Annotated in this window: 56 protein-coding genes (2 of these 56 cut by a window edge); 31 read left to right on the top strand and 25 right to left on the bottom strand. The window is 64.4% G+C overall.

Features of this window, described 5'->3' with window-relative positions; translation table 11 throughout:
- The 3 genes from A9976_RS15815 to rpsO form a co-directional block, all read right to left on the bottom strand.
- Positions 1-202, bottom strand: the 5' end (the start) of a protein-coding gene (locus tag A9976_RS15815) for an NAD(P)H-quinone oxidoreductase (RefSeq protein ID WP_012206982.1). The gene continues 800 nt to the left of window position 1, outside the view; the window shows 202 of its 1,002 coding nt (coding positions 1-202); its start codon is at positions 200-202; its stop codon lies beyond the left edge, outside the window.
- Between the two features lie 118 nt (positions 203-320).
- Entirely contained in the window at positions 321-2,582 is a 2,262-nt protein-coding gene (pnp, locus tag A9976_RS15820; protein WP_013801059.1) for a polyribonucleotide nucleotidyltransferase, read from the bottom strand.
- A gap of 207 nt (positions 2,583-2,789) precedes the next feature.
- Positions 2,790-3,056 carry a 30S ribosomal protein S15 gene (rpsO, locus tag A9976_RS15825; RefSeq protein ID WP_012206984.1) on the bottom strand — a complete coding sequence of 89 codons (267 nt, stop codon included), beginning with the start codon at positions 3,054-3,056 and terminating at the stop codon, positions 2,790-2,792.
- A 239-nt stretch (positions 3,057-3,295) separates the two neighbouring features.
- Between rpsO and A9976_RS15830 the strand changes: the two genes are divergently transcribed.
- From A9976_RS15830 to A9976_RS15860, 7 genes are all read left to right on the top strand, one after another.
- Positions 3,296-3,610, top strand: coding sequence for a hypothetical protein (locus A9976_RS15830; RefSeq protein WP_183019795.1), 315 nt, complete (start codon positions 3,296-3,298; stop codon positions 3,608-3,610).
- A 249-nt stretch (positions 3,611-3,859) separates the two neighbouring features.
- A complete protein-coding gene (locus A9976_RS15835; protein ID WP_183019796.1) occupies positions 3,860-4,423 on the top strand; it encodes a GspH/FimT family pseudopilin in 564 nt (187 codons plus the stop codon).
- Positions 4,414-5,034, top strand: coding sequence for a type IV pilus modification protein PilV (gene pilV / locus A9976_RS15840; protein ID WP_183019797.1), 621 nt, complete (start codon positions 4,414-4,416; stop codon positions 5,032-5,034). Before A9976_RS15835 ends, pilV (A9976_RS15840) begins: the two co-directional genes overlap by 10 nt.
- Entirely contained in the window at positions 5,031-5,906 is an 876-nt protein-coding gene (locus A9976_RS15845) for a PilW family protein (RefSeq protein ID WP_183019798.1), read from the top strand. Before pilV (A9976_RS15840) ends, A9976_RS15845 begins: the two co-directional genes overlap by 4 nt.
- A complete protein-coding gene (locus A9976_RS15850) occupies positions 5,903-6,667 on the top strand; it encodes a pilus assembly protein (protein WP_183019799.1) in 765 nt (254 codons plus the stop codon). The genes A9976_RS15845 and A9976_RS15850 overlap by 4 nt, the downstream gene beginning before the upstream one ends.
- A 63-nt stretch (positions 6,668-6,730) precedes the next feature.
- Positions 6,731-9,076, top strand: a complete 2,346-nt coding sequence (locus A9976_RS15855; RefSeq protein ID WP_259649222.1) for a pilus assembly protein — start codon at positions 6,731-6,733, stop codon at positions 9,074-9,076.
- Entirely contained in the window at positions 9,073-9,510 is a 438-nt protein-coding gene (locus A9976_RS15860; RefSeq protein ID WP_183019801.1) for a type IV pilin protein, read from the top strand. The genes A9976_RS15855 and A9976_RS15860 overlap by 4 nt, the downstream gene beginning before the upstream one ends.
- Positions 9,511-9,530: 20 nt before the next feature.
- Here A9976_RS15860 and ribD read toward each other — a convergent pair whose 3' ends face one another.
- On the bottom strand, positions 9,531-10,679 hold the full coding sequence (ribD, locus tag A9976_RS15865; RefSeq protein WP_409049545.1) for a bifunctional diaminohydroxyphosphoribosylaminopyrimidine deaminase/5-amino-6-(5-phosphoribosylamino)uracil reductase RibD: 1,149 nt from the start codon (positions 10,677-10,679) through the stop codon (positions 9,531-9,533).
- Between the two features lie 100 nt (positions 10,680-10,779).
- Here ribD and pilV (A9976_RS15870) point away from each other — a divergent pair, with 100 nt between their 5' ends.
- The 7 genes from pilV (A9976_RS15870) (at position 10,780) to A9976_RS15900 (ending at position 20,475) form a co-directional block, all read left to right on the top strand.
- On the top strand, positions 10,780-11,418 hold the full coding sequence (gene pilV, locus A9976_RS15870; RefSeq protein ID WP_183019802.1) for a type IV pilus modification protein PilV: 639 nt from the start codon (positions 10,780-10,782) through the stop codon (positions 11,416-11,418).
- On the top strand, positions 11,415-12,446 hold the full coding sequence (locus tag A9976_RS15875; RefSeq protein ID WP_259649223.1) for a PilW family protein: 1,032 nt from the start codon (positions 11,415-11,417) through the stop codon (positions 12,444-12,446). The genes pilV (A9976_RS15870) and A9976_RS15875 overlap by 4 nt, the downstream gene beginning before the upstream one ends.
- A complete protein-coding gene (locus A9976_RS15880) occupies positions 12,446-13,072 on the top strand; it encodes a PilX N-terminal domain-containing pilus assembly protein (protein ID WP_183019803.1) in 627 nt (208 codons plus the stop codon). The genes A9976_RS15875 and A9976_RS15880 overlap by 1 nt, the downstream gene beginning before the upstream one ends.
- A gap of 13 nt (positions 13,073-13,085) precedes the next feature.
- Positions 13,086-17,459, top strand: a complete 4,374-nt coding sequence (locus A9976_RS15885; RefSeq protein WP_183019804.1) for a pilus assembly protein — start codon at positions 13,086-13,088, stop codon at positions 17,457-17,459.
- 2 nt (positions 17,460-17,461) lie between these two features.
- Entirely contained in the window at positions 17,462-17,980 is a 519-nt protein-coding gene (locus tag A9976_RS15890) for a type IV pilin protein (RefSeq protein WP_269670914.1), read from the top strand.
- Positions 17,977-18,558, top strand: a complete 582-nt coding sequence (locus tag A9976_RS15895) for a GspH/FimT family pseudopilin (RefSeq protein ID WP_183019805.1) — start codon at positions 17,977-17,979, stop codon at positions 18,556-18,558. The genes A9976_RS15890 and A9976_RS15895 overlap by 4 nt, the downstream gene beginning before the upstream one ends.
- A gap of 285 nt (positions 18,559-18,843) precedes the next feature.
- Entirely contained in the window at positions 18,844-20,475 is a 1,632-nt protein-coding gene (locus tag A9976_RS15900; protein WP_232245735.1) for a phospholipase D family protein, read from the top strand.
- A 13-nt stretch (positions 20,476-20,488) separates the two neighbouring features.
- On the opposite strand, the gene A9976_RS15905 is transcribed toward A9976_RS15900, so the two are convergent.
- Entirely contained in the window at positions 20,489-21,478 is a 990-nt protein-coding gene (locus tag A9976_RS15905; protein WP_183019807.1) for a tRNA-dihydrouridine synthase, read from the bottom strand.
- 225 nt (positions 21,479-21,703) lie between these two features.
- Here A9976_RS15905 and A9976_RS15910 point away from each other — a divergent pair, with 225 nt between their 5' ends.
- Complete coding sequence (locus A9976_RS15910; protein WP_183019808.1) at positions 21,704-22,246, top strand: hypothetical protein; 543 nt, start codon at positions 21,704-21,706, stop codon at positions 22,244-22,246.
- Positions 22,247-22,274: 28 nt separating this feature from the next.
- Here the strand turns inward: A9976_RS15910 and A9976_RS15915 are convergent, their stop codons facing one another.
- The 6 genes from A9976_RS15915 to A9976_RS15940 form a co-directional block, all read right to left on the bottom strand.
- Entirely contained in the window at positions 22,275-23,486 is a 1,212-nt protein-coding gene (locus tag A9976_RS15915) for a class I SAM-dependent methyltransferase (protein WP_183019809.1), read from the bottom strand.
- Between the two features lie 45 nt (positions 23,487-23,531).
- The gene (locus A9976_RS15920; RefSeq protein WP_013801040.1) at positions 23,532-24,053 is read right to left on the bottom strand and encodes a GNAT family N-acetyltransferase; all 522 of its coding nucleotides are present in this window, start codon (positions 24,051-24,053) and stop codon (positions 23,532-23,534) included.
- A 257-nt stretch (positions 24,054-24,310) separates the two neighbouring features.
- Complete coding sequence (locus A9976_RS15925) at positions 24,311-25,747, bottom strand: coniferyl aldehyde dehydrogenase (RefSeq protein WP_183019810.1); 1,437 nt, start codon at positions 25,745-25,747, stop codon at positions 24,311-24,313.
- A 189-nt stretch (positions 25,748-25,936) separates the two neighbouring features.
- Positions 25,937-26,290, bottom strand: coding sequence for a hypothetical protein (locus A9976_RS15930; RefSeq protein WP_012207005.1), 354 nt, complete (start codon positions 26,288-26,290; stop codon positions 25,937-25,939).
- A 30-nt stretch (positions 26,291-26,320) separates the two neighbouring features.
- On the bottom strand, positions 26,321-28,933 hold the full coding sequence (gene clpB, locus A9976_RS15935; RefSeq protein ID WP_034396613.1) for an ATP-dependent chaperone ClpB: 2,613 nt from the start codon (positions 28,931-28,933) through the stop codon (positions 26,321-26,323).
- A gap of 133 nt (positions 28,934-29,066) precedes the next feature.
- Entirely contained in the window at positions 29,067-29,975 is a 909-nt protein-coding gene (locus tag A9976_RS15940) for an AraC family transcriptional regulator (protein ID WP_183019811.1), read from the bottom strand.
- 68 nt (positions 29,976-30,043) lie between these two features.
- On the opposite strand from A9976_RS15940, the gene A9976_RS15945 reads away from it, so the two are divergent.
- Positions 30,044-30,973, top strand: a complete 930-nt coding sequence (locus tag A9976_RS15945) for a DMT family transporter (RefSeq protein ID WP_183019812.1) — start codon at positions 30,044-30,046, stop codon at positions 30,971-30,973.
- Between the two features lie 9 nt (positions 30,974-30,982).
- Here the strand turns inward: A9976_RS15945 and A9976_RS15950 are convergent, their stop codons facing one another.
- Positions 30,983-31,444, bottom strand: coding sequence for a molybdenum cofactor biosynthesis protein MoaE (locus A9976_RS15950; RefSeq protein ID WP_183019813.1), 462 nt, complete (start codon positions 31,442-31,444; stop codon positions 30,983-30,985).
- Positions 31,445-31,550: 106 nt separating this feature from the next.
- On the opposite strand from A9976_RS15950, the gene A9976_RS15955 reads away from it, so the two are divergent.
- The 3 genes from A9976_RS15955 (at position 31,551) to A9976_RS15965 (ending at position 33,375) form a co-directional block, all read left to right on the top strand.
- On the top strand, positions 31,551-31,805 hold the full coding sequence (locus A9976_RS15955; protein WP_012207010.1) for a hypothetical protein: 255 nt from the start codon (positions 31,551-31,553) through the stop codon (positions 31,803-31,805).
- Between the two features lie 8 nt (positions 31,806-31,813).
- Positions 31,814-32,158: a hypothetical protein gene (locus A9976_RS15960; protein WP_183019814.1), complete on the top strand. Its 345-nt coding sequence runs from the start codon at positions 31,814-31,816 to the stop codon at positions 32,156-32,158.
- A gap of 275 nt (positions 32,159-32,433) precedes the next feature.
- Complete coding sequence (locus tag A9976_RS15965) at positions 32,434-33,375, top strand: dihydrodipicolinate synthase family protein (RefSeq protein ID WP_183019815.1); 942 nt, start codon at positions 32,434-32,436, stop codon at positions 33,373-33,375.
- Here the strand turns inward: A9976_RS15965 and A9976_RS15970 are convergent.
- The 7 genes from A9976_RS15970 to A9976_RS16000 form a co-directional block, all read right to left on the bottom strand.
- Positions 33,321-33,674, bottom strand: a complete 354-nt coding sequence (locus tag A9976_RS15970; protein ID WP_183019816.1) for a recombinase family protein — start codon at positions 33,672-33,674, stop codon at positions 33,321-33,323. The two genes, A9976_RS15965 and A9976_RS15970, sit on opposite strands and share 55 nt — an antisense overlap.
- 5 nt (positions 33,675-33,679) lie before the next feature.
- Positions 33,680-33,943, bottom strand: a complete 264-nt coding sequence (moaD, locus tag A9976_RS15975) for a molybdopterin converting factor subunit 1 (RefSeq protein WP_183019817.1) — start codon at positions 33,941-33,943, stop codon at positions 33,680-33,682.
- The gene (gene glp, locus A9976_RS15980) at positions 33,940-35,175 is read right to left on the bottom strand and encodes a gephyrin-like molybdotransferase Glp (protein WP_183019818.1); all 1,236 of its coding nucleotides are present in this window, start codon (positions 35,173-35,175) and stop codon (positions 33,940-33,942) included. Before glp ends, moaD begins: the two co-directional genes overlap by 4 nt.
- Before the next feature lie 15 nt (positions 35,176-35,190).
- The gene (gene mobB / locus A9976_RS15985) at positions 35,191-35,745 is read right to left on the bottom strand and encodes a molybdopterin-guanine dinucleotide biosynthesis protein B (protein WP_183020039.1); all 555 of its coding nucleotides are present in this window, start codon (positions 35,743-35,745) and stop codon (positions 35,191-35,193) included.
- 46 nt (positions 35,746-35,791) lie between these two features.
- Positions 35,792-37,219 carry a threonine synthase gene (gene thrC, locus A9976_RS15990; protein ID WP_183019819.1) on the bottom strand — a complete coding sequence of 476 codons (1,428 nt, stop codon included), beginning with the start codon at positions 37,217-37,219 and terminating at the stop codon, positions 35,792-35,794.
- Positions 37,220-37,379: 160 nt separating this feature from the next.
- Positions 37,380-38,729, bottom strand: a complete 1,350-nt coding sequence (locus tag A9976_RS15995) for a homoserine dehydrogenase (protein ID WP_183019820.1) — start codon at positions 38,727-38,729, stop codon at positions 37,380-37,382.
- A gap of 108 nt (positions 38,730-38,837) precedes the next feature.
- Positions 38,838-40,073: a pyridoxal phosphate-dependent aminotransferase gene (locus tag A9976_RS16000; RefSeq protein WP_013801028.1), complete on the bottom strand. Its 1,236-nt coding sequence runs from the start codon at positions 40,071-40,073 to the stop codon at positions 38,838-38,840.
- Between the two features lie 171 nt (positions 40,074-40,244).
- Here A9976_RS16000 and A9976_RS16005 point away from each other — a divergent pair, with 171 nt between their 5' ends.
- The 4 genes from A9976_RS16005 (at position 40,245) to A9976_RS16020 (ending at position 43,621) form a co-directional block, all read left to right on the top strand.
- A complete protein-coding gene (locus A9976_RS16005; RefSeq protein WP_017407848.1) occupies positions 40,245-40,613 on the top strand; it encodes an Mth938-like domain-containing protein in 369 nt (122 codons plus the stop codon).
- A 138-nt stretch (positions 40,614-40,751) separates the two neighbouring features.
- Positions 40,752-41,237 carry a peroxiredoxin gene (locus A9976_RS16010; RefSeq protein WP_013801026.1) on the top strand — a complete coding sequence of 162 codons (486 nt, stop codon included), beginning with the start codon at positions 40,752-40,754 and terminating at the stop codon, positions 41,235-41,237.
- A gap of 176 nt (positions 41,238-41,413) precedes the next feature.
- On the top strand, positions 41,414-43,219 hold the full coding sequence (locus tag A9976_RS16015; RefSeq protein ID WP_183019821.1) for a PhoH family protein: 1,806 nt from the start codon (positions 41,414-41,416) through the stop codon (positions 43,217-43,219).
- A gap of 3 nt (positions 43,220-43,222) precedes the next feature.
- On the top strand, positions 43,223-43,621 hold the full coding sequence (locus A9976_RS16020; protein WP_183019822.1) for a hypothetical protein: 399 nt from the start codon (positions 43,223-43,225) through the stop codon (positions 43,619-43,621).
- A gap of 73 nt (positions 43,622-43,694) precedes the next feature.
- Here A9976_RS16020 and dnaB read toward each other — a convergent pair whose 3' ends face one another.
- The 5 genes from dnaB to rpsF form a co-directional block, all read right to left on the bottom strand.
- The gene (gene dnaB, locus A9976_RS16025; protein WP_183019823.1) at positions 43,695-45,128 is read right to left on the bottom strand and encodes a replicative DNA helicase; all 1,434 of its coding nucleotides are present in this window, start codon (positions 45,126-45,128) and stop codon (positions 43,695-43,697) included.
- 132 nt (positions 45,129-45,260) lie between these two features.
- Positions 45,261-45,713 carry a 50S ribosomal protein L9 gene (gene rplI / locus A9976_RS16030; protein WP_012207025.1) on the bottom strand — a complete coding sequence of 151 codons (453 nt, stop codon included), beginning with the start codon at positions 45,711-45,713 and terminating at the stop codon, positions 45,261-45,263.
- Between the two features lie 11 nt (positions 45,714-45,724).
- Positions 45,725-46,006, bottom strand: a complete 282-nt coding sequence (gene rpsR, locus A9976_RS16035; protein WP_012207026.1) for a 30S ribosomal protein S18 — start codon at positions 46,004-46,006, stop codon at positions 45,725-45,727.
- A gap of 18 nt (positions 46,007-46,024) precedes the next feature.
- Positions 46,025-46,315, bottom strand: a complete 291-nt coding sequence (priB, locus tag A9976_RS16040) for a primosomal replication protein N (RefSeq protein WP_012207027.1) — start codon at positions 46,313-46,315, stop codon at positions 46,025-46,027.
- A gap of 26 nt (positions 46,316-46,341) precedes the next feature.
- Positions 46,342-46,704, bottom strand: coding sequence for a 30S ribosomal protein S6 (gene rpsF, locus A9976_RS16045; protein ID WP_183019824.1), 363 nt, complete (start codon positions 46,702-46,704; stop codon positions 46,342-46,344).
- Between the two features lie 308 nt (positions 46,705-47,012).
- Here rpsF and grpE point away from each other — a divergent pair, with 308 nt between their 5' ends.
- The 3 genes from grpE to dnaJ all read left to right on the top strand — a co-directional run bounded on the left by grpE (position 47,013) and on the right by dnaJ (position 50,865).
- Positions 47,013-47,558 carry a nucleotide exchange factor GrpE gene (gene grpE, locus A9976_RS16050; protein WP_183019825.1) on the top strand — a complete coding sequence of 182 codons (546 nt, stop codon included), beginning with the start codon at positions 47,013-47,015 and terminating at the stop codon, positions 47,556-47,558.
- 114 nt (positions 47,559-47,672) lie between these two features.
- Complete coding sequence (gene dnaK, locus A9976_RS16055) at positions 47,673-49,622, top strand: molecular chaperone DnaK (RefSeq protein ID WP_034396649.1); 1,950 nt, start codon at positions 47,673-47,675, stop codon at positions 49,620-49,622.
- A gap of 100 nt (positions 49,623-49,722) precedes the next feature.
- Positions 49,723-50,865, top strand: a complete 1,143-nt coding sequence (dnaJ, locus tag A9976_RS16060) for a molecular chaperone DnaJ (RefSeq protein ID WP_013801020.1) — start codon at positions 49,723-49,725, stop codon at positions 50,863-50,865.
- Between the two features lie 69 nt (positions 50,866-50,934).
- Here dnaJ and A9976_RS16065 read toward each other — a convergent pair whose 3' ends face one another.
- Complete coding sequence (locus A9976_RS16065) at positions 50,935-52,197, bottom strand: tetratricopeptide repeat protein (RefSeq protein WP_183019826.1); 1,263 nt, start codon at positions 52,195-52,197, stop codon at positions 50,935-50,937.
- Positions 52,198-52,438: 241 nt separating this feature from the next.
- Here A9976_RS16065 and A9976_RS16070 point away from each other — a divergent pair, with 241 nt between their 5' ends.
- The 5 genes from A9976_RS16070 to leuB all read left to right on the top strand — a co-directional run.
- Complete coding sequence (locus A9976_RS16070) at positions 52,439-53,383, top strand: LysR substrate-binding domain-containing protein (RefSeq protein ID WP_012207033.1); 945 nt, start codon at positions 52,439-52,441, stop codon at positions 53,381-53,383.
- Positions 53,384-53,448: 65 nt separating this feature from the next.
- Entirely contained in the window at positions 53,449-54,870 is a 1,422-nt protein-coding gene (gene leuC, locus A9976_RS16075) for a 3-isopropylmalate dehydratase large subunit (protein WP_183019827.1), read from the top strand.
- Positions 54,871-54,901: 31 nt separating this feature from the next.
- Positions 54,902-55,027, top strand: a complete 126-nt coding sequence (locus A9976_RS16080; RefSeq protein WP_012207035.1) for an entericidin A/B family lipoprotein — start codon at positions 54,902-54,904, stop codon at positions 55,025-55,027.
- Positions 55,028-55,047: 20 nt separating this feature from the next.
- On the top strand, positions 55,048-55,701 hold the full coding sequence (gene leuD, locus A9976_RS16085; protein WP_183019828.1) for a 3-isopropylmalate dehydratase small subunit: 654 nt from the start codon (positions 55,048-55,050) through the stop codon (positions 55,699-55,701).
- A gap of 96 nt (positions 55,702-55,797) precedes the next feature.
- Positions 55,798-55,924, top strand: the start of a protein-coding gene (gene leuB / locus A9976_RS16090) for a 3-isopropylmalate dehydrogenase (protein WP_012207037.1). Its footprint extends 944 nt past the window's final position; only the first 127 of its 1,071 coding nucleotides appear in the window; its start codon is at positions 55,798-55,800; its stop codon lies beyond the right edge, outside the window.

The raw sequence follows: 55,924 nt of genomic DNA on the forward strand, positions 1-55,924 counted from the left end.
GCCCGGGCAGATCGGAGGCGCCGGGCGGCGGAGCATAGTGACCCTTGCGCTGCAACACATCAGGGCGATTGACACCACTGGCCGACACCTGGATCAGCAACTCCTGCGCACCCGCAACGGGCAGCGGACGCTCGCCCAGGCGCAATACCTCGGGAGCACCAAAGTCCGTGAGTTCCACGGCACGCATGATTTGCTTTTCCATCTTTCGACCTCGCAATCCCTGTCAAAAATGCCACAAGCGCTGAACAGGTCAGCGCTTTTTGCCAGTCACCACATGCACCTGCAAGGCCACCCCTTTTGGGGAATGGCCTTGCCGGGCATTACTGCTGCTGTTGCTGTTGCTGCTCGCCCTCGGCAGCCGGACGGCCGCCGTCACGGGGCTCGCGGGGCTCACGCGGCTCGCGGAACTCGCGCTGCTGGCGGGGCTCACGCGGCTGGCGGAACTCACGCTCGGCAGGCGCGGGGCGCTCGCTGCGCTCCATGCCGGCAGGACGCTCGGTCAACGCCTTCAGCGACAGCTTGACACGACCCTTTTCGTCGGTCTCCATGACCTTGACCTTGATGATCTGGCCTTCCTGCAGGTAGTCGGCGACGCGTTCCACGCGCTCGTGGGCAATCTGGCTGATGTGCAGCAGACCGTCCTTGCCGGGCAGCAGGTTCACGAGAGCACCGAAGTCCAGGATCTTGGTGACCGGGCCTTCGTAGATCTTGCCGATTTCGACTTCGGCCGTGATCTCTTCGATGCGGCGCTTGGCTTCGTCGGCCTTGGCGGCATCGCTGGAGGCGATGGTGATGGTGCCGTCTTCGCCGATGTCGATCTGCGTGCCGGTCTCTTCGGTCAGCGCACGGATGGTGGAGCCGCCCTTGCCGATCACGTCACGGATCTTCTCGGGGTTGATCTTCATCGTGTACAGCTTGGGAGCGAAGGACGAGATCTCGGCCTTGGCTTCGCCCATGGCTTCCTGCATCTTGCCCAGGATGTGCATGCGCGCTTCCTTGGCCTGGGCCAGGGCGACCTGCATGATTTCCTTGGTGATGCCCTGGATCTTGATGTCCATCTGCAGCGCAGTGATGCCGCTGGTGGTGCCGGCCACCTTGAAGTCCATGTCGCCCAGGTGATCTTCATCGCCCAGGATGTCGGTCAGCACGGCGAAGCGGTTGTCTTCCTTGATCAGGCCCATGGCGATGCCGGCCACGTGGGCCTTCATCGGAACGCCTGCATCCATCATCGACAGGCAGCCGCCGCAGACCGAAGCCATGGACGAGGAGCCGTTGGACTCGGTGATCTCCGACACCACGCGGATGGTGTAGGGGAATTCTTCCTTGCTAGGCAGGCAGGCTGCCAGGGCGCGCTTGGCCAGACGGCCGTGGCCGATTTCGCGGCGCTTGGTCGAACCCATGCGGCCCACTTCGCCGGTGGCAAAGGGAGGCATGTTGTAGTGGAACAGGAAGCGGTCCTCGAACTCGCCAGCCAGCGCGTCGATGCGCTGCGCATCGCGCTCGGTGCCCAGCGTGGACACGACCAGGGCCTGCGTCTCGCCGCGCGTGAACAGGGCCGAGCCGTGCGTGCGGGGCAGCACGGAGTTGCGGATTTCGATGGGGCGCACGGTGCGCGTGTCGCGGCCGTCGATGCGCGGCTCGCCGGCCAGGATCTGGCTGCGAACGATGCGTGCCTCGATGTCGAACAGCATGCCTTCGACCTTGACGCCGTCGAACTCCACGCCCTGGGCCGTCAGGCCGGCCTTCACGGCGGCGTAGGCTTCGCGGCAGGCCTGCGTGCGGCTTTGCTTGTTGCGGATCTGGTAGGCCGTGCGCAGGGCTTCATCGCCCAGTGCCGCCACCTTGGCGATCAGCTCTTCGTCCTTGGCGGGAGCAACCCAGTCCCAGACGGGCTTGCCTGCTTCGCGCACCAGCTCATGGATGGCTTCGATGGCGATGCGGCCTTGCTCGTGGCCAAAGACCACGGCGCCCAGCATCACGTCTTCAGGCAGTTGCTGCGCCTCGGACTCCACCATCAGCACGGCGGCTTCGGTACCGGCCACGACCAGATCCATCTGCGAATCCTTGCGCTGGGTCTGACCGGGGTTGAGCACGTACTCGCCATTGATGTAGCCCACGCGGGCAGCACCGATGGGGCCATTGAAGGGAATGCCCGACACGGACAGGGCAGCCGAGGTGGCGATCAGGGCGGCGATGTCGGCATCGACTTCGGGGTTCAGCGACACGGTGTGGATGACCACGTGCACGTCGTTGTAGAAACCTTCGGGGAACAGCGGGCGGATCGGGCGGTCGATCAGGCGGCTGGTCAGGGTTTCGAGTTCGCTGGGCTTGGCTTCGCGCTTGAAGAAGCTGCCGGGGATCTTGCCTGCGGCGTAGGTCTTCTCGATGTAATCGACGGTCAGCGGGAAGAAGTCCTGGCCGGACTTGGCCTGCTTGGACGCCACCACGGTGGCCAGCACCACGGTGTCATCGATGTTGACCAGCACGGCGCCGGAAGCCTGGCGAGCGATCTCGCCGGTTTCCATGGTGACCGTGTGCTGGCCCCACTGGAAGGTCTTGGTGACTTTGTTGAAGATGGACATTATTGCTCCTTTGGAATGGGCGGCCCGATGCACTCATCGGTCCATGATGGAGAGCAATTCAGAACACGATGCCATTCCAGTGCTGGATTCAACGCTATCAAATCAGCAGCACTGGAATGACACAGCTTCGCTCTGTCTTGCATTCTCCGAAGTAAAAAACGCCTGAGCTAGACAGGCTAACTCAGGCGTTTTGATCTCCCACCGTGCTTACTTGCGCAGGCCCAGCTTGGCGATCAGTGCGGTGTAGCGATCAGCGTCCTTGGACTTGAGGTAGTCCAGCAGCTTGCGACGACGGCTCACCATGCGCAGCAGGCCGCGACGACCGTGGTGGTCCTTGGCGTGTTGCTTGAAGTGAGGGGTCAGCTCGTTGATGCGTGCGGTCAGCAGGGCCACTTGCACTTCTGGGCTGCCAGTATCGTTGGCAGAGCGTGCGTTGGACTTGACGACTTCAGCCTTCACGGAAGATGCGATCATTTTTTTCCTTGGAAATTGGCCCCTCACAGACAAGAGCAGGGAGGCAGCCTTGGTTACTTGCGCCGGGACTGGAAAGGCCCCGACGTGCGTCTTGCACCATGCAAAACCCTGGGATTATAACAAGCGCGCCCAGTCCAGCACCCACACATGCTTTGTGGCCCCGCGCCGCATCTGCCGACAGCCCGCCCAGAATGTCGCAAGGCCTGCAGACATTCCATAGATCACGGGAGGGCAACACCATGGCAATGCGTTCTTCATCCACCGCAGCAACCTGGCACGCACATCGGCAGCAATGCACCCTGCTGTGCCTGGTCGCGGCCCTTTGCCTGGCCCTGCCGGCCCAAGCGACCCCTCACCGCTCCGACACATCGGCGGCGCAAGGCGCCAAGCGCAAAAAGAGCGGACAGCGGGTCCGTGTTCCAACCCAGCGCAGCAGTTCCGAGGAATCGCCCGAGCAACGCGACAAGCGGCTGTACCGCGAATGCCAGGGCAGGCACAACGCCGGGGCATGCGCCGGATATACCGGGCAGCCACCCGGCAGACGCCAGCGCTGAGCATACTCCCGACAAAAACCGTCCTACCCCCGGAGACCGATAGCGGCAAAGCCGGCAATGCCTTGTCGCCATTGGATTTTTTGGACGCGTCCTCATGCCGGATGACCGTACACCAATGGCACGACTCCTAGTTGTTGAAGGTAGAAACAGATTTGTCTGAAAGACATGCACGAAGAACCCCAATAGATTGAGCGGCGCGCAAGAACCACCAGCGCTTCGCAAGCAGATCGACGGGGAGGGATTCAAGACATGTCATCGACCTGGCCTCAGGCTCGCCCGGGCGCAAAAGGCTTCACGGCCATCGAGCTGATGGTCGTCGTCGCCATCCTCGCCGTACTCACAACGCTGGCAGCCCCCAGCTTCAACCTCATCATCGAGCGATGGCGCGTTCGCCAGACCGTCGAGGGCCTGCAGTCGACGCTGCAATACGCGCGCTCCGAAGCCGTCCGGCGCGGGGGCGGCGTCTTCATCCAGAAACTCCCCCAAGGCACCAACGGCTGCACTCTGGCTGCACGTCACGCGGACTGGGGCTGTGGCTGGGTAGTGTTCGTTGACCGCAATGGCAACAGGCGCTGGGATCCCCGGGAAGAACTACAGCGCTTCGACACTCCTGCACGCACCCTTGTCACCCGCTCCAGATCCGCCGCCATCATCAGTGTGGACCGATGGGGGCAGATGGGTGGACTCACCGCCATGGGCTTCGCCATCGCCCCATCCTCCGCCGGCCTCGTCTCTGCCGCGGCGAAAGGCGTCTGCGTTTCGTCCGGCGGACGTATCCGGGTGGTCGGCCGGGAGGGCATTCCATGCGCCTGACAAGCACCCACGCTCGGCGCGCCAACGGCTTCACCCTGATCGAAACCCTGGTCGCCACCGTCGTCACGGCCTTGGGTGTTCTGGGAATCCTGAGCCTGCAGGTGCGCGCCCTGGTCGATACCCAAAGCGGCGTGCGCCGTGCTCAGGCGATCCGGCTGATCGAAGACTTCAGCGAGCGCACCCACGCCAATCCCAACTCTCTAGGGCAGATGGGCAACTACGAATCCGATTGGGATCACACCCCTGAATCCACCGCCGACTGCAGCGCCTCCCCCTGTGACGCGGAAACGCTGGCCAGCTACAACCTTGCGCTGTGGAAGGCTTCCGTGCCCCAACTGCTGCCAGGCGGAGCCGCCAAGGTCTTCCCTGCAACAGACGACGCCAGCAACGGACGCCAACTGGGCATCGTGATCAGCTGGCGTGAAAACGAGAAATCCAGCAAAGCCGGATACAAAAACCCCATCGGACTACATAGCGATGGCACACACGGCGACGAAGCCATGGCCTGCCCCACCGGCAGAACCTGCCACCTGCAATACATAGCGCTCAGCGCTCGCTGCGCGCCGTATCTTGCCAACAACGCAGTCCAGTTCTTCTGCGCAAGCCCATGAAGCACACCCGCATCGCCGCCGCGACCCTGGTGCAGCCAGGTCAACGCGGCCTGAGCCTCGTCGAACTGCTGGTTGGCCTTCTCCTTGGAATGCTGATCATCGCAGTGGCCCTGGGCGCACTCATGGCATCACGCGCCGTATCCGGCACCGTCAGCGATGCCAGCCATCTGCAGCAGCAGGCATCCCACATCTTCCGCGTCATGGGCCGGCAGATCCGGCAGGCAGGATCTCTTCGACTGCTTCTCTCGTCCTCAAACAAGGGAACAGACACCGTTGACATGGCGGATCCCGTTGCATTCGAGGCAAGCGCACAAGATTTCGACCCTGCGCACGACACCATCCTGGGCCTCGATGCGCCAGGCCGCGCTCAATACAAGCTCGCAGTGGGCTACAGCAACTACACGCAGCCGCTTCACGCCTCGGCCATCGAAACTTCACTGCAGCGCAATTGCCTGGGCCAGACCAACAGCCACAGCCTGATACTGAGCCGCTTTGCGCTGGACGCCAGCAAAAACACCCTGCGCTGCGCCGGAGCACCCTCGGCTGGAGCCCAGCCACTGGCCCAGAACGTCGCCAACTTCCAGGTGCGCTATCTGATCCAGTCACCGAAGGGTGATGCACGCCTGCAGTACGTCAACGCAGCCGCCGTGGGCCAGGACTGGCCACGCGTCGTTGCCGCCGAGGTCTGTCTGGTGCTTTTCGGGATCGAAGTCATCAACATGCCCGCCAACAGCAGCTATACCGATTGCGCGGACAGTGACGGCACAGCCAGATCCATCGATATCACCACGCTGCCAGCGCCAAGGACCCGACGTTTGCACATGGTCTTCCGCAGCGTGTACCAGCTGCGCAGCCAGGGACTGGCCGGATGAACGCCAAGGCACCCAACATGCGGCCTGCGCACCGCTGCACGGCACAGCGCCAGCATGGCATTGCGCTGTTCATCGTGATTGCCGTGGTCATGCTGTCCATGCTGCTGGCACTCTGGGCATCGCGCAGCGCCCTGTTCAACGAAATGTTCGTGGGAAACGATGCCGACTACCAGCACGCACTCGAAGCTGCACAGGCCTTGTTGCAGGATGCAGAACTGGACGTTCGAGGCGAGCAGGCCAGCGGCGCGGCCTGCGCCGCCATCAGCAGCAAGCCCTCCGTCTGCCGCAGCGGCGCAACCGTCACCCAGTTTCCCCAGGAAACCCAGGAAATTGGCTTGCTGCTGGCGAGCCTGAACCAAGCCACACCCACAAGCTGCAGAGACGCCCTGTGCACCAAGCGCACAGGGCCTCAGGACTTCTGGAACAACGTGGACGAGACCCAAGGGATCACGCTGAGCCAGATGACCGCCCCCGATGTAGCCGCGCGCTACGGCCAGTTCACGGGCGCCATTTCTGAAGGCAAGAGCAATCCCATCCTGGCAAACCGTGAGACAGGAAAAGGGGGCTGGTACTGGATAGAGATCCTGCCCTATGACGCCAACGCAGGGAATTCAGGTCTCATCGCCAACGACTCTCCACGTCTGGCCCTCTACATGCAACCCCAGGTGATCTATCGCATCACGGCCATCGCTCACGGCCGCAAGAGCGGCACCCAGGTGGTGCTGCAACAGACCTATGTCCGCCAGAAGCGCCGCGACTGATTCAGAACGTCTGACATGCCTTATCTCTTCCACCCTGGGCTCCGCCCCCTCCTGCTGCCAGCCTTGATAGCCGCAGTCCTGGCCGCGCAAAGCAGCCAGGCCCAACGTTTCTCCGGGGCAGGCACGCCAGTTTCCCTGGCGCAGAGAGAGGACAACGAATTTGCCACGCCCATTGAAGACTGCCCGACAGGCCAGCCAGCCGATGCCAAGGGCCGCAGCAGCTCCGCCACTTCCAGCGGCAGCGTGATTGCACAGGCGGGCGTGGACATATTCACGTCCCGCTACAGTGCCAAAGCCGCCTGGAGCGGCTGGATCAATGCAGAAACGGTCCAGGCCGACGGGAGCATCACCGCAGCAGCCGGCTGGCAAGGCAAAAGCACGGCTGACCACCTGGATGCACTCAGTGATCAACAGGTACTCAATGAACGCCTGATCCTGACCTGGAGTGACAGGCGGCAAAGGGGCGTGTCTTTCAAATGGCATGAGCTGGACAGCCCCCACAAGGCATCTTTCGGCGTCGATGCCGAAGGCAGGGCAGACCAACTGGGCAAGCACAGGTTCAACTTCATACGTGGCGACCGCCGAATGGAAGCTGCGGGACAACCGCCGCGCCCCGACCCGGCCCACCCTTTTCGCCAACGCAGCTCACGCCAGGGCGATATCGTCAACTCCCAGATCTGGCATACCGGCCGTCCCGTGGACAACTCGCCTTTGCCGGGCTATGCGGCCTATGCGCTCGCCCAGCAAAAGCGCCAGCCCATGATTTACGTGGGCGGCAACGACGGCATGCTGCACGGCTTTTCCGCCACAGACGGCAGCGAGAAGATCGCCTACATCCCCCGTGGCGTGATTTCGGGGCTGGCACGCCTTTCCGACCTCGACTACGACACCCGGCATCGCTACTTCGTGGACGGCTCCGCCATGAGCGGCGACATCAACTCGGGCACCCATGCATCCCCGCAGTGGCGTACCGTGCTGGCAGGCATGGCGGGCGCCGGAGCCAAAGGCTACTTTGTGCTGGACATCACGCACCCAGAGGCTTTCAACGAGCACGGCGCCAGCACGCTGGTCCTGCTGGACCGCACCCAGACCCGCAACAGCCATCCCGGTGACTGCCCCCTCTCCGCCGACCCCCGGCAGCGCACCGCTTGCCAGGAAGACAAGGACCTGGGCCATATCCTTGCAGCGCCCGTGCGGGACGATGCCAACCCGCAACGCAGCATCCAGATCACGCAGTTGAACAACAACCGCTGGGCTCTGGTGACTGGCAACGGCTATCACAGCACCAACCAGCGGCCCGTGCTGCTGATCCAGTACCTCGATGGCAACCAGGAACTGCTGCGCATCGTGGCCACAGGCGACATCCCGACCAGCACCACACCGGAGACCACCAACAACGGGCTCTCCGCCCCGCGCCTCGTGGACATCAATGGCGATGGCCGGCCCGATGTGGTCTATGCGGGCGACCTCCAGGGCAATCTGTGGAAATTCATCATTGCCAGCGATGCCTCCTCCGCCTGGAGCGTGGCTTTCGACGGCCGGCCGCTGTACACCGCCACAGGCGGCAGCTCGCCAACGGCCTCTCGCGCGCTGCGCCAGCCCATTACCGCCCCTGCGTCCGTACGCGCCAATGACCGGTACAGCGTCACCACAGAAGCCGCAGGAAGCGACAAACGCGTGACTGCGGGCGGCATGCTGGTGGCATTCGGCACAGGACGCAACACCACCCAGCAGGACACTGGCAACACGGCGGTGCAGAGCATCTATTCCATCCTCGACAACACCCGCTACAAGCTGCTCGCGGACGGCCGTATACAGCCTTGCCTGGGTGACTCGGACTCTGAATGCAAGCTGCCTGCGGAACAGCGTCCAGCCCCTGTATCCGGCATCGGTGAGCTGGCCAAACGCTCGGTGACCCATCAGACGCAAGGGACCGTAGGCCGTGGCGCCTGGCGAGTGGACTCCACCACCGACCTCGACTGGACGCGGCACAAAGGCTGGTACATGGACCTTCCCCTGCCTGGCGAGCGCCTGCTCAAGCCGATGAGCTTCTACGATGGCAGCAACCTCCTCGCGATCTACAGCCAGATACCCGCCAGATCCTCCAGGCGCCCTGGTGAAACCACAAGCCCCGCGGACGCCTGCAATGTGAGCGGGGAAAGCCAATTTCTGACGCTCATGAACATCATGGATGGCAAGCGACCCGGTGTTCCATTGATGGACAGCAACGGCGACGGCGTCTACGACACGGCGGACCAGGAAACCTCGCGCACAGCCGTCTCAGGGGGAGCCCAGACATTGCTCAACAAAGGCCATCACGCCATTGGCTACGACACCGATGGCCACCGCAACGTACTCGCCCGCATGCCCGAGCAATCCCTGCGCCCCAGCTGGCGCCAAATGAAATGAGCCGCACAGTGCGCCGCCCTGCACCCCCGGGCTTCACACTTATAGAACTCATGATCGTCGTGGCCGTCATAGTCATTCTCGGCACCGTCGCCGTGCCCAGCTACAACGAATACATCCGTGGAGTCCACCGCGCCGATGCCCGCGCCGGCCTGCTGCAGGCCCAGCAATGGCTGGAGCGCGCAGCCACGGCCAACGGGGCCTACCCCACCATGCTCCCCGTCGATCTGACCTGGGCCCGCGACTCCAGCAAGCGCTACACCATCGACTTTTTGGCAACCAGCGGCCACGACGACGACACATACACCCTGATCGCCACGCGCCGCGGCTCCCAGCTCGGCGACCGATGCGGCGATTTCACACTGACCCATACGGGCGAGCGCGATGCACGGAACCTGGGTGCGAATACCAAGGCGATAGATTGCTGGGGGCGGTAGCTGCGACCGCTTGCGACGCCTCAGGTTGAGCCATCCATGCCAAGCCGATCCGCTCCTACCTTCCGCAGAATCACCCGCAAGTCGTCGCCCACGCTTGCGACCGACTGGAATGACATGGCCTGCGCGTCGGCGAGCCTGCTCAAAGAGGGCATGTCGGCCCAACCGGCCCCGCCCCACAGAAGCTTGGGGGCCAGATAGGCCAACCACTCATCCACCAGCCCTGCCTCGGCAAGCGCTGCGTTGAGTCGATGACCCGCCTCGACGTGCAGTTCATTCACTTCCAGCCTTGCCAGATCGTGGATCATGGCCTGGACATCCACACGCCCCTGTCCATCAGGCATACACAGCAACTGCGCTCCACGCTCCACCAGCGCAAGCGCTCGGTCTGACGCCAGATCAGTGACGGCTGTGTAGATGACGACCTTGCGTTGCGCCGCAAACAGGGCTGCATCCGGAGGTGTCTGAAGCTGGCTATCCGCCACGATGAGCGTGGGCTGCCGGAATGTTTCGACCGCCCTGACATCCAGGCGAGGATTATCGGCAAGCACCGTGCCTATGCCCGTGAGAATCGCACAGGAGCGAGCGCGCCAGGCATGGCCATCATGTCGGGCTTCGGCAGAGGTGATCCACTGGCTCTGCCCATTGCTCAATGCAGTGATGCCATCCAGAGAGGCCGCCACTTTGGCGCGCACCCAAGGCCTACCCCGAAGCATGCGGCTGAAAAATCCCAGATTCAGCTCCCACGCCTGATCTGCGCCATCACCAATCTCAACCTCGACACCTGCGGCGCGCAGCCGCTCGAAGCCCTGGCCACCCACGCTGGGATTGGGATCCATCAACGACGCCACGACCTTGCCGATGCCGGCCTCCACCAGCGCATCGCAGCAAGGCCCCGTGCGGCCTTGGTGGGCGCAGGGCTCAAGGGTTACATAGGCAGTGGCGCCTCGAACGGAATGCCCCCGGGACTGGGCATTGCGCAAGGCCATGATTTCAGCATGCGGACCACCTGCACGCTGGGTGGCGCCTTGACCGATCACATGGCCGTGCACATCCATGATGCAGCACCCTACGCGAGGGTTTGGGGATGTGCGATACATGGCCTCCCGTGCTTGGCCAAGCGCTGCGACCATGGGTCCTGAAGCAGCGCCAGCAGCCAATTTGTCAAACATCTTCACCCTTTTCCTTCCATCCGCCTGAGCGGTCGATTTCCGCGCATGAACGGCAAAGACCCATGTATCTAAACGTTGGGCTCATGGATAGCATCGAATTATGAACCCACGAACCATGGACATGGCATCTTTGCGCCTGGCGCAATTGCGCCCGCGGCAACAAGGTTTCACTTTGATTGAAGTCCTGGTGGCCATTGTCGTTTTCTCGTTCGGCATGCTAGGCATGGTCGGCCTGCAGGCTGCTGCAATGCAGGCCAATCGTGAATCGCGCATGCAAAACCAGGCCACGGCTCTTGCACGTGAACTGGCGGAGATGATGCGAGGCAACAAGGTCATCGCCGTCAAAACAGCGGCCGCCGACAATCCTTATCTGGTGGAACTCTCCGTGGGAGCACTCACCATAGCTACGCCCTCTTATTGCCTGAGCGTATCCAATGCCGCCGACGGCTGCTCGTCACCTGCCGCTGTGGCGGCGGCACAGATGACGGACTGGCTGGCACGCCTGGACGCTGCGCTGCCTGGCGCGCAGGTTTCCGTTTGCTTTGACAGCGCGCCCTATGCTTCCACCGGCATGCCGCAATGGACATGCAACTCCACTGGCGCCAATGACATTGCCTTCATCAAGATAGGCTGGACACAGGGGTCCACCGACCGCACGCAGACAGGCAGCAACGCCTTCCAAACGGCATCCGATCGGCCCAACCTGGTCATCCCCGTCACCAGCGGCAACAGCGTATGAATCTCTTGCAAACACCGCAAATGCAGCGGATCGTCCCCAGACCCGCTCAAGCAGGCTTGACCTTGGTCGAGTTGTTGGTGGCAATGACGCTGGGCATGCTCATCGCACTGGCAGCCGCAGGCGTGCTCGTCGTTGCAAGACAGGGTTTCAGCAATGTGGATGGTGCTTCGCAACTGCGCGACAACGGCCGCTTCGTACAGGATCTTGTACAGCGGCTCGGGGCCCAGACAGGCTTCAAGAGCCTGCAGTTCGCAGCCACGGCGCGGCCGCCCGACACCGAAGGCGTGGATGCCAATCCTCCGCCGAATGTCTATGGTCTCAACAACGCCTCCCGCACGACCACCAATGACTGGGATGCAGGCACGGCCCGCAGCGCAGGGACCGTGGGCTATGGCAGCGACATTCTTGTTCTGCGCTACCAGACCAGTATTTCCACCCTGGGCTCCACAGAGTCAGACAAGACGATGATCGACTGTCGAGGCGTGGCATCCAGCACCGTTCCCAGCCAGCGAGACCAACGCCTGCTGAGCATTCTTCACGTAGGCAACAGCTCCGATGGAGAGCCTGCGCTGATGTGTACCTATATCGACCCCAGCGACTCCAGCCTCAAGTCGCTTCCATTGGTCAAGGGTGTTGAGAACTTCCAGGTTCTGTATGGCGTGGACGGTATAGGAGTCAGCAACACAAGCCCGCTCACCGCAGCTTCGGCCGACTCCATTCCCGAGCGCTATCTGCGCGCTGACCAGTTAACCGTCTCCGATGCACGGCTCGCCTATGCCAACTGGCAACGCGTACGCAGCCTGCGCATCGGACTCGTGCTGCGGGGCGCACCGCGCTCGGCGATTGACGGCACGAGTCAGACCTTCTATCCCCTGGGAATGACAAAGGGAGCGGCCGGCGGTAATGCTGGCTCTGCATTCGCAAGCAGCAATGACCCTGGCACGACCTACGCCCCTACCCCCGACGGCCGCCTGCGCCAGGTGGTGACCTTCACCGTACACCTGCGCAACTACCAGGAGGATCTGTGATGCCTGGCCAGTCCGCAATCCATGCCCGCCCTCAAGCGCGCTCCCAGCAAGGCGTCTCGCTGGTCATCGTGCTGATGATTCTCGTCATCGTCTCCATTCTTGGCGTCAGCGGCATACAGATCTCCATGATGGGCGAGCGCAGTGCGCGCAATGACCGGGATGCCCAGATCGCCTGGCAGGCCGGCGAAGCCGCTTTGATCGATGCCGAATTCGACATCGAAGGCCAGCCTGCATCCTCCAGCAGCAAGCGCAACACTATTTTTGCGCTGGGCAATACCGACATCGCCAAATTTGTCACCGACTGTGGAGCCTCGAGCACGCAAAGAGGCTTGTGCGCACTCAATCTGAGCGGCAAGCCCGCATGGCTCACAGTGGACTTCACCGCGACGGGTGATTCCGCACCCACCACAGCCTTCGGCACTTTCACGGGCCGCACTTTTCCATCCGGCGTCAAAGGAATACAGCCGACCAAGCCCCCGCGCTATGTGATCGAGGCCATTCCCGATCCAGAGAACGCCCGGACCGCCAAACCGACCGAACTGAAGTACATCTACCGCCTGACTGCCATGGGGTTCGGCCCCAATGCCGAGACGCAAGCCGTCCTGCAGTCGCTGTACCGCAACTGAGCCGAGTCCAAGAATGCCCAATGTCTTCATCCCGACCCTGCGCAGGCTGAACATCCTGCTGCCCAAAACACACCGATCCCGGCTGGCATGGATATGTGCGCCCTTGGCTATCGCGGCGTCGTTCCTTGCCACGGGCACGGGCACGCCACCCTCCATCCCGGCGATTCCACTGGCCCAGGAACCGCTGTATGCAGCCGTCACCGTGGACAAGCCGACAATTGCGCTGGCCCTGTCGGTGGAGTACCCCACGGTGGGTGCGCAGTATGTGACCGCATCCTCCACCGACAACACCTACAGCACGGCAACGGAGTATCTTGGCTACTACGACGCAGAAAGCTGCTACGCCTACAACGACGCGCCCACGGAAACCGTTCCATCCGGGATGACAGCGGCCGACTACAAGCGCTTTGACCGCACCGGGGCAGCCACTTCGCGCAAGTGCTCTGACGGATTCAGCGGCAACTTTCTCAACTGGGCCAGCAGCTCCGCAATCGACATGCTGCGCCTGTCGCTATCAGGAGGCGACCGCTACATCGATACTCCCAGCCTGACCGTGCTGCAGCGTGCGGTGTTGCCCAACGGCGATCCCGTTTGCATGTGGAACAGCGGAAACTTTCCCGCCAAACAACTCAGCCGAAGCAGCGGTGTAGCCAATGACTACTCCGGCGCCGTTCCCCAGGCCATGGTTACACAGGCCAATGGCAGCGATATATGGGTTGCCAACACCCTCAATCGCATTTACTTCGGCACCAGCAAGACGGGTAGCTGCAGCAATACAGGGGCATACACCCTTGGTGCCAGACAGTCTGCGCTGGGCCCCATCACCACATCGAACAGACTTCCTTCGGGAGCAAGCCTGTGTGCTGCAGAGAACGCCAGCTGCACCTCCACCGGCATACAGGAGATCTGGTACGGTGCACAGAACTCCTGGAAACGAGCCCCCCTCTCCGGGACTACAGCCTGTACCAACACTGTGTTTGGCGATCCACTGTCGGGTGCAAGCAAGGCCTGCTACCTGGTGGCCTATACCGGCTCATGGCAGCCATCGAACGCCACTGGACTCAATAGCGATGGATTTTTCTATTCGCGTGTGCAGGTCTGCAACAGCAGCGGCGGCACCTTGCTGGACAACCGCGACTACGGACTATGCCGTCAATATCCGAACGGCAATTTCAAGCCCACGGGCGCCATCCAGAAGTACAGCGACCAGATGCGGCTGGCGGCGTTCGGCTATCTGATGGACCAGACGCAAAGCTACAACAATGGCCGCTACGGTGGTGTGTTGCGCGCGCCCATGAAGTATGTGGGCACCAAGACTTTCAACATCAATGGCCAGGACAACACGCCCACATCGGGAAATGCCAAGGCGGAATGGAATTCCAGCACCGGTGTATTCAATGCCAACCCGGAAGATGACCCGATGCAGATCAGCGGGGTCATCAACTACCTCAATAAATTCGGTCGCACAGGCCCCGTTCAGGGACGCTACAAGAGGTATGACCCGGTAGGAGAGCTGTACTACCAGAGCCTGCGCTACCTGCAAGGCCTGCAACCGACTCAGGATGCCATCAGCGGCCTCACAGACAACCTGAAGGATGGCTACCCTGTCTACACAAGCTGGACAGACCCCTACGGCGACGGCCGCAGTGACACAGCCGAATATTCTTGCCTGAAGAGCAATATCGTGGTCATAGGCGACGTCAACACCCACGATGGCAATTGGCGAAATATCGATACCACGGACAACAAGGCGGCCAATGTCCCCAATTTCCGTACCTGGCATGGCTATGTACAGTCCTTCGAGAAAAACCAGGCTGTCAGTTACAAGGATGGTCAAAACGTCACCAGGACCACGGGAAATCCCAACGGTGCCAACAACAGCGTTCCCAGCAGCTCGCAAACCAGCCAGATCATGGGTTATGCCTATTGGGCTCATACCCACGATATTCGGGGAGCGGACTGGACAATCAACCAGGGAGACAAACGCCGGCCGGGTCTTCGCGTGAAAACCTACGTCTTTGACGTCAATGAAAACGGCACGCAGAATTCAGAAAATACCCGCCGCTATGCCAATCAATTCTTCATGGCTGCCAAGTACGGCGGCTTCGAGAGTGATGCAGCCAACACTGGCACCAAGCCCTATAACACCTGGGGCAATCCTTTCAAGAAGCAGGACGCAACGAACGACAACAATGTCTGGCAGAAACAGACGACTCCCGGAGAAGCTTCGACTTACTACCTGCAAAGCAATGCACGCGGCGTGTTATCTGCTTTCGAGGAAATCTTCAGCCGTGCCGCCACCTCGGCCCGGAGTATTTCGGCACCCGCCATTCCTTCCAACACCGTCACCAGCACCAGCGGTGCCGTGTCGTATTCGGCCAAGTTCGACACCAGCAACTGGAGCGGCGATGTGGTGGCAGAGACCATCAGCGTGGGAAACAATGATTTGCTGACCGTATCGGCCCCCACGTGGAGCGCTTCCGAGCGCCTCACGGCTATGACATCCCCAGCCACGAATCGCAAAATCTTCGTAGGGGCAGGATCCGCCATCAGCAATCCAACGGCGACGACCTTTACGTGGGGAGCCATTGGTGCGACCTTGAAAGAACAACTCAATAAATCCACGCCTACAGCCACTGCGGACAGCAAAGGGGAGTTGCGACTCAACTACCTGCGTGGTGACCGCAGCCTGGAAGGTGCACCATTCCGCGTCCGCAGTTCGCTGCTGGGGGACATTGTCAATTCCAACGTGGTTTATTCAGGAGCACCCTCCAAAAATTATTCGGGCACGGGCTATGCTGCCTTTCGCACCAGCTATGACAGCCGTACTGCTGCAGTTTTTGCGGGTGCCAACGACGGCATGCTTCATGCCTTCAATGCCACCAACGGTGACGAGTTGTTCGCCTATGTTCCCAGTTGGATGGGTCCCAAGCTTCCCGCACTGACGGACCCCAGCTTTGCCAACAACCACCAAAGCTATGTCGACGCTCCACTGGAAGTGGGCGAAGCTCAGGTCGCTTTCGCAGGAGAGGCCTCCGACTGGAAGACCGTCCTCGTCGGCGGCACAGGCGCTGGCGGGTCAGGTGTCTTTGCACTGGATGTCAGCAATCCCTCCAGTTTCGCAGCCAGCAATGTGATGTGGGAATTCACACGTGCCGACGACGCAGATCTGGGCCAGGTCATTGGCCAGCCCTACCTGATCAAGCTCAAGGTCACCAACGCCGATGCCGCCACAGGCACTGCAGCCACCTACCGCTGGTTCGCAGCAGTAGCCAGCGGCGTCAACAACTATGCGCCCGAAACCACGGACGGCCCCTACAGCTCCACCGGCAACCCCGCGATATTTCTGCTGGCCCTGGACAAGGCGGTCGGTTCGGCCTGGGCACAGGGCACGAACTACTACAAGATCACCTTGCCTGCCGACTCTTCATTGACCGCAACCCAGGCCACGGGACTGGCCAACTTCTCACCGCTTTATGGAGCCAATGGCGAGGTCACTGACATTTTTGCGGGCGATCTGCATGGCAATGTGTGGAAGTTGACCTTTGGCGATGTCACGCCCAATAACTGGAGCATCAACAACCTCTCCTACTTCAAGAGCGGCAACAACGCCATTCCCATGTATGTAGCGCGCGACGGCAGCAGCACCCCGAAGGTCCAGCCAATCACCGCTCCTCCTGGACTTTTCGCAGGTCCCAGGGTGAACGGCAAGGACACTTTCTATGTCGCCATAGCCACCGGCAAATACCTGGAATTGGCAGACGCACGCAACACGAATACCAACAGCTTCTATGTACTTTTTGACAACGGCTCGCCCAATGCCGACAGTTCATCGCCGGCGACGGGTGCCATCAGCGGGCGAGGCCGTCTGGCTGCGGGCACGGTCAACACGACCACGCGCGCCGTCAGTGTCTCCGCGTTCAAGTGGGGAAGGCCTGCCACAAGCTCAGATAACTCTGTACGCTCAGGCTGGTATTTCGATATGCCCGACTCCGGAGAGAGAGCCATCAGCAAGATTGCGGCCTTCGGCTCATTGTCCGCTGCATTCAACTCGCTGATTCCGGGGTCGGCGAATGCCGCCGCAGGCAGTTGCAACAATAGCCAGGGAAGCGGCAATGCCTACGTGCTCAATATTGGAAATGGAGCAGCCAACTACACGCCGTCCACCGTGGGCGTGCTGGGACCAGCTATCGGCATCGTCAAAAAGGAAGATATCACCGTGACCATCAGCGACAGCACGGGTAGACGCATACGCACCACTCCCACGCGGTCCATGAACACGGGTCAGGGAGGAGTGACACAGGGGCAGAAGACCGAAATCAAGCAGGTTGTGGGCCGCCTCAGCTGGCGCCAAATCTTCGACTACCAGGAAATGAAGAACAATTAGCCATGAAATCCTCCATGCGCAAACTCCGTGGTTTTACCCTGATCGAGTTGATGATCGTCGTCGCTGTGATCGGAGTGCTAGCCGCCATTGCCTATCCAGCCTACAAGGACTCGATCCTCAAGGGGCGCCGTGCCCAGGCGCGGGCCGCGCTGGCAGAACTGCTTCAACAGCAGGAACGCTACATGACCCAGAACAACTGCTATCTGGGATTCAGCAACAGCAATGGCGTCGCCAGCGCATCGGCGCCTAGCCCGAACACAGCCTGCGGCGGCGTCACCGCCTCCAGCGTTCCGTTCAAGAACTTCGCGGGCGAAACCTTGGCGAATGCGAGCTACATGCTGTCCGCCACCGTCTGCCCGGGTGCGAGCAATGCGACACTGTCCATTGCAAGTTGCGTCAAACTGGTGGCCACGCCCATCCGCTCGGACCCCGCTGTTGCCAACCTTGAAATCACCAGTTCGGGGACCAAAACCTGCACGGGCACGGCGTCATCCAGCAACTTTCGGCTGTGCTGGCCATGACCTGCACCAAGCCTTCAACCGCACGCGGCTTCACCCTGATCGAACTCATGGTGACGTTGTCCATCCTGGTAATTCTGGCCACCCTGGCGGCGCCCAGTTTCGTCGGTTTCCTGCGCAATTCGGAACTCACGTCATTCACCAACAAGTTGGTGGCCGCTACAAATACCGCGCGCAGCGAGGCGATGAAAACCGGTCGCAACGCCTACATCATTCCGGCCAGCGATGCATCTTGGAGCAAGGGCTGGCGGGTCTTCGTGGATATGAACAGCAATGGCAGCTTTGACGAAGGCACCGACATCACTGTTCTGGCCGAGCCAGCACCACCGTCCTACATCGAGATAGCGGGCACCAACAATGCGGGGGCAGACACGCCCTATGTAGGCTTCGGCAACTCTGGCTATGCCCGCAGCAAAGCGGGCGACGGAGATGCCAATGCCGTGGTGACCATCAAGCGCAACGACGTGACGTCCGCTGCCGCTGCCGCGGAAACGCGCAGAGTCATCATTGCGCTGACCGGCAGAGTACGTGCCTGCCGCCCTTCCACGGACCAAGGTTGCACAGCGAACGCCACGGACTGACCGTTTAGAGTCTCAGCGCAAGGTACTTGCCCGGTCATGTCCGACAGCAGCCGCGCCGCACTGAGGCTATACCGTAGGTGCTGCATTGCCCCCACACCTATGTACCCTGCCATCCGTTGTCTATTCCGTGCCGGAGAGACTTATGCCATTCAGCGAAAAACTGCATGGCTGCTGCCTCTTGTGGTCGCCCTGTCAGGCTGTGCACCCAGCTTGCCCACACAGCTGCACAGGCCTGTATCCACCGCCTTCGCAGAGCCTCAAAACACATCGCTGGGCACCTTGCTCATGCAGGGAAAGCCACCCGGCGCCACCCGACCTCAAACCTCCGCCTTCACCCTCCTGTCCGGAGCCCAGGCCGCCTATGGCGCCCGGCTGGCCTTGGTCGAGGGAGCGCAGCAGACACTGGACCTGCAGTACTACGCCATCCATGCCGACGAGAGCACGCAGCGCCTGCTGCGCGGCGTGGTCGAGGCGGCACGGCGTGGTGTGCGGGTGCGGGTGCTGCTCGACGATTTCCACAGCACGGGCGCGAATGCGCAGGTCATGCGCCTGGCCTTTGTGCCGGGCATCGAGATGCGCATGTTCAACCCTCTGGCGGGCGCGCGCAGCTCGGCTCTGGGGCGGGCCTATACGCTGCTGACGGATTTCCAGCGGGCCCAGCAGCGCATGCACAACAAGCTGTTCATCGCCGACAACGCCATGGGCGTGATCGGGGGGCGCAATCTGGGCGATGCCTATTTCGATGCAGACAGCGCCAGCAATTTCGTGGACCTCGACGTGCTGGCGGCGGGGCCGGTGGTCAACGACCTGTCACGCAGCTTCGACAGCTACTGGAACAACCAGCGCGCCTATCCCGTCCAGTCGCTGATCAGCCTCAAGGAGCTCAAGCAGTTGCGTGAGCGCTTTGCGGGCGATGATGACCAGGCGCAGGAGGACGACCCCACGCCTGCCGTTCCCCCGAAGGAGGCAAAGGCAGATGATCAGACGGCTGAACAGCGCCGGATCATCTGGGACCAGCAGCCCATGGATTTGCGCAAGGCTCGCTGGACCTGGGCATCGGCCGCCGTGCTGGTGGATGAGCCCGCCAAAATTCCGCTGGACAGGGATGACGGCCCGGGCCCCGGCACAAGCGCTGGCGCGGATGCGTCCGCCCAGGCCGGCCCCGCACCGAACGGCCAGCAGGCCAGGCCTGCCGGCACGCTGCCCATGGGCCAGCCGGCTGGCGCCCTGCGCCAGGCGGCGCGTCCGGTGCTGGAGGCCGATTCGGTGGTCGATGGCCTGCTGGCCCTGGTGCGCAAGACCCGGCGCGATCTGCTGGTAGTGTCGCCTTACTTCGTGCCGGGTCCGGACATGATGGAGGCGTTTCGAGGCGCACGGCAACGCGGAGTGCGCGTGCGGATTCTGACCAATTCGCTGGCCTCCAACGATGCACCTTTGGCCCATGCCGGCTATGCGCGCCACCGCAAGGCGTTGCTGGAGATGGGCGTTGAACTCTACGAGATGCGCAGCACGGCGGCCAGTGTCCGCTCTGCGTTCGGCGCTGGCAGCACGGGCGGTGGCGGCCCTTCCGGCTCGACAGGCGCCTCGCGTGCAATGCTGCACTCCAAGCTGCTGGTGGTGGATGGGCATCTGGTGGCAGTCGGCTCGATGAACCTGGATCTGCGCTCCCAGTTGCAGAACACCGAGATTGCCCTGCTCATCGCCAGCCGCGAGTTCGGCCGCCTGGCCACGCAAAGCATCGACGAGGGCCTGCAGGATGGCAGCTGGCGTGTCGAGATCGACAAGGATGGCGAGCTGGTATGGCGGGCCTCGGAAGACAGCGAGCGCGGTGACGAGCACAGCGAGCCCGACGCCAGCTGGGGCCTGCGCCTGATGCTCAAGCTCATTGGCCCGCTGGCGCCCGACCATCTGCTGTAGCCGGGCGCTTGCGCTATAGCCCGGCCCACTCCTGGCGCCGCGCCAGCGCCTGAACCCACAGCGTGATCTCGCGCTGGTCAGTCTGCGTGCGCACTTCCTGGTAGGCCTGCTCGGCTTCGGGAAAGCGGCGGCGCAGCAGGTTCAGCCATTGCTTGAGGCGGCCTGCGCGCTGGCGCGGCTCCAGGTCCTCGCAGACCATGTCCCAGAAACGCTGGACCTGCGGCACCAGATCGCTCCAGAACACCTGTGCCGCAACCTGTTCCGCTGGTGCCGGCCCGCCTTCCACGGCAGAGCGAATGGCCAGCGCCAGCCCTGGGTCGGCAACGATCCCCCGGCCCAGCATCAGATCGCCACAGCCCGATTGCTCGCGGCAGCGCAGCGCATCCTCCACCGTCCAGATCTCGCCATTGGCCACCACGGGCACGGACACGGACTCGCGGATGCGCGGGATCATGTCCCAGTAGGCAGGCGGACGGTAGCCGTCAAGCTTGGTGCGGGCGTGGACGACGATTTCGCAGGCGCCACCGGCCTGCATGGCCTGGGCGCATTCGGTCATCAGGGCAGTGTCGTTGAAGCCCAGGCGCATCTTGGCCGACACAGGCATGGCCGCCGGGACGGCTGCACGCACGGCACCCACCACGCGCGCGATCTGCCCTGGGTCCTGCAGCAGCGCAGCACCGCCGCCATGGCGGTTGACCACCTTGGCGGGGCAGCCGAAGTTCAGATCGATGCCCTCCGGACCCAGGCGCGCCAGATTGGCCGCATTGACCGCCATGCTGTCCGGGTCCGAACCCAGCAGCTGCGCGCGCACGGGCACACCGGCCAGCGTCCGGCTGCCATTGTTGAGCTCCGGCATGGTGCGCAGGAATACCTTGTCGGGCAGCACCGTTCCCGTGACGCGGATGAACTCCGAGACACAGCGGTCTGCACCGCCCACGCGCGTGAGCACATCGCGCAGCACGAAATCAAGCAAGCCCTCCATGGGCGCCAGCAACAGTCTCATCACCTATGTCGCGAGGCCTGTGCCCCGTCTTCCTGTTACAGATCAAACAATATTCCCGCGACCGGCATCGGCCGCCAGCACCTGGAAATCAGCGCCCGCCCACGCGATGGCAGGCGATTGTGCGCTTGCCGCAGAACACCGGGCGGACCAGTTGTCACGGCTTCTTCACGCCACGGTCATTCATGTAACGTGCAATCGGGGCTTGTCGGACTCCCTGCCCCCACCATGCTGCTGCAAAAAACCGCCAAGGCCCTTGAAGAGCTGCAGCCCGGCCGCCGCAGCCTGCCGCTGCGCGAGCGCTCGGTGCTGCTGATGGCCGATGGCCGCACCCAGGAGCAGTTGCAGCAGGTCCTGGGTGCACAGGCCGGTGAACTGATCGAGCAACTGATCGCCAGCGGCCACCTGCAGCGCCTGGCTGGCCAGGCCGCCGAATCATCGCCCCAGGCTCAGGCCCAAGTCCCCTCCATGGCACCGGCCGCCACGAAGGAATACTCCCCGCCCGGCCCCGCTGCCATGCTGAATCTTGCCGGCACACGCATGTACCTGTTCGATATGTGCGAGCGCATGTTCGCCAACCGCCATGAGGACAAGGCCCAGGTGCTGCGCCATCTGCTGCGCGAAGCGCGCGATCTTGAGGCACTGCAGGCGGCCGCCCTGCAGCTGCTGCAGACCGTGCAGGAACATGCGGGCGAAGAGCGCGCCGATGCCCTGCGCGAGCGCCTGCGGCATCTGCTGCCCCAGGAGGCAACGACGGCACAGGGCGCCTAGACGAATCGAAGGGTGGACGCGCGCGCGATCAGCGCGGCGCCAGGCGCCACAGCGAGGTGAGCTCGGCGGCGCGCGCCGCGTGCAGCGGGTCGGTGGAGTCCGCAGCCTTTCCATGGCGCGGGCGGATGTCCTCGCGGCCCAGGACCTGCAGGCCTGCGGCATCGATCCAGCCCAGCAGTTCCTCGCGCGAGCGCAGCTGCAGGTGCTCGGCCAGATCCGACAGGATCAGCCAGCCTTCGCCGCCCGGCAGCAGATGTGCGGCAAGGCCCTCGACAAAACCGCGCAGCATGCGGCTGCCTTCGTCATAGACGGCCTGCTCCAGCAGGGAGCTGGCCTTGCCCGGCAGCCACGGCGGATTGCAGACCGCCAAGGCGGTCCGGCCTTCAGGGAACAGGTCCGCCTTGCGCAGGCCCACGCGCTGCGCCAGACCCAGCCGCTGCAGGTTGTCCTGCGCGCAGGCCAGTGCCCGATCGCTCAGGTCGGTGGCCACCACCTGCCGCACGCCACGGTGCAGCAAGAGAGCGGAAAGCACGCCCGTGCCCGTGCCGATATCCCAGACGGCGGCGTCGGCCTGCTGGGCCACGGCGGGCAGGGGCGCCTGGGCCACCAGATCCAGGTACTCGCCGCGCACCGGGGAGAACACGCCGTAGTGCGGGTGAATGCTGAACTCCGGCATGCCCGGCACGGCCAGGGCCACGCCCTTCTTGCGCCACTCATGTGCGCCCAGGGCACCCAGCAGTTCACGCAGGGGAACGATCACGCTGTGCGCACCCTGGTCGGCGGGAATCTCGCCCCAGGCTTCGCGACAGGCGTCGCTCCAGTCCGGTGCGCGGCGCAGGGCACAGTGCCAGCGGGTATCGAGCTCGATCATCACGCTGGCCAGGATGCGCGCACGCTGCGCCAGTGCCTGGCGGTGCAGGTGGAAGGCGTGGGGAAAGACCGGCTTGGCGTCTTCCTTGCCGGCGCGGCGCTGGCGCGCCTTGGCGGAAGTCTCACGTGCGGGCTTGTCGAGGCGGCGGCCCAGGGCCGACAGCAGCTGCCGGGCATTCTGGAAATCGCCGCGCCACAGCATGGCCTGGCCTTCGCAGGCCAGGCGGTAGGCGCTGTCGGCGGCCAGGCTGTCATCAGCGATGACGATGCGGCGCGGTGCGGTCATGGTGCTGTCCGCGCGCCACAGGGCAACCTGGGTGGCCTCGTGCTCCTGCCACTGCAGCAGGGACCAGTTCTGGGAAGAGGACAAGGCCTGCTGCTCCGTGAGTGATGGGTGGATGGTTTGGCGAATCGATCAGTTCAGTGCGCGCTTGAGCCGCACTTCCTCGATCTTGAGAGCGCCGACCTGGGCCGTCTTGGCGGTGGACATTTCGCGCTTGAAGCCGGCGAGCTCATGGAAGCGCAGCGCGCGTTCATTGCGCAGCGGCACCCACGAGGTGACATTGGTGCAGCCTTCTTCGAGCAGGCCGTCGCGTGCGGCGTCCCACAGGGCCACGCCCACACCCTGATTCCAGTGCGTGGGAGAGGCATAGATGGCCCAAATTTCACCGGTGGTCTGGCGCGACTTCTCATCGCGCGAGCGGTCGAAACCGACGAAGCCGACGATCTTGTCGCCGTCGATGGCGACCTGAACCTGGGGTTCGCAAAATTCGATGGCTTCGCGCCAATAGGCCTGGCGTTTTTCTACCGACGACATGCTCTTGAGCTGGTCATCGGGAACCAGACCGCGATAAGCCTCCATGGCGGAAGCAGTATGGATCTGGGCAATCGCTTTTGCATCGCGGAGAGTGGCTGGACGAACCTGGATACTAGACATGGAAAAACCGAAACGAAAACAGGTGAAAATAGAAGGGCGTGATTTTCACAGGAATCGCGCTTTTTGCGTGCGTTGCGGCTCTTAGCCATGCACGCAAGTACGGCTGTGCTCGTTTTCTTGCCCTCGGCATTGGGATGTGCTATGTGCTCTCCAAAAAAGAGCAGCTGGCGCACGCGACACAAGGCCTGGCAAGGAATCAGTTGACAATTTCTCACGATGCAGGCAAGCCCGGCAACGGCGAGAAATCGCCACCTCGCTCACAGCCAGCGGCGCATCAACTCCATGATGCGGTCGAACTTTGCGCCATAGGGCGGATACAGCATCGAAGCCCCCGACCAGCGCGACTGCACGAACACCGCCTTCTGATGGCTCAGCCGTGCAAAGCCCTGCTCCGAATGGTAGGCCCCCCAGCCGCTGTCGCCCACGCCGCCAAAGGGCAGGTTCTCGTGGGCGAAGTGCAGCAGGGTGTCGTTGACCGTCACCCCGCCGCTGATGGTGCGTGACAGCACGGCATCACGCACTTTCTCATCGCGGCCGAACCAGTACAGCGCCAGCGGCCTGGGCCCCGCGTTGATGGCCGAGACCACGTCATCCAGCCTGTCGTAGCTGATCACGGGCAGGATGGGGCCGAAGATCTCCTCCTGCATGAGCTGCATCTGGCTGGTGGCATTGAAGACCAGGGCCGGCGCCATCTGGCGCTCCACCGCATCGCCCCAGGCCATGTCGGCGCTCTCCTGGCCGGCTCCGCCATCCTCCATCCATTCGACATGCGCCCCCATGCCCTGGGCCTGGCGCAGCATCTGCCGCAGACGCGCGAGGTGGCGCTTGGTGAGGATGGCCGCATAGTCCGGATTGCCGGCAAAGCGCGGGAACAGCCGCCGCGCCGCGGTGCGAAAGGCCTCGGCAAACTCCGCCTCCTGCCCGCGCGGCAGCAGCACGTAGTCGGGGGCGATGCAGGTCTGGCCCGCGTTGACGAGCTTGCCATGTGCGATCTTGAGGGCGGCCTCCTTCAGGTCGCAGTCGGTGGAGATGATGCAGGGCGACTTGCCGCCGAGCTCCAGCGTCGTCGGCGTCAGGTGTGCCGCCGCCGCCTGCGCCACGCGGCGGCCCACGGCGGTCGAGCCGGTGAACAGCAGATGGTCGAAGTGCAGGCCCGAGAACTGCGTGGCGATGCTCACATCGCCTTCGATGACGGCGAATTCCTCGGGCGCGAAAAACTGCCCCACCAGCGCCGCCAGCTGGGCCGAGGTGTGCGGCGTGAGTTCGCTGGGCTTGAGCATGACGCGGTTGCCCGCCGCCAGGGCCGTGATGGCCGGCCCCAGCGCCAGTTGCACCGGATAGTTCCACGGGGAAATCACCCCCACCACGCCCAGCGGCTGGCGCTCTATCCAGCCCCGGCCGGGCATGAGCATCAGCGGCGTTCGCACCCGCTGGCGCCCCGACCAGCGCGCCAGGTGGCGCAGCGTGTGCTTGAGCAGGTTGCGCAGCACGAACAGCTCCACCATCTCGGTCAGCCGTGGCGAGCGCATGCCGAAATCGGCCTGCACGGCGGCGGCCAGCACGGGGCCGTGTTCGTCCAGCAGCTTTTGCATGCGCAGCAGGCGCTCGCGGCGTACCAGCAGGGGTACGTCCACCTGCGCCCGGCTGGCCTGGTACTGAAGGTCGAAGACGCGGTGGAGGTCCAGCTGGGTCATAGGCTCAATGGTAAGAAGACACTTGCATGTGCCGCATTCACGGATACGTCGCGGCACATGCTGGCATGCAGCGGCAGGAAAAAAAAGGGAGCCTTGCACGGGCTCCCGAGGGTTTCAGACTATACGGGCCACCAGGCGCGGCCTGGACGCGAAGATGCGCAGGCCGCGTAAAGGCTGCAGCAAGACGCTTCAGGGCTCGCGCACTTCACGGGGCTGAACGTCGGTCACCTCGCCCGCGCCCGGCAGCACGCCGGCACCGGCGCGGCGGCCACCGCCCTCGGCAGCGCCATAGGCGCGCTGCGGGCGCTGAGCCATCCACTCGGAGCCGGAGCGATACACCGTCTGCCAGCCCGCCCGCGGGCTCATGCGCATGGCCCAGGGCATCACCGGCTGGCCGGTGAGCCTGGCCCACAGCGCCCTTACGGCCCAGACCAGCGCCAGCAGCGCCGCGGCGGTCAGCAGGCTGACAAAGAAGACCAGGCCCACAAGCATCAGCAGGATGCGAACGGCCCAGCGGGTCAGGGTGGCGACAAAATCGTTCAAAGCAAAGCCTTTCTTGGCTGGCCCGGTGCGTCAGGCGGGGTCTGCCGCATCGAACCGGAATACGCCCGGCTCCTGTACCGGGTCCACATGTACCGCAATCGTGCTCTTGGGCGGGAAGCGCCCTTCGAGCAGCAGTTTCGACAGCGGATTCTCGATCCGCTGCTGTATCGCGCGCTTGAGCGGCCGGGCCCCGAAAACGGGATCGAAGCCCACCTTGGCCAGTTCGGCCAGTGCCTGGTCGGACACCTGCAGCGCAAGGTCCATTTTCTCCAAACGACGCTCCAGCAGCTTGAGCTGAATCCTTGCGATCGACTCGATATTCTTCGCGTCGAGCGCGTGGAAGACCACGGTTTCGTCGATGCGGTTGAGGAATTCGGGTCGGAAATGGTTCTTGAGTTCCCCCCAGACCGCATCTTTCACATCATCGTAATCCTCGCCGACCATGGCCTGGATCAGCAAGGAGCCTATGTTGCTCGTCATCACGATGACCGTGTTCTTGAAGTCCACGGTGCGGCCCTGGCCGTCGGTCAGGCGGCCATCGTCCAGCACCTGCAGCAGCACGTTGAACACGTCGGGATGGGCCTTTTCAACCTCATCGAGCAGCAGCACGCTGTAGGGCTTGCGGCGCACGGCCTCGGTCAGGTAGCCGCCTTCCTCGTAGCCCACGTAGCCGGGCGGCGCGCCGATCAGGCGGGCCACGGAATGCTTTTCCATGAACTCGCTCATGTCGATGCGCACCAGATGGTCCTCGCTGTCGAACAGGAAGCCGGCCAGCGCCTTGCACAGTTCGGTCTTGCCCACGCCCGTGGGGCCCAGGAACAGGAAGGAGCCCGTGGGCCGGTTGGGATCGGACAGGCCCGAGCGCGAGCGGCGAATGGCATTGGCCACGGCCGAGATGGCCTCGTCCTGCCCGACGACGCGGTCATGCAGCCGGTCTTCCATGCGCAGCAGCTTGTCCTTCTCGCCCTGCATCATCTTGGCCACGGGAATGCCCGTGGCACGGCTGACCACTTCGGCAATTTCCTCGGCGCCGACATGGGTGCGCAGCAACCTGTGGGCGGGCGCGCCGCCCTGCCCCTGCTCGTTGGCCTGGGCTTCGTTGAGCTGCTTTTCCAGCGAAGGCAGCTTGCCGTACTGCAGCTCGGCCACCTTGTTGAAGTCGCCCTTGCGCTTGAGCTCCTCGATCTGGATGCGGATCTGGTCGATCTCCTTGCGGATCTGCTCGGAGCCCTGGGCGCTGGCCTTCTCGCTCTTCCAGACCTCTTCCAGGTCGGCGTACTCGCGCTCCAGGCTGCCGAGCTCCTCCTCGATCAGTTGCAGGCGCTTTTGCGAGGCCTCGTCCTTTTCCTTCTTCATGGCCTCGCGCTCGATCTTGAGCTGGATCATGCGGCGCTCGAGCTTGTCCATGACCTCGGGCTTGGAGTCGATCTCGATCTTGATCTTGGCCGCAGCCTCGTCGATCAGGTCGATGGCCTTGTCGGGCAGGAAGCGGTCGGTGATGTAGCGGTGGCTCAGCTCGGCCGCAGCCACGATGGCCGGGTCGGTGATGTCCACGCCATGGTGGGCCTCGTAGCGCACCTGCAGTCCGCGCAGGATGGCGATGGTGTCCTCCACGGAAGGCTCTTCGACCAGCACCTTCTGGAAGCGCCGCTCCAGTGCCGCATCCTTTTCGATGTACTTGCGGTATTCATCGAGCGTGGTCGCACCGATGCAGTGCAGCTCGCCGCGCGCCAGGGCCGGCTTGAGCATGTTGCCCGCGTCCATGGCGCCGTCGGCCTTACCGGCGCCGACCATGGTGTGGATCTCGTCGATGAACAGGATGATGCGGCCCTCTTCCTGGGCCACTTCCTTGAGCACGGACTTCAGGCGTTCCTCGAAGTCGCCACGGTATTTGGCGCCGGCCAGCAGGCCCGCCATGTCCAGCGACAGCACGCGCTTGTTCTTGAGGCTTTCGGGCACCTCGCCGGCCACGATGCGCTGGGCAAGGCCCTCGACAATGGCGGTCTTGCCCACGCCGGGCTCGCCGATGAGCACGGGATTGTTCTTGCTGCGGCGCTGCAGCACCTGGATGGAACGGCGGATTTCGTCGTCGCGCCCGATCACCGGGTCGAGCTTGCCGATGCGCGCGCGCTCGGTCAGGTCCATGGTGTATTTCTTGAGGGCCTCGCGCTGGCCTTCGCCCTCGGCGCTGTCCATGGTCTGGCCGCCGCGCACGGCGTTGATGGCCGACTCCAGGCTGGAGCGCGTCACGCCGCTTTCCTTGAGCAGTTGGCCTGCGCGCGTGGACGAGCCGCTGCTGTCGGTCAACGCCAGCAGGAACAGCTCGCTGGCAATGAACTGGTCGCCACGCTTGAGGGCTTCCTTCTCGGTCGCCTGCAGCAGCCGGCCCAGCTCGGAGCCGACCTGCACCTGGTCCTGGTGCTGCACGCGCGGCAGATCCGCCAGGGCCTTCTCGGCCGCGGCCTGCAGCTGGCCCACGTTGGCGCCGGCACGCTGCAAGAGCGAGCGCGGACCATCGTCCTGGCGCAGCAGCGCCACGAGCAGGTGCAGGGGTTCGATATTGGATTGGTCACCGCCCAGGGCCAGCGTTTGCGCGTCGGCCAGGGCTTCCTGGAACTTGGTTGTCAGTTTGTCGATTCGCATGGTGTTTCTTTTCGCTCCTGAAACAGGGTCATTGCGATTTATCTGATACCGGCAGGGCGAATTTCAAGCCATGCCCGGCCTGCAAGGACACAAGCTTGCGCCAGATCAAGGCCGGTGAGGCCGGCCATCCTTCTCAAGCATTGCGCTGAAAGATCGAGAACTGCGTAGGCGTAACGCCCAAATGCGCCCGGAAGCTGCGCACCAGGTGGCTGGCGCTGGAAAAACCGCAATCCAGCGCCACCTCGGCCAGCGGCGGCACGTTGCGCGCAGCCAGGGCGCGCCGTGCCCGGGCCAGGCGCTGCTGCAGCACCCATTCGTGCACCGTGCAGCCCATGCTCTGGCGGAACATGCGTGCGAAATGGAATTCGGAGAGGCAGGCCTGTCTCGCCAGTGCCGGCAGCGACACGGCCTTGGAGTCATGCAGATGCGCCTCGACATGGGCCAGCACCCTGCGCCGCATGGCCGCAGAAAGCCCGCCCAGCGGCCGCTGCAGCGCCTGCAGCTGGCGCGGCGTGGCGGACTGCAGCACCAGCCGGTCCACCAGCTGCTGGCCGATGGCATCGGCCGCCAGTTGCTGCTGCGGGTCCTGCCAGTCCAGCTGCATCAGCGCACGGGCACCGGCGTGGAAGGCCTGATCGTCCCCGTAGATCTGCGCACGCAAGGTGCGCGAGCGGGGCTCGGCATCCAGCATGCGGACCACGCGCCCTGCCCAGGCCAGGTCGGACACATACAGGTGCAGGAACTGCACGGGCGAGCGCACCAGCCAGTGCGATTCGTCCTCTGGCGTGAAGATGCAGATGCGCCCCGGCGCCCCCATGGCCTCGGGCCGCGCCTTGAGCTGCGAGCCCTCGCCGCCGGCCAGGTAGACCGACAGCGTGTGGTGGCCCGGCTGGCAATAGCGCACCTCGTCGTCCACATTGGCCCAGACGGCCAGCTCCACCCCCTCGCTCAGGCGCACGCGCCGCTGCAGCCGGGCCTTGGAGCGTGACAGCACCTGGCACAGGTGGCTGGAGGGCAGCTCGGGCAGCGGCGTGGGCGTCATGGCAGCGATTGTGGTCCCGCAGCCATACCGACGCACGCCGCCAGGCCATCAAACCGCAGGAATCTGCCATGCCCGCCCAGCCTGCGGCGCGATCATCACCGGCCATGACTGCCACCCTCTATGCCCTGGTCGTGCTGATCTGGGGTTCGACCTGGATCGCCTTGAAGCTGCAGCTGGGCACTGTGCCCGTGGAGCTGTCCATTGCCTACCGCTTTGCGCTGGCCGCCGCGCTGATGTTCGCCTGGCTGGCCTGGTCGCGCCAGCTGCGCGTGCCACGCGGCCCGGCGCTGCCGCGCGTGCTGGCCCAGGGCCTGTGCCTGTTCAGCTTCAACTTCGTGTGCTTCATGCATGCCAGCGAAACGCTGGCCAGCGGCCTGGCCGCCGTGGTGTTCTCCAGCGCCAATCTCTGGAACGCGCTGCTGGCGCGCATCATCCACGGCCGCAGGCTGGCGCCCCATGTGCTGGCCGGCAGCCTCTTCGGCCTTGCAGGCCTGGTGGCGCTGTTCTGGCCCGAGCTGCGCGCAGGCCGGCATGCCAGCTTGCCTGGCCTGGCCTGGGCGGTGCTGGGCACGCTGTGCTTTTCCTGCGGGAACATGCTGTCTGCCTCGCTGCAGTCCATGGGCTGGCGGCCCGCACAGACCAATGCCTGGGGCATGCTGGCCGGCACGCTGCTGCTGTCCGGCTATGCGCTGGTGGCGGGCCTGCCCTGGCGCTTCGATACCGGCTGGACCTATGTGGGCTCCTGGCTGTACCTGGCCATTCCAGGCTCGGTGATTGCGTTCACGGCCTACCTGACCCTGGTGGGCCGGCTGGGCCCGGAGAAGGCGGCCTATGCGACGGTGCTGTTCCCCATTGTTGCGCTCAGCATCTCGGCCCTGTTCGAGGGCTATGTCTGGACGCCGCTGGCCGTGGGCGGGCTGCTGCTGGTGATGTTCGGGAACCTGCTGGTGTTCCGCCCGCCGCAATGGTTGCGGGGGGCCGCACTGCGCAAGGCCTGAAGCGTCAGCTCACTGGCGCCAGCGCGCCAGCGCCTCTTCGTCGCTGACGCGTGCATCCACCCAGCGCGCGCCCTCGGGCGTTTGCTCCTTCTTCCAGAAAGGCGCCAGCGACTTGAGGTAGTCCATGATGTATTCGCAGGCCTGGAAGGCCATGCCCCGGTGCGATGCGGTGACGGCCACGAGCACGATCTGGTCCTGGGGCTGCAGCGGGCCGATGCGGTGGATGACGCGCGCGCCATGGATGCCGAAGCGTTGGATTGCCTCGTCGATGATGGCCTCGATGGATTTCTCGGTCATGCCCGGGTAGTGCTCCAGCTCCATACTGGCCACGGCGGCGCCCTCGTTGCGGTCACGCACCGTGCCGATGAAGCTGCAGACCGCGCCCACGCGCGCGTCGCCGCCGCGCAGGGCGGCGAGTTCGGCCGATACGTCGAAATCCTCGGTCTGGATGGATACACGGGCTGCTTGCATGCCCGCATTGTCGCAGGGCGGCGACGCACCAGGGCGCACCAGGGACTGGCGAACGCGGTAGCATTGCCCTCCCCCGCCGCCTGCCTTTTGCTGCAGCGGGCCATGCATGGCCACACTCACGATCACCACCCCCGAATACACGCTCTACCCGTCGCCGCGCAACGAGCAGCGCGTGGTCTACGAGCACCAGCTGTTCGTGTCCCATCCCTACACCATCATCCATCTGCCCGACTACAACTTTCGCGGCAAGGCCACGCTGTTCGCAGCCCACCGCCTGGCCGACGGCAAGATGGGCCAGCTCGTGAGCTGCGAGCTGGCCGAGGACCTTGCACGCTTCGAGCGCCTGTTCGAACCCGATTGAGGCGCGCCATGGACGAGACCAGCCAGATACAGCCGCCGCCGAGCTTTGCCGCCCTGTATGCCGACCGGCACGGCCGGCTCAAGGCATCGATTGCAGACGTGGTCGGGCGTTATGAACTGTGCGAGGACCTGGCCAGCCACCTGGTCGAGCAGGCGCAGACGCTCTATCACTCCGGCAATTCCTCGGAGCAAGGCGTGCTGCTGGGCATGCACGCCGGCCTGGCGGCCGAGGGCTCCATCGTCAGCCCTGGCGAGGCGCGCTGGATCGTGCAGCGCCTGGCCGAGCTGCTGGAGTGGCAGGCACCGCTGCTGCACGATGCATCAACCCCTACCGGCGCCGAAGGCGCAGCCTGAAGGCCACCCTCAGGCGCGCTACACTGCGCGCCATGCCTGCAATCTTTGCCTTCCCCACATGCCACGGTGATGCCGTGCGCCTGTGCCTGGGCAAAGCCTGCAAACCCCAGCTCGTCTGACCGGAGCTGAGGTTCCGTCCAGATGAGCGACGGAACCGGCCCGGCAGCCTCCATCTCCCCTTCCCGCATCCCTTCAGGCGCCTGCCTTTCCGCCCTCGGTCTGGCCGGTGGCTGCGTCCGGTCGTTCATTGTTTGAATCACCCGAAGGGATCTTCCATGTCTTTGCCTTCCACCACCTCGCCGCAAGCCCGGTTCCAGGGGCTGTGGCTTCCGCTGGTCACGCCCTTTCTTCCTGGAGCTGGAGATGAGGCGGCGGTGGACCACGGGGCGCTGCGCGCCCTGGTGCAGCACTACAACGCCACCGGCATCGCCGGCTACGTGGCCTGCGGCTCGACCGCCGAGGCCGCCGCGCTGAGCGAAGCGGAGCACGATGCCGCCCTGTCCACCATCCTCTCAGCGGCCCAGGGCATGCCCGTGGTCATCGGCGTTTCGGACTGCCACCTGGGGCATGCGCTGGCCCGCGTTCAGGCACTGAACGCCCTGCCGCTGGCCGGCATTCTGGTGCCCGCGCCGCATTACATACGCCCGTCGCAGGCGGGCCTGCTGCAGTGGTTCACGGCGATTGCCGAGCGCAGCGTCCATCCGGTCATCGTCTACGACATTCCCTACCGCACCGGCGTGGTGCTGGAGCTGGCCACGCTGCGCGCGCTGGCCGCCCATGAGCGCATCGTGGCCATCAAGGATTGCGGGGGCGATGCCGCCAAGACCCAGGCACTGATCGCCGATGGGCAGTTGCAGGTGCTGGCCGGCGAAGACGCGCAGATCTTTTCCACGCTGGCCCTGGGCGGTGCGGGAGCGATTGCTGCCAGCGCGCACGCGCATACAGGGCACTTCGTCGCGTTGATGCAGTGCCTGGAGCGCGGCGACCTGCCCGCTGCACGTGCACTGTGGCAGCCGCTGCAGCCGCACATCGCCGCCTGCTTTGCCGAGCCCAATCCCGCACCCATCAAGGCCTTGCTGGCGCAGCAGGGCCGAATGCGGGCAACGCTGCGGGCGCCCATGCAGCCGGCATCGGCCGCGCTGGCGCAGCGGCTGGCCGGGATTCAGCTGCCGCTGCTGTCGTCTGCTGACGGTGTTGCCGGGCGCAGGTCGGCATAGCGGTTCAGGATGCGTTGCACCTGACCGTGCGTCCACTCGCCGCCCCGGGCCGCGGCAATGCCGCGCGCATTGAGTTCGGCGGCCATGGCGCGGTGCGTCAGACCGCGCGCCTGCAGTTCGGCGAACAGCGCCTCATGCTGCTGGGCGAAGGCATCGGCCGTGGATTTGCGCTTTTCCACGGTAGCGCGCAGGTTGTCTGCACCTGCGCGGCCCAGTTGCACGCCACGCGCCTTGGCTTCGGACAGGGCCTTGCGCGTGCGTGCGCTGATCGCCTGGTCCACGGGCTTGTCGGTGGTCATGCCGTTCAGCCTCCGGTCACCGGGGGGAAGAAAGCCACTTCGTCGCCCTGGCGCAGGGCTGCGCTGCCCTCGCACAGGGCCTGGTTCAGCGCCATGCGCACGGCCTTGCCCGGAGCCAGCGCTTGAGCGGCGGCGCCACCTCGCGCAATCAGCCCGTCGCGCAGGGCGCCCACGGTGGCGGCCTCGGTGGACAAGGTTTCGCTGCCCGTGCCCAGGGCTTCGCGGATGGAGGCGAAATAGCGCACGGTGATGGTGATGGCCTGGCTCATGACAACAGCTCCGAAAAGGCGATGAAGCGCACCCTGTCGCCCGGCGCAATGGCCTGGCCTGGCGGATTGTCCACCACGCCATCGCCCCAGGCCGCCGAGGTCAGCACGCCAGAACTCTGGTTGCGGAACAGCTCCAGCCCGCCGCTGTCGTTGTAGCGCACGCGCAGGAATTCGCGGCGCTTGTCCCCGCGCGGCCAATGGAAGTCGGCGCGCACCTCGACCGAGCGCGGCAGCGCCTGCTGCACGCCCTGCAGGCGCTGCACGAAGGGGCGCACCAGCAAAAGGAAGGTGACGAAGCTGGAGACCGGGTTGCCGGGCAGGCCGATGAAGTGGGCAAAGCCTTCGCCCTCGCGGTTCACGCGGCCATAGGCAAAGGGCTTGCCGGGCTTGACGGCGATCTGCCAGAGGTCGAGCTGGCCCAGCGCCTGCACGGCGGGCTTGACATGGTCCTCTTCGCCGACAGAGACCCCGCCGCTGGTCAGGATCAGGTCATGCGCGCGGGCCGCCTCGCGCAAAGCATCCACAGTGGCTTCGCGCCGGTCGGGGACGATGCCGAAGTCGGTGACCTCGCAGCCCATGCGCTGCAGCAGGGCGCGAAGGAAGAATCGGTTGCTGTTGTAGATGCTGCCGGGCGGCATCTGCTCGGGCGCCACGGTGCCCGGCATGACCAGCTCGTCGCCTGTGGAGAACAGGGCCACGCGCGGCTTGCGTGCCACGCGCAAAGAGGCCAGGCCGATGCTGGCGGCCAGGCCCAGCTCGGCCGGCGACAGGCGCGTGCCGGCCGCGATGACGGTGGCGCCGCGCCGGATGTCTTCGCCAGAGCGGCGTATCCATTGCCCGGCCTCGGGCCGCGCATTGATGCGCACGCGGCCGTCTTCCAGGACTTCGCAGTCTTCCTGCATGACGATGGCATCGGCACCTTCGGGCACCGGAGCGCCCGTGAAGATGCGCGCCACCGTGCCCACGGCCAGCGGCTGGCCCACGGCGCCTGCGGGGATGCGCTGCGAGACGGGCAGCTCGGCATTGCCCTGCGTGCATTCGGCGCTGCGCACGGCGTAGCCGTCCATGGCGCTGTTGTCCTGGGGCGGCACTTGCAGCGGAGAGACGGCATCGGCCAGCAGCACACGGCCATCGGCATCGAAGCTGTCCACGGTGTCATCGCCGGCCAGCGGCAGTGCCTGGGCCAGCAATTCGGCCAGCGCTTCGTCAAGGGGCTTGAGCGGGGCTCGCATGGTGTTTTCCTAATTTCAAGAGAGGCCTGGGGCACGGTAGTGCAGTTGCTGCGCATGCTCCAGCAGCCATTGCAGTATCTGCCCTGGCGCATTGAGATCGAGCACGGGCTGGCGCGGCGGCTCTGGCAGGCGCTGCGGTGCGTCGGTGGCAATCGCCAGCACATGGGGGTCGTGCGGATACAGGGGCGCCTGGGTCTTGCCGGCGCTGGCGCGCTCGGGCTGGTCGCGCCAGATCTCTATCTTGGGCAGGTCGGCGTGCTTGAAGCCTTCGACCAGCACCCAATCCACGCGCGGATCGAGTTCGGCCAGCATGTCATGCACCGACAGCTCCGCGGGACGGGGGAATTCGCGCATCAGCGCCAGACGGCGATCCGAGGCCAGCACCACTTCATAGGCGCCCGCCTTGCGGTGGCGCCAGCTGTCCTTGCCCTCGTGATCGACATCGAAATGGTGGTGGGCATGCTTGACCACCGAAACGCTGAGCCCCTGCGCACGCATCAGCGTGATCAGGGGCTCCACCAGGCTGGTCTTGCCCGAGCCGGAGTAGCCGGCGAAGCCGATGACCTTCATCGCCATGCACTCCTGCTGCGGACCTTTGGACAGCCCGGCTGCGGCATCAGTCGCAATGCCGGGCGATATACGCCTTGACCTGCTCGGCGTCGGCCGGCAAGTCGGTCACGCGCTTGGGCAGGTCCTCGATGCCTTCGAACTTGGCCGGGCGATCGGGCAGGCGGCCCAGCGCCTCCTCGATGGTGGCGGCGAACTTGATGGGCAGTGCCGTCTCCAGCACGATCATGGGCACGCCGGCCTGCAGCTGCTCGCGCGCCACCTTGACGCCGTCGGCCGTGTGCGTGTCGATCATGGTGCCGAAGCGCTCGAAGGTATCGCGGATGGTGGCCAGGCGGTCGGCATGCGTGCTCTTGCCGCTGACAAAGCCGTAGCGGGCAGCAGCTTCCTGGAACAGCGGGTTGCCGCCCAGGTCGAAGCGGCCCTGGCGTGCCACGCCCTCGGCGAACAATTCGCGCGTGGCCTGGCCATCGCGGCCCAGCAGGTCGAACACGAAGCGTTCGAAGTTGCTGGCCTTGGAGATGTCCATCGAAGGGCTCGATGTCTCGTAGGTGTGCTCGCTGCCGCGCACCACGTAGGCGCCCGTGCGGAAGAACTCGTCGAGCACGTCGTTCTCGTTGGTCGCCACCACCAGGCGCGCTATCGGCAGGCCCATCTGGCGCGCCACGTGGCCGGCGCAGATGTTGCCGAAGTTGCCGCTGGGCACCGTGAAGCTGACCTTCTGGTCATTGCTCTGCGTGGCCTGCAGGTAGCCGGCGAAGTAGTAGACGACCTGGGCCAGCAGGCGGGCCCAGTTGATCGAGTTGACCGTGCCGATCTTGTACTTCGCCTTGAAGGCGTGGTCGTTGGAGACGGCCTTGACGATGTCCTGGCAGTCGTCGAACACGCCCTCGATGGCGATGTTGTGGATGTTGGCGTCCTGCAGGCTGAACATCTGGGCCTGCTGGAAGGGGCTCATGCGGCCGCGCGGGCTGGTCATGAACACGCGCACGCCCTTTTTGCCGCGCATGGCGTACTCGGCCGCGCTGCCGGTATCGCCACTGGTGGCCCCCAGGATGTTGAGTTCCTCGCCACGGCGGCCCAGTTCGTACTCGAACAGGTTGCCCAGCAGCTGCATGGCCATGTCCTTGAAGGCCAACGTGGGGCCGTTGGACAGGGCCTCGAGCCACAGGCCGTCTTCCAGCGGGCGCAGCGGCGTGATCTCGGCCGTGCCGAACACCTGCTGCGTATAGGTCCTGGCGCACAGGGCGCGCAGATCCTCGGCCGGGATGTCATCGATGTACAGGCTCAGGATCTCGAAGGCCAGGGCAGCGTAGCCCTGCTCCTGGTAGATGCTGCGCAGCTCGCCCAGTCGGGCGGCATCGATCTGCGGATAGTGCTCGGGCAGGTACAGCCCGCCATCGGGCGCCAGGCCCTCGAGCAGGATGTCGCAAAAGCGCTTGCGGTCCGCGTGGCCGCGCGTGGAAAGGTACAACATTTGAATTCCTTGTCAGTGGCCTCAAGGCGCTGCGCATGAAACCGGCGTGGCCCAAGCCGGGGACGCCGAGCAAGGGCCGCCCCGCAGCGAGGGCGTCGTCCCCCTCCCTCGCGAAGCGAGCAGAGAGGGGGAAGGCGCGCAGCGCCTCAGGGGGAGCCTATCAGTTCAACTCTTCCTTGCGGATGCGGTTGATAGGGGCCAGCACCGTGGGCAGTTGCTGGATCTGGGCCAGGGCCGTGTCCATATCGCCTTCGCGCGTGGCATGGGTCAGGATGATCAGGTCGGTCTGCGGCACGCCCTGGCTGCCTTCGCTGTCGCCGCTCACTTCGCCGGCCTCTCGCTGCAGCAGGGCGTCGATGCTGATGCCCATGCCCGCGAGGATGCTGGTGATCTTGGCCAGCACACCGGCTTCGTCGGCCACGCGGATGCGCAGGTAGTAGCTGGTGACCACCTCGCTCATGGGCAGCACGGGCAGTTCGCCACCTGCGGCGACCAGCGTGTTCGACTGGAAGGCCAGCGGAGGCACGCGATGCTCGGGGTCGGCCGTATGCAGGCGGGCGATGTCCACCAGATCGGCGATCACGGCGCTGGCCGTGGGCTCGGAGCCCGCGCCCTTGCCGTAGTACAGCGTGGTGCCCACGGCGTCGCCATGGACGACGACGGCATTCATCGCGCCTTCCACATTGGCGATCAGGCGCTTGGTCGGCACCAGGCTGGGGTGCACGCGCAACTCGATGCCCTTGTCCGTGCGCTTGGTGATGCCCAGCAGCTTGATGCGGTAGCCCAGTTGCTCGGCGTACCTGATGTCGGCCGCAGACAGCTTGGTGATGCCTTCCACATGGGCCTTGTCGAACTGCACGGGAATACCGAAGGCGATGGCGCTCATCAGCGTGACCTTGTGGGCGGCGTCCACGCCTTCGATGTCGAAGGTCGGATCGGCTTCGGCATAGCCCAGGCGCTGGGCTTCCTTGAGCACCACGTCGAAGTCCAGGCCCTTGTCGCGCATCTCGGACAGGATGAAGTTGGTCGTGCCGTTGATGATGCCGGCCACCCACTGGATCTGGTTGGCCGTCAAGCCTTCGCGCAGCGCCTTGATGATGGGGATGCCACCGGCCACGGCCGCTTCGTAGGCCACCATCACGCCCTTCTCGGCAGCGGCCTTGAAGATTTCACTGCCATGCACGGCCAGCAGGGCCTTGTTGGCCGTGACCACATGCTTGCCGGCGGCAATGGCCTCCAGCACCAGGGCCTTGGCAATGCCGTAGCCGCCGATCAGCTCGATCACCACGTCGATCTCGGGGTTGGCGATGATCTCGCGCGCATCGCCGACCACCTTGGCCGTGTCGCCCACGACGGAGCGGGCGCGTTCCGTATCCAGGTCGGCCACCATGGCAATCTCAATACCGCGGCCCGCGCGGCGGCGGATCTCTTCCTGATTGCGCTGCAGCACGTTGAAGGTGCCGCTGCCCACGGTGCCAATGCCCAGAAGGCCTACTTGGATCGGTTTCATAAACTACTTGCCAGTCAAAAAACGCTGCGGCGCCCAGAGGGTGCGCGCCGGCAGCCGGTAAAAAGCAATGGCCGGCGGAAGGCCCTCTCCTCCACCGGCCCGCACAGCTCAGCCGCGGTCCGTGCCGTGGCGCTTGCGGTATTTCTCGAGGAACACTGCGAGACGGCGGATGGCCTCGCGCAGGTCGGTGTCGTGCGGCAGGAAGACGATGCGGAAATGGTCCGGGTGCGGCCAGTTGAAGCCTGTTCCCTGCACCAGCATGACCTTGGTCTCTTGCAGCACTTCCAGGAAGAACGCCTGGTCATCCTTGATCGGGTAGATCTCGGGGTCCAGGCGCGGGAACATGTACAGCGCGGCTTGCGGCTTGACGCAGCTCACGCCGGGGATTTCGGTGATCAGCTTGTGGGCCAGGTCGCGCTGCACGCGCAGCCGGCCGCCCTCCTGCACCAGCTCGTCGATGCTCTGGTGGCCGCCCAGCGCCGTCTGCACGGCCCATTGGCCAGGCACATTGGCACACAGGCGCATGTTGGAGAGCATGTTCAGGCCCTCGATATAGTCCCGGGCCGCTTTCTTGTCGCCCGAGACCACCATCCAGCCGGCGCGGTAGCCGCAGCTGCGATAGGCCTTGGACAGCGAGTTGAAGGTCAGCGTCAGCACATCGGTGGACAGGCTGGCCAGCGGCGTGTGCACCACGTCGTCGTACAGCACCTTGTCATAGACCTCGTCGGCAAAGATCACCAGGCCATGCTCGCGGGCCAGCGCCACGATGCTTTGCAGCAGCTGCTTGCTGTACAGGGCGCCCGTCGGGTTGTTGGGATTGATGACGACGATGCCCTTGGTGCGCGGCGTGATCTTGGCGCGGATGTCGTCCAGGTCGGGCATCCAGCCGTTGGACTCGTCGCACATATAGTGCACGGGCGTGCCGCCCGACAGGCTGGTGACGGCGGTCCACAGCGGATAGTCGGGCGCCGGCAGCAGCATCTCGTCGCCGTCGTCCAGCAGCGCGTTCGTGGCCAGGCTGATCAGCTCGGATGCGCCATTGCCCAGGTAGATATCGTCCAGCGTCACGCCCAGGATGCCCTGGCGCTGGGTCTCGTGCATCACGGCCTTGCGCGCCGCGAAGATGCCCTTGCTGTCCGAGTAGCCTGCCGAATTGGGCAGGTTGCGGATCATGTCCTGCTGCACTTCCTCGGGGGCATCGAAGCCGAACACGGCCAGGTTGCCGATATTGAGCTTGATGATCTTCTGCCCGTCCTCTTCCATCTTCTTCGCCGCGTCCATGATGGGCCCGCGGATGTCATAACAGACGTTGGCTAGTTTTGCGGATTTGAGAACGGTTTTCATGCTGAGAATATGAAAGTGGCCGGCGCGGGCTTGCGGCCTTCATGCACGCCAAAGTGCCCCATGCACCCTGGTGAAACCTATAATTTGACCACAGTTCCGCATTGCAGCATCGCCCTGGCCCCGCCCCATGTGGCGGCCAACCCCATCGCGCAGACCGCGCCACCCTCATCCATGAAATTCCACGCCGACAAATCCGAAGCACAGAGCATCACGGGCTATGGCCCCGGCTGGGTCGCCGTGGACCGGGAAAAGTTCGAACACAGCCTGCTTGTCGGCGCCAAAGGCCTGCGCCAGGCCTGGGACTGTGCCCGCTTCGAAGACCTGACGCCCGAGCATTTCGAGGCCCTGTCCCAGCTGGATGCCGAGGTCATCATCCTGGGCAGCGGCCAACGCAACCGCTTCCCACCGGCCGCCTGGCTGCGCCCCCTCATGGCCCGGCGCATAGGACTGGAAAGCATGGACACGCAGGCCGCGTGTCGCACCTACAACATCCTTGCCAGCGAAGGCCGTAACGTCGTCGCGGCCCTACTCTTGGAGTAGACTCCTGCCCCCCTGATTGGGTGAAATCCCGTTTTCAGGGTAAAATTGCAGGTTGCGGTTGGGGGCATTTCCGATAAAAGCAAAAACACAAACACGGCCCTCGGCATTTCAACGACTACACCCGAGAGATATAAGCGCATGGCGATCGTTGTCAACAAACCCCTTCCCGAATTTGAAGCCAACGCTACCGGCGGGATCAAGGTGACCAACACCTCCCATACGGGCCAGATTCTGATCCTGTATTTCTACCCAAAGGACAATACGCCTGGCTGCACCACTGAAGCCATGCAGTTCCGCGACAAGTACAAGGACTTCGTGAAAGCTGGTGCCACCGTGTTTGGCGTCTCGCGCGACAACATGAAGTCGCACGACGACTTCAAGGAAAAGCTGGAACTGCCGTTCGAGCTCATCGCCGATACGGAAGAAAAGATGTGCCACATGTTCGGCGTGGTCAAGAACAAGATCATGTACGGCAAGAAGGTGAAGGGCATCGAGCGCTCCACCTTCCTGGTGGGCACCGATGGCCTGCTGGTGCAGGAATGGCGCGGCCTGAAGGTCCCCGGCCACGTTGACGAGGTGCTCAAGGCTGTCAAGACCCTGAAGGCACTGAAGCAGGCCGCCTGATAGCAACAATCTGACAGGCGACAAAGCGCCGGCCGACATATTCAGGCCATCGGCCTATGCATAATGGGACGATGCCTCTTAGCAAAGACGCTTTTCCCTGTCACCCCACCAAAGCCGCCTCGGTTTCCAGGCGGCTTTGTGCTTTTTGATCCCTGTTGAGGAACGGTTCGTCCACTATGCCCCTGCCCCCCGCACCCGGCCGCCGTGCCGCCAAGCTCTCCCCCGAAGCCTTTCTTCCCGTGCGCGGTGCCCAGCACGCAGACCCCCTGCCCGCTGACGATCTTCCCGATGCAGCCGAGGCCGCAGCTGCCGCCGCGCCACGCAAGCGCAAGCCAGCTCCCGCCTCCAACAACACCGCCACAGCCGCAAAGCCGGCACCGGCGCGCGGCCGCAATGCCAAGCCCGCATCACCGGCACCAGCTCCTGCGGCCACGACTGCAGCCCCGTCCAGCCGGCAGCGCCGCGCAACCGACAATTCCACCGCAACGGCAGCGCCGTCCAGCACCCGCTCGGCCAACAAGTCGTCCACAGACGCGAAGCCGGCAGCACTGCTGGCAGCACCGGTTCGTCCACGCCGTGCGCGCACGGGACCGAAGACGCTGTTCGTGCTCGACACCAACGTGCTGCTGCACGACCCGACCAGCCTGTTCCGCTTCGAGGAACACGACATCTTCCTGCCCATGGTGGTGCTGGAAGAACTCGACGGCCACAAGAAGGGCATGACCGAAGTGGCGCGCAACGGCCGCCAGGTCAGCCGCACGCTGGATTCGCTGGTCGCCTCCCAGCCCTCCGAGACGCTGGACAAGGGCCTGCCGCTGAATGCCACGGGCCAGCGCAGCGCCACCGGCATGCTGTATTTCCAGACCGAACCGCTGGAGACCTCGCTGCCCGACAGCCTGCCCCAGGGCAAGGCGGACAACCAGATCCTGGGCGTGGTCGCCGCGCTGCGCAAGAAGTTCAGCGAACGCGAAGTCGTGCTGGTGTCCAAGGACATCAACATGCGCGTCAAGGCACGCGCGCTGGGGCTGGCGGCCGAGGACTACCAGAACGACAAGGTACTGGACGACGGCGACCTGCTGTACGCAGGCGCCCTGGCCCTGCCCCAGGACTTCTGGGCCAAGGCCGGCAAGAACGTAGAGAGCTGGCAGGAAGGCGCCATCACCTACTACCGCATCAGCGGCGCCATCGTCGACCAGCTGATGATCAACCAGTTCGTCTACCACGAGGCGCCGGGCGAGCCCAGCCTGTTCATGCGCGTGACCGAGATCCGCGACAAGACGGCCGTGCTCAAGACGCTCAAGGACTTCGGCAACCCCAAGTACGCCGTCTGGGGCGTCACGGCGCGCAACCGCGAACAGAACTTCGCGATGAACCTGCTGATGAACCCGGACATCGACCTGGTCACGCTGACCGGCACGGCCGGCACGGGCAAGACCCTGCTGGCCCTGGCCGCCGGCCTGTCCCAGGTGCTGGACGATCGCCGCTACACCGAGATCATCATGACGCGCGCCACGGTCAGCGTGGGCGAGGACATCGGCTTTCTGCCCGGCACCGAGGAAGAGAAGATGGGCCCCTGGATGGGAGCCCTCGACGACAACCTCGAATTCCTGGCCAAGGGCGATGGCGGCAATGCCGGCGAATGGGGCCGCGCGGCCACCAATGAGCTGATCCGCAGCCGCATCAAGATCAAGAGCATGAACTTCATGCGCGGCCGAACCTTCCTGAACAAGTACGTCATCATTGACGAGGCCCAGAACCTGACACCCAAGCAGATGAAGACCCTGATCACGCGCGCCGGCCCCGGCACCAAGATCATCTGCATGGGCAATCTGGCGCAGATCGATACACCCTACCTGACCGAAGGCTCCTCGGGCCTGACCTACGCCGTGGACCGCTTCAAGGGCTGGCCGCACAGCGGCCACATCACGCTGGCGCGCGGCGAGCGTTCGCGCCTGGCAGACTTCGCCAGCGAGGTGCTCTGAGCCATGGCGATCAGCTGGATCACCGCGTTGAAGCTGGTGCCCTGGGGCGATGTCATCGAGGCCACGCCCCAGGTCGTCAAGGCCGCCAAGAACCTGCTGCGCAAGAAGGACGCTGCGCAGGAGATCGATGCACAGCAGCCTGCGGCCGTCGAGCCGCTGGCACCGCCGCGCTCGGCTGGCGAACAGGCGCTGCAGCTGATCCAGGCCCAGGACGCACGCATCGTGCAACTGGAACAATCCCAGCGCCAGTCGCTGGAGTTGATCGAAAAGCTTGCGGAGCAGAACGCCCAGATCGTGGCCACCGTGGGCGCGCTGCGCACGGGCGCCCAGCGGTTGGCCTGGGCCTGCGCCATCCTCGGCGTCTGCGTGGCGGGCCTGCTGATCCAGGTCTGGCGCATGTAGATCGCCGACCACCCAAAGCAAACGGCCCCTCGGGGCCGTTTTTCATTGCCGGCACAAAGCCTGGGTATACCGGTCAGTACTCGTCGCCGCCACCGTAGCCCACGGCCAGGTTCTCGAAGCGCGTCTGGTTCTTCTGAAAGAACACCTTCACCGTCCCCGTGGGACCGTTACGCTGCTTGCCGATGATGACTTCGGCAATATTGGGCTCCTTGCTGTCCTTGTTGTAGTAGTCATCACGGTAGATGAACATGATGATGTCGGCATCTTGCTCGATGGCGCCCGATTCGCGCAGGTCGGACATCATGGGACGCTTGTCGGTGCGTTGCTCCACCGAGCGGTTGAGCTGGGACAGGGCAATCACCGGGCACTGCAGTTCCTTGGCCAGCATTTTCAGGCCCCGCGAAATCTCGCCCAGCTCGGTCGCGCGGTTGTCGGAACTGGCGGCCGAGCCCGAGCCGCTCATCAGCTGCAGATAGTCCACCACGATCAGGCCCAGCTTGCCGCAGGTGCGCGCCAGGCGCCGCGCATTGGCGCGCAGTTCCGTGGGGGACAGGCCCGGCGTCTCGTCGATGTGCAGGGATACCGTGCGAAGCCGCTCGATGGCCTCCGTCAGGCGCGGCCACTCGTCGTCGTTGAGCTTGCCCGTGCGCAGATTGCCCTGGTTGACGCGACCGATGGAGCCGACGATACGAACCGCCAGCTGGGCCGCGCCCATTTCCATGGAGAAAATGGCGACCGGCAGGCCCTCGTTGAGCGCCACATGCTCGGCGATATTCACCGCAAACGAGGTCTTGCCCATGGAGGGGCGGGCAGCCAGCACCACCAGGTCACCGGCCTGCAGGCCGCTGGTCATGCGGTCCAGATCGACGAAACCCGTGGGCACGCCGGTCACGTCCATGGGGTTGTCGGCCATCTCCTGGACACGGTCCAGCAGGTCCACCACCAGCGTATCTAGCGACTGGAAGCCCTGCTTGTTGCGCGCCCCCTCCTCGCCGATGGCCAGGATCTTCTGCTCGGCCTCGTCCAGGATGCGATCCACCGTCTTGCCCTGCGGATTGAAGGCATTGGTGGCGATGTCGTCGCTGGCGGTCACCAGTTTGCGCAGGATGGAGCGCTCGCGCACGATCTCCGCGTAGCGCCGGATGTTGGTGGCGCTGGGCACGTACTGCGCCAGCTGGTTCAGGTACAGCAGGCCGCCGATTTCCTCGGCCTTGCCCATGCCCTGCAAATGCTCGTAGACCGTGATCACATCGGCCGGCTTGCTGGCATTGATCAGCTTGCCGATGGCCTCGTAGATCAGCTTGTGCTCGTGGCGATAGAAATCCCCGTCCACCAGCAAATCGCCCACGCGATCCCAGGCGTTGTTGTCCAGCAGCAGGCCGCCCAGCACGCTGGACTCGGACTCCATCGAATGCGGCGGCACGCGCAACTGGGCCACCTGCTGGTCGCCAGCGGGCAGCGGTGCGAACGCATCATCGAGATCGAGCGGGGGCATTACGGACGACATGGAATTCCTGGAGATAAGCCCGCCATCGTAGCGGCTGGCAAAAGGCCGCGCCACCCGGCGTCATCGCCCTGGCACGGCAAAGCAAAAAGCCGCCCTAAGGCGGCTTTTTGGTGATACGGGACAAGCCCCGGATCAGGAGTGGTCGCCGTAGACCGACACCGTCACTTCGACGCTGACGTCGGTGTGCAGTGCCACGACCACGGTGGCGTCGCCCACGGTCTTGATGGGACCGTTGACCAGGCGAACTTGCGACTTGGCGACGGCGAAGCCGGCCTTGGTCAGTTCTTCGGCGATGTCGGCGTTTGTCACCGAGCCGAACAGGCGGCCGTCAACGCCGGCCTTCTGGGTCAGCTTGACGTTTACGCCGTTGAGCTTTTCGCCCAGTTGCTGGGCAGCAGCCAGCTTTTCAGCCGCTTGCTTTTCCAGTTCGACGCGCTTGGCTTCGAACTCGGCCTTGGCGGAAGCCGTGGCGCGACGGGCAGCGCCCGTGGGGATCAGGAAGTTGCGGGCGTAGCCGTCCTTGACCTTGACGATATCGCCGAGGCCACCGAGGTTCACAACCTTGTCGAGCAGAATGACTTGCATGGTTGTATTCCTTAGATCTTGTGCTGGTCAGAGTAAGGAACCAGAGCCAGGAAGCGTGCGCGCTTGATGGCCGTGTTCAGCTGACGCTGGTAGATGGCGCGCGTGCCGGTCAGGCGTGCGGGCACGATCTTGCCGTTTTCACCGATGAAGTCACGCAGGGTGTCCACATCCTTGTAGTCGATTTCTTCGACGCCGGCGACGGTGAAGCGGCAGAAGCGCTTGCGCTTGAACAGCAGCGACTGCGTGTTGCGCTTGGGGCGCTTGTCCTTGTTGAATTTCTTGAACGTGGCCATTTCTGGACCTCTTGAAAATTAGTTTTGTTGAATGTCCTGGATGTGGAAAACCAGCAATTTGCCGTTGCGGGGCGTTGCCAGGAAGCCTTGGAACTTCCACTGGCTGCCGAGCGCCTGGCGGGCCAGCTTTTCAGCCAGCGCGCCAAAGGCCACCGCCTTGACAGATGCCGTCACGCTGCGCTCGCTTCCTGCCTCTTTCTGCCGCGACGCATGCTCGAGTCGCAGTTCAAGGGCTGGCAGCCCTGCCGGCGTATAGCGCAGTGCTTGAAGCTCTGCGATAGCGGCCGTCAGTGCAACGTGGTTCTCCACTCCTTCAGGTTCTGAAAGGGCTGGGCTCAGGCCTGTTCGGTCTGGCTGGCCTTGCGGGCCTCTTCACGCTCGACGGTCTTCATCATCGAGGAAGGAGCCGTATCGGCCTTCTTCTTCTGAACCGTCAGGTGACGCAGCACGGCATCGTTGAACTTGAAGGCATGCTCCAGCTCAGCCATCACAGCCAGGTCGGCTTCGATGTTCAGGCACAGGTAGTGGGCCTTGGCGAGCTTGTTGATCATGTAGGCCAGTTGGCGACGACCCCAGTCTTCTTCGCGATGGACCTTGCCACCGCCAGCGGTGATCATGCCCTTGTAGCGTTCCAGCATGGCGGGAACCTGCTCGCTCTGATCCGGGTGGATCAACAAAACGATTTCGTAATGACGCATATCGACTCCTTTTGGGAAAACGCCGCCCACTGCGTCTTGTAGCGGTGCGGCAAGGCAAAGCATTGGATTCTAGCGCAGCCCTCTTCCATCTGTACACTGCGCACTGCCCGAGACCCCGGATTGGTGTGGGGGCTTTTGCCCCTTCGCCCGGCTTTTGCCCCCACCGTGTGCACCTGCAGTGCGCATGCACCGGCACAAAGCCCTTGAAAATACACCGATCCGCTCGCATCTCGATTCAAGATCGTGCAATCGCCAAGCCTGGCCTCCAGCACGGCGATCCTTTTGTTTTGTAGCTGAAGTCTCCAACCATGTCCGAACAAAACTCCAACCCCTTTCAAGACGCAGCCCCGGAAGAAATCGAAGCCGCCATGGCGGCCAGCGCCGCCGACGAGCTGCAGCGCCTGCAGGCCGAGCTGGCCGAACTCAAGGCCAAAAGCGCCGAGCTGGCCGACCAGTTCCTGCGCGCCAAGGCCGAGGCAGAGAATGTGCGCCGCCGCGCGGACGATGAAGTCTCCAAGGCCCGCAAGTTCGGCATCGAAAGCTTTGCCGAAAGCCTGCTGCCCGTCTGCGACAGCCTGGATGCCGCACTGGCCATCCAGCAGGCCACGCCGGAGCAATTGCGCGAAGGCGCCGACGCCACGCTGCGCCAGCTGACCTCGGCCCTGGAGCGCAACAAGGTCGTGACCATCAACCCGGCAGCCGGCGAGAAATTCGACCCCAACCTGCACCAGGCCATCAGCATGGTGCCTGCGCAGCAGGAAGCCAATACCGTGGTGTCGGTGCTGCAAAAGGGCTACCTGATTGCCGACCGTATCCTGCGCCCGGCCCTCGTGACCGTGGCCCAGCCCCAGTAAGCATGCGCTCACGGCAGCGCTGACAAAAAAGGGGCAAAGCCCCTTGAAGCTGCGCGAGCCGGCCACAAGTTAGCAGTCATTCAAACATTTCACAGAACGCGGAGAGAACTCAAAATGGGAAAAATCATCGGTATTGACCTGGGCACCACCAACAGCTGCGTGGCCATCATGGACGGCAACACCACGCGCGTGATCGAGAACAGCGAAGGTGCACGCACCACGCCTTCGATCATTGCCTACCAGGAAGACGGCGAGATCCTCGTCGGCGCCTCGGCCAAGCGCCAGGCCGTCACCAACCCCCGCAACACCATCTACGCCGCCAAGCGCCTGATCGGCCGCAAGTTCGACGAGAAGGAAGTGCAAAAGGACATCGACCTGATGCCCTACACCATCTCGCGCGCCGACAACGGCGACGCCTGGGTGGAAGTGCGCGGCCAGAAGCTGGCCCCGCCGCAGATTTCCGCCGAAGTGCTGCGCAAGATGAAGAAGACCGCCGAGGACTACCTGGGCGAGCCCGTGACCGAGGCCGTGATCACCGTGCCCGCGTACTTCAACGACGCCCAGCGCCAGGCCACCAAGGATGCAGGCCGCATCGCCGGCCTGGAAGTCAAGCGCATCATCAACGAGCCCACGGCAGCTGCGCTGGCCTTCGGCCTGGACAAGATCGACAAGGGCGACCGCAAGATCGCGGTGTATGACCTGGGCGGCGGCACGTTTGACGTGTCCATCATCGAAATCGCCGACGTGGACGGCGAAAAGCAGTTCGAAGTGCTGTCCACCAACGGCGACACCTTCCTGGGCGGCGAAGACTTCGACCAGCGCATCATCGACTACATCATCACCGAGTTCAAGAAGGACCAAGGTGTTGATCTGGCCAAGGACGTGCTGGCCCTGCAGCGCCTGAAGGAAGCCGCCGAGAAGGCCAAGATCGAACTGTCCAACTCGGCCCAGACCGACATCAACCTGCCCTACATCACGGCCGATGCCTCGGGCCCCAAGCACCTGAACATCAAGCTGACCCGCTCCAAGCTGGAGAGCCTGGTCGAAGACCTGATCGAGCGCACCATTGCGCCCTGCCGCACGGCCATCAAGGACGCAGGCGTGTCCGTGTCCGACATCGATGACGTGATCCTGGTCGGCGGCATGTCCCGCATGCCCAAGGTGCAGGAGAAGGTCAAGGAATTCTTCGGCAAGGAACCCCGCAAGGACGTGAACCCTGACGAAGCCGTGGCCGTGGGCGCCGCCGTGCAGGGCCAGGTTCTGTCGGGTGACCGCAAGGACGTGCTGCTGCTGGACGTGACGCCGCTGTCGCTGGGCATCGAGACGCTGGGTGGCGTGATGACCAAGATGATCACCAAGAACACGACCATCCCGACGAAGTTCGCGCAGACCTTCTCGACGGCCGACGACAACCAGCCGGCCGTGACCATCAAGGTGTTCCAGGGTGAGCGCGAGATGGCTTCGGGCAACAAGATGCTGGGCGAGTTCAACCTCGAAGGCATTCCGCCCGCAGCGCGCGGCGTGCCGCAGATCGAAGTGGCCTTTGACATCGACGCCAACGGCATCCTGAACGTGTCCGCCAAGGACAAGGCCTCGGGCAAGGAAAACAAGATCACCATCAAGGCGAACTCGGGCCTGTCCGAGGACGAGATCCAGAAGATGGTGAAGGACGCCGAGCTGAACGCGGCCGACGACAAGAAGAAGCTGGAACTGGTCCAGGCCCGCAACCAGGGCGAAGCTGCCGTGCACAGCGTCAAGAAGAGCCTGGGCGAGCATGGCGACAAGCTCGACGCTGGCGAGAAGACCGCCATCGAGAGCGCCGTCAAGGACCTGGAAGAGGCCCTGAAGGGCGAGGACAAGGACGCCATCGACGCCAAGACCACGGCGCTGATGACGGCCAGCCAGAAGCTCGGCGAGAAGATGTACGCCGATGCGCAGGCAGCCGGCGGCCCCGAGGCAGCAGCCGCCGCCGCAGCGGCCGGTGCAGCAGGCGCCTCGGCCGGTGCAGCAGCCGCGGACGACAACGTCGTTGACGCCGAAGTCAAGGAAGTCAAGAAGGACTGAACCCAGCGCGTGGTCCCTTGACGACCGCTTGCCGCCGCGCTCGGCCCTGCCAAGGGGCTGACGCGGCGTTCCTGTTCTCACTGACTGGCTAGCAAACACCATGTCCAAACGCGATTTTTACGAGGTCCTCGGCGTTGCCAAGAACGCCTCGGACGACGACATCAAGAAGGCTTATCGCAAGCTGGCGATGAAGTACCACCCTGACCGCAATCAGGGGGATGCCGCAAGCGGGGCGGAAGAGAAATTCAAGGAGGCCAAGGAGGCCTACGAGATGCTCTCCGACAGCAACAAGCGCGCGGCCTACGACCAGTACGGCCATGCAGGCGTGGACCCCAACCGCGGCATGGGCGGCGGCGCCGAAGGCTTTGGTGGCTTTGCCGAAGCCTTTGGCGACATCTTTGGCGACATGTTCAACCAGGGTGGCGGCAGACGCGGCGGCGCCGGTGGCGGCCGCCAGGTCTACCGCGGCAACGATCTCAGCTACGCCATGGAGATCACGCTGGAGGAAGCCGCCCACGGCAAGGATGCGCAGATCCGCATCCCCAGCTGGGATGGCTGCGACACCTGCCACGGCAGCGGAGCCAAGCCCGGCACCAGCGCCAAGACCTGCACCACCTGCAACGGCATGGGCAGCGTGCAGATGCGCCAGGGCTTCTTCAGCGTGCAGCAGACCTGCCCGCATTGCCGGGGCACGGGCAAGATCATTCCCGAGCCCTGCACCAGCTGCGGCGGCCAGGGCAAGGTCAAGCGCCAGAAGACACTGGAAGTGAAGATTCCAGCCGGCATCGACGACGGCATGCGCATCCGCTCCTCCGGCAATGGCGAGCCCGGCACGAATGGCGGGCCTGCGGGCGATCTCTACATCGAGATCCGCATCAAGGACCACGACATCTTCGAGCGCGACGGCGACGACCTGCACTGCAACGTGCCCGTGAGCTTCATCACGGCGGCGCTCGGCGGCGAGATCGAGGTGCCCACCCTGTCGGGCAAGGCGGCCATCGACATCCCCGAAGGCACCCAGGCCGGCAAGCAGTTCCGCCTGCGCGGCAAGGGCATCAAGGGCGTGCGCTCCAGCTATCCCGGCGACCTGTACTGCCACATCGTGGTCGAGACGCCCGTCAAGCTGACCGAGTACCAGCGCAAGCTGCTGCGCGAGCTGGAGGAATCGCTCAAGAAGGGCGGCGCCAAGCATTCGCCCAGCGGCGAGAGCTGGACCGACAGGCTCAAGAGCTTCTTCAGCTGATGCAGCACTGAGCCCCCAACAAAAACGCCTCTTCCGAGGCGTTTTTCATTGGTGCATGCTCAACAGGACTCAGGGTGCGGGCTTGGCCTTCCAGGCCGCCGCCTGGCGCTCGGTACGCGCACGCTCGGCCGCACTCAGCGGCTGTGCCATGCTGTCACGCTTGGCGGCCAGAGAGCTGTCCCTGCCCGCCGCCAGCAGCATCCAGAAATAGGCCTGGGACGGGCTGCGCCCCACGCCCTTGCCCGAGGCATAAAGGCTGGCGAGATTGGACTGCGCCAGCGCATCGCCCTGCTGGGCGGCACGCTCCAGCCAGCGCGCGGCCTGCTCGTCGCTGGCGGGCACGCCCTGGCCATTGGCATACAGAACGCCGAGGTTGGACTGGGCTGCGGCATTGCCCTGCTCGGCCGCCTTCTCCAGCCAGCGGGCGGCCTGCGCCATGTCGCGATCGACCACGCCACCCTCGGCATAGAGCATGCCGGCATTGAATTGCGCATCGACATGGCCCTGGCCTGCCGCCGCCACAAACCAGCGCAGCGCCTGCGCCACGTCCTCGGCCACGCCCCGCCCCGTGGCATACATCACGCCCAGGCTGTACTGGCCGGCCGCTTCACCTTGCTCGGCCGAGCGCTGGAACCACTGCACGGCCTGCGCGGGGTCCTTGGCAGCTCCGCGCCCCTCGGCCAGCATCAGGCCCAGGTTGTTCTGGGCCACGGCATCGCCCTGCTCGGCAGCCTTGCGATACCACTGCACGGCCTGGGCATCGTCGCGCGCCACGCCACGGCCATTCGCATACATCAACCCCAGGTCGGACTGGGCTGGCGCATAGCCCTGCTGCGCCGACTTCTCATACCACTGGGCCGCCGTCTCGGCACTCAGGGCAACGCCCTGGCCGCGCTTGTACAGCGAACCCAGCGCGTACTGGGCGCTGGCCTCGCCCTGCTCGGCATGCTGGTGCAGCGCTGCAAGCTCGGCCGCGCTCAGGCCGGGCTCGCCCTTGGGCGCATGGCCCACTACGGCTGCGGCAGTTCCGGCCGCAACGGCCCCTGCCGCCACGCCAGCGGCGGCGGCCTTGGCTGGCGCATTGCGGGTTGGAGAGGGCGCCGACTTGCCCCCGGTCTTGACGGCGGCCTTGCCCGCTGGCCTGGCTGCCGCTTTGGCTGCAGGTCTGGCTGCAGGTTTGGCCGGTGCCTTCGCACCGCTCCTGGCCGTGTTCTTCGCTGGGGGCTGCGGCTTGGCAGACGCCGGGACGGCCATGCAGGACAGGGCTGCGGCCAGCAGCAATGACAGCCCTGCAGGCAGGGCTCGCAGGCCCGTCGGATATCGATCGTTCATATGCTCTTATTTTTGCAGCAATCCATGCAGGCGACTGGCGCAAAGATTGACAAATTCTTTCAGCATGCAACCGGTGTTCCGGCGGGCATGACTGCCTGCAGCCATCGCCAGGGGGCATGACCCTCATCTCCATGGAATCGCACGACATCACCAAAGACATCGCGCTTGAAGATGACAGATCAATGCTTTGTGCGAGAAAATCCATCCAGCTTCTCCTAATGAGAAGCCTGAACCCCACCACATGAAGAATTCAGAGCGCAGTTTTGCACGGCGCATAGACCTTACCTCCCTGCAACTGTTCGTGGCTGTCTGCGAACTTGGCAGCATCGGCCGCGCGGCCGAGCGTGAGTTCATTGCAGCCTCGGCGGTGAGCAAGCGCCTGTCCGATCTCGAAGCCACGGTGGACACAGCCCTGCTGTACCGGCACAGCCGTGGCGTGACCTTGACGCCGGCCGGCGAAAGCCTGCTGCACCATGCCCGCAACGTGCTGTACGGCCTGGAGCGCATGCAGGGCGAGCTGTCCGAGTACGCCGACGGCGTGCGCGGCCATGTGCGCATCCACGCCAACATGTCGGCCATCGTGCAGTTCCTGCCGGAAGACCTGGGCGTGTTCGCGCGCAAGCACGGCCAGGTAAAGATCGACCTGCAGGAGCAGCTCAGCCCCGCCGTGCTGGCTGCCGTGCAGGAAGGCACGGCCGACATCGGCATCTGCTCCATGGCGTACATGCCGCTGGGCAATGGCCAGGCCACACCCGTGCTGCAGCACCGCCCCTACCGCGAGGATCGCCTGGTCGTCGTGGTGCCCGAGCAGCACGCGCTGGCGCACAGCGACAGCGTGGCCTTTGCCGATGTGCTCGAATGGGACATCGTCAGCCTGCAGGCCGGCTCCTCCATCAGCCTGGCCATGCGTGCGGCCGCCGCACAGGCGGGGCATGCGCTGCACCAGCGCATCCAGGTCACCAGCCTGGATGCCATGTGCCGCATGATCGACAACGGACTGGGCGTGGGACTGATCCCCGACCGCGCCTTCGAGCTCATGCACGGCGTGGGCCATCTGCGCGCCCTGGAGCTCAGCGACGACTGGGCACGGCGCGAGCTGAGCATCGTGGCGCGTGACTTCGACGCGCTACCCGTCACGGCCCGCCTGCTGGTCGAGCACCTGAGCCCGCCGGCCAGCGCATCCTGAAGGCCACCTGGCCGCTGGATGCTCCCCCAAAGATTTCCCCACGACACCAACCATTCGAGAACGCCATGGGACGCACCCTCTACGACAAGATCTTCGACGAGCACGTCATCCACACCGAGGATGACGGCACCGCCGTCCTCTACATCGACCGCCACCTGGTGCACGAAGTCACCAGCCCCCAGGCCTTCGAAGGCCTGCGCATGGCCGGCCGCAAGCTGTGGCGCATCAGCTCCGTGGTCGCCACGGCCGACCACAACACCCCCACCGACGGCTGGGAGCGCGGCTATGACGGCATTGCCGACCCCATCAGCAAGGAACAGATCACCACGCTGAACACCAACATCGGCGAGTTCGGCTCTGCGGCCTTCTTCCCCTTCATGGACAAGGGCCAGGGCATCGTCCACGTCATGGGCCCCGAGCAGGGCGCCACCCTGCCCGGCATGACCGTGGTCTGCGGCGACAGCCACACCTCCACGCACGGCGCCTTCGGCGCACTGGCCCACGGCATCGGCACGTCCGAGGTCGAGCACGTGATGGCCACCCAGACGCTGCTGGCCAAGAAGGCCAGGAACATGCTGATCAATGTCATCGGCAAGGCGGCCCCCGGCATCACGGCCAAGGACATCGTGCTGGCCATCATCGGCAAGATAGGCACGGCCGGCGGCACCGGCTACACCATCGAGTTCGCCGGCGAAGCCATCCGCGACCTGAGCATGGAAGGCCGCATGACGGTCTGCAACATGGCCATCGAGGGCGGCGCACGCGCCGGCCTGGTGGCCGTGGACGACAAGACCATCCAATACGTCAAGGGCCGCCCGCTGTCCCCCACCGGCGCCGAATGGGATGCCGCCGTCGCCTACTGGAAGACGCTGCACTCCGATGCCGATGCGAAGTTCGACCGCGTGGTCGAGCTGCAGGCCAGCGAGATCGTGCCGCAGGTCACCTGGGGCACCTCGCCCGAGATGGTGCTGGGCGTGGATGGCCGCGTGCCGGACCCCGACAAGGAAAAGGATGCCAGCAAGCGCGGCGCCATCGAACGCGCGCTGACCTACATGGCGCTGGAGCCCGGCAAGGCCATCGACGACATCTTCGTGGACAAGGTCTTCATCGGCTCGTGCACCAACAGCCGCATCGAAGACATGCGCGAGGCCGCCGCCGTGGTCAAGAAGCTGGGCCAGAAGGTGGCGCGCAACATCAAGCTGGCCATGGTCGTGCCCGGCTCCGGCCTGGTCAAGGAACAGGCCGAGCGCGAAGGCCTGGACCAGATCTTCAAGGCGGCAGGCTTTGAATGGCGCGAGCCCGGCTGCTCCATGTGCCTGGCCATGAATGCCGACCGCCTGGAGCCCGGCGAGCGCTGCGCCTCCACCAGCAACCGCAACTTCGAAGGCCGCCAGGGCGCGGGCGGACGCACCCACCTGGTGAGCCCCGCCATGGCCGCGGCCGCCGCCATCCACGGCCACTTCGTGGACATCCGCAGGTTCTCCTGATCCGATCCCGCAACTGCCCCGCCTGCACACCATGAAGCCCTCCTTCTCGATCCTCCTGATCGGCCTGGCCTTCACCCTGGCCGCCTGCAATACCGTCAAGGGCATTGGCCAGGACGTGCAAAGCGCGGGCAGCGCCATCGAGCGCGCCGCCCGCTGAACCCTGAATCCGATACAGCCATGCAACAATTCACCGTGCACAAGGGCCTTGTCGCCCCCATGGACCGCGAAAACGTCGATACCGACGCCATCATTCCCAAGCAGTTCCTCAAGTCGATCAGGAAGACCGGCTTCGGCGTGAACCTGTTCGACGAATGGCGCTACCTGGACCATGGCGAGCCTGGCCAGGACCCGGCCTCGCGCAAGCCCAACCCCGACTTCGTGCTCAACCATCCGCGCTATGCGGGCGCCTCCATCCTGGTCGCGCGCAAGAACTTCGGCTGTGGCTCCAGCCGCGAGCACGCGCCCTGGGCGCTGGACCAGTACGGCTTTCGCGCCATTCTGGCGCCCAGCTTTGCCGACATCTTCTTCAACAACTGCTTCAAGAACGGCCTGCTGCCCATCGTGCTGCCCGAGGCCACGATCGACACGCTGTTCAACGAGGTCGCGGCCTTCCCCGGCTACGAGCTGACCATTGATCTGGATCGCCAGGTGATCGTTCGCCCGCAGGGCGAGGAGATCCCTTTCGATGTCATCGCCTTTCGCAAGTACTGCCTGCTCAACGGCTTCGACGACATCGGCCTGACGCTGCGCCATTCCGACAAGATCCGCGCCTACGAGGCCGAGCGCCTGGCCACCAAGCCCTGGCTGGCACACACGCTGGTGCAGCGCTGATCGATCTCCACTTGCGCGCATCAATGGGCCGCAGGCGTTGCTGAACCAGCCGCCGGCGGCCTTCCACCATCCGAACAGTCTCTCAAAAGGAACACCATGAAAATCGCAGTCTTGCCCGGTGATGGCATCGGCCCCGAAATCGTTGCGGAAGCCGTGAAGGTGCTGGGCGCCCTGGGCCTGGACTTCGACATGCAGACGGCCCCCGTGGGCGGCGCTGCCTACG

It is taken from the genome of Delftia sp. UME58, from assembly GCF_014170385.1.
Lineage (GTDB): Bacteria > Pseudomonadota > Gammaproteobacteria > Burkholderiales > Burkholderiaceae_C > Comamonas > Comamonas acidovorans.

What these genes read in the sequence shown, in the direction of transcription:
- dnaK (WP_034396649.1), top strand. Translation starts at nt 47,673, where the DNA reads ATGGGAAAAATCATCGGTATTGACCTGGGCACCACCAACAGCTGCGTG.
- leuC (WP_183019827.1), top strand. Translation starts at nt 53,449, where the DNA reads ATGGGACGCACCCTCTACGACAAGATCTTCGACGAGCACGTCATCCAC.
- A9976_RS15925 (WP_183019810.1), bottom strand. Translation starts at nt 25,747, where the DNA reads ATGACCCAGCTGGACCTCCACCGCGTCTTCGACCTTCAGTACCAGGCC.
- rplI (WP_012207025.1), bottom strand. Translation starts at nt 45,713, where the DNA reads ATGCAAGTCATTCTGCTCGACAAGGTTGTGAACCTCGGTGGCCTCGGC.
- A9976_RS15890 (WP_269670914.1), top strand. Translation starts at nt 17,462, where the DNA reads ATGAAATCCTCCATGCGCAAACTCCGTGGTTTTACCCTGATCGAGTTG.
- A9976_RS15830 (WP_183019795.1), top strand. Translation starts at nt 3,296, where the DNA reads ATGGCAATGCGTTCTTCATCCACCGCAGCAACCTGGCACGCACATCGG.
- pilV (WP_183019797.1), top strand. Translation starts at nt 4,414, where the DNA reads ATGCGCCTGACAAGCACCCACGCTCGGCGCGCCAACGGCTTCACCCTG.
- grpE (WP_183019825.1), top strand. Translation starts at nt 47,013, where the DNA reads ATGTCCGAACAAAACTCCAACCCCTTTCAAGACGCAGCCCCGGAAGAA.
- pilV (WP_183019802.1), top strand. Translation starts at nt 10,780, where the DNA reads ATGAACCCACGAACCATGGACATGGCATCTTTGCGCCTGGCGCAATTG.
- A9976_RS16020 (WP_183019822.1), top strand. Translation starts at nt 43,223, where the DNA reads ATGGCGATCAGCTGGATCACCGCGTTGAAGCTGGTGCCCTGGGGCGAT.
- A9976_RS15895 (WP_183019805.1), top strand. Translation starts at nt 17,977, where the DNA reads ATGACCTGCACCAAGCCTTCAACCGCACGCGGCTTCACCCTGATCGAA.
- A9976_RS15835 (WP_183019796.1), top strand. Translation starts at nt 3,860, where the DNA reads ATGTCATCGACCTGGCCTCAGGCTCGCCCGGGCGCAAAAGGCTTCACG.
- mobB (WP_183020039.1), bottom strand. Translation starts at nt 35,745, where the DNA reads ATGAAGGTCATCGGCTTCGCCGGCTACTCCGGCTCGGGCAAGACCAGC.
- A9976_RS15875 (WP_259649223.1), top strand. Translation starts at nt 11,415, where the DNA reads ATGAATCTCTTGCAAACACCGCAAATGCAGCGGATCGTCCCCAGACCC.
- thrC (WP_183019819.1), bottom strand. Translation starts at nt 37,219, where the DNA reads ATGTTGTACCTTTCCACGCGCGGCCACGCGGACCGCAAGCGCTTTTGC.
- A9976_RS15995 (WP_183019820.1), bottom strand. Translation starts at nt 38,729, where the DNA reads ATGAAACCGATCCAAGTAGGCCTTCTGGGCATTGGCACCGTGGGCAGC.
- A9976_RS15910 (WP_183019808.1), top strand. Translation starts at nt 21,704, where the DNA reads ATGCTGCTGCAAAAAACCGCCAAGGCCCTTGAAGAGCTGCAGCCCGGC.
- A9976_RS16015 (WP_183019821.1), top strand. Translation starts at nt 41,414, where the DNA reads ATGCCCCTGCCCCCCGCACCCGGCCGCCGTGCCGCCAAGCTCTCCCCC.
- A9976_RS15965 (WP_183019815.1), top strand. Translation starts at nt 32,434, where the DNA reads ATGTCTTTGCCTTCCACCACCTCGCCGCAAGCCCGGTTCCAGGGGCTG.
- A9976_RS16000 (WP_013801028.1), bottom strand. Translation starts at nt 40,073, where the DNA reads ATGAAAACCGTTCTCAAATCCGCAAAACTAGCCAACGTCTGTTATGAC.
- A9976_RS15880 (WP_183019803.1), top strand. Translation starts at nt 12,446, where the DNA reads ATGCCTGGCCAGTCCGCAATCCATGCCCGCCCTCAAGCGCGCTCCCAG.
- A9976_RS16065 (WP_183019826.1), bottom strand. Translation starts at nt 52,197, where the DNA reads ATGAACGATCGATATCCGACGGGCCTGCGAGCCCTGCCTGCAGGGCTG.
- A9976_RS15970 (WP_183019816.1), bottom strand. Translation starts at nt 33,674, where the DNA reads ATGACCACCGACAAGCCCGTGGACCAGGCGATCAGCGCACGCACGCGC.
- A9976_RS15885 (WP_183019804.1), top strand. Translation starts at nt 13,086, where the DNA reads ATGCCCAATGTCTTCATCCCGACCCTGCGCAGGCTGAACATCCTGCTG.
- A9976_RS15955 (WP_012207010.1), top strand. Translation starts at nt 31,551, where the DNA reads ATGGCCACACTCACGATCACCACCCCCGAATACACGCTCTACCCGTCG.
- A9976_RS16080 (WP_012207035.1), top strand. Translation starts at nt 54,902, where the DNA reads ATGAAGCCCTCCTTCTCGATCCTCCTGATCGGCCTGGCCTTCACCCTG.
- clpB (WP_034396613.1), bottom strand. Translation starts at nt 28,933, where the DNA reads ATGCGAATCGACAAACTGACAACCAAGTTCCAGGAAGCCCTGGCCGAC.
- A9976_RS15905 (WP_183019807.1), bottom strand. Translation starts at nt 21,478, where the DNA reads ATGAGACTGTTGCTGGCGCCCATGGAGGGCTTGCTTGATTTCGTGCTG.
- A9976_RS15850 (WP_183019799.1), top strand. Translation starts at nt 5,903, where the DNA reads ATGAACGCCAAGGCACCCAACATGCGGCCTGCGCACCGCTGCACGGCA.
- A9976_RS15960 (WP_183019814.1), top strand. Translation starts at nt 31,814, where the DNA reads ATGGACGAGACCAGCCAGATACAGCCGCCGCCGAGCTTTGCCGCCCTG.
- dnaB (WP_183019823.1), bottom strand. Translation starts at nt 45,128, where the DNA reads ATGTCGTCCGTAATGCCCCCGCTCGATCTCGATGATGCGTTCGCACCG.
- leuD (WP_183019828.1), top strand. Translation starts at nt 55,048, where the DNA reads ATGCAACAATTCACCGTGCACAAGGGCCTTGTCGCCCCCATGGACCGC.
- rpsR (WP_012207026.1), bottom strand. Translation starts at nt 46,006, where the DNA reads ATGGCCACGTTCAAGAAATTCAACAAGGACAAGCGCCCCAAGCGCAAC.
- A9976_RS15945 (WP_183019812.1), top strand. Translation starts at nt 30,044, where the DNA reads ATGCCCGCCCAGCCTGCGGCGCGATCATCACCGGCCATGACTGCCACC.
- A9976_RS16005 (WP_017407848.1), top strand. Translation starts at nt 40,245, where the DNA reads ATGAAATTCCACGCCGACAAATCCGAAGCACAGAGCATCACGGGCTAT.
- A9976_RS15940 (WP_183019811.1), bottom strand. Translation starts at nt 29,975, where the DNA reads ATGACGCCCACGCCGCTGCCCGAGCTGCCCTCCAGCCACCTGTGCCAG.
- A9976_RS15845 (WP_183019798.1), top strand. Translation starts at nt 5,031, where the DNA reads ATGAAGCACACCCGCATCGCCGCCGCGACCCTGGTGCAGCCAGGTCAA.
- ribD (WP_409049545.1), bottom strand. Translation starts at nt 10,679, where the DNA reads ATGTTTGACAAATTGGCTGCTGGCGCTGCTTCAGGACCCATGGTCGCA.
- A9976_RS15950 (WP_183019813.1), bottom strand. Translation starts at nt 31,444, where the DNA reads ATGCAAGCAGCCCGTGTATCCATCCAGACCGAGGATTTCGACGTATCG.
- glp (WP_183019818.1), bottom strand. Translation starts at nt 35,175, where the DNA reads ATGCGAGCCCCGCTCAAGCCCCTTGACGAAGCGCTGGCCGAATTGCTG.
- rpsO (WP_012206984.1), bottom strand. Translation starts at nt 3,056, where the DNA reads ATGATCGCATCTTCCGTGAAGGCTGAAGTCGTCAAGTCCAACGCACGC.
- A9976_RS16070 (WP_012207033.1), top strand. Translation starts at nt 52,439, where the DNA reads ATGAAGAATTCAGAGCGCAGTTTTGCACGGCGCATAGACCTTACCTCC.
- moaD (WP_183019817.1), bottom strand. Translation starts at nt 33,943, where the DNA reads ATGAGCCAGGCCATCACCATCACCGTGCGCTATTTCGCCTCCATCCGC.
- rpsF (WP_183019824.1), bottom strand. Translation starts at nt 46,704, where the DNA reads ATGCGTCATTACGAAATCGTTTTGTTGATCCACCCGGATCAGAGCGAG.
- pnp (WP_013801059.1), bottom strand. Translation starts at nt 2,582, where the DNA reads ATGTCCATCTTCAACAAAGTCACCAAGACCTTCCAGTGGGGCCAGCAC.
- A9976_RS15900 (WP_232245735.1), top strand. Translation starts at nt 18,844, where the DNA reads ATGCAGGGAAAGCCACCCGGCGCCACCCGACCTCAAACCTCCGCCTTC.
- A9976_RS15920 (WP_013801040.1), bottom strand. Translation starts at nt 24,053, where the DNA reads ATGTCTAGTATCCAGGTTCGTCCAGCCACTCTCCGCGATGCAAAAGCG.
- A9976_RS16010 (WP_013801026.1), top strand. Translation starts at nt 40,752, where the DNA reads ATGGCGATCGTTGTCAACAAACCCCTTCCCGAATTTGAAGCCAACGCT.
- A9976_RS15860 (WP_183019801.1), top strand. Translation starts at nt 9,073, where the DNA reads ATGAGCCGCACAGTGCGCCGCCCTGCACCCCCGGGCTTCACACTTATA.
- dnaJ (WP_013801020.1), top strand. Translation starts at nt 49,723, where the DNA reads ATGTCCAAACGCGATTTTTACGAGGTCCTCGGCGTTGCCAAGAACGCC.